We start from the raw sequence: 55,474 nt of genomic DNA on the forward strand, positions 1-55,474 counted from the left end.
ACTGGCTGGGACGTTTGGGCGCGAAGACGCTGTTCATCGCACCCGGCAGCCCGTGGGAGAACGGCTACTGCGAGTCCTTCAATGGCAAGCTGCGCGATGAACTGCTCAACGGCGAACTGTTCTACAGCCTCAAAGAAGCGCAGGTCGTCATTGAACAGTGGCGCCGGCACTACAACACGCGGCGACCGCATTCGTCGCTTGGATACCGTCCGCCGGCACCTGCCGCCCACTGGCCAACACCGATGCCCGCACAGCAACCAGGCACCATCCAATAAACTTCAATCCTCTCATAAGAACTGGACCGGAATACCGGTCACGTCAGCTGTCATCGCCAACAAAAAGGGCGACAGATCACAAGATCTGTCGCCCTTTTTGTTGGTACATACGCTGTTGCGCGAGGGTTCGCCGCTTCTGCCTCAATGCTTGAGATTGCGGAACACAGCCAGCGTATCGTCATCGTGGAAGCTCGGATTCGCCAGCACGTCCTTGCGCACGGTCACGCTCTTGAGATCCGGTGAAGCCGCAGCCACCGCATCGGAGTAGTACCGAGCATCCGGGTTGGCACCGGCTTTGATCAGCGCACGCACGCAGTCGGCGTTGCCATCCAGTGCGGCGGATGCCAGTGGTACCGGCGCGTCGCCCGATGTCTTCATCCATGCCACCGAGTTGAGGTCGGTACCAGGCTTGAGCAGCAGCTTGATGCGCTCGCCGGCCTGCGGGTCGGGCTTGCGGCGCAGGTCTACATGACGCTCGCACACGTGGTTCAGCGCGGTGGCGCCGGATTTGGAGCGCGCACCCACGTCGATACCGGCACCGATCAGCAGCTTCGTCGCTTCCAGGTTGCCCGCAGCCATGCCCATGAGGGCGGTTTCGCCATTCTGGTTGCGCAGGTTCGGGTTGGCGCCAGCGCTTAGCAGCAAACGCATGACTTCCAGGCTCGGGGCGTTGAGCCGCAGCCCCGACGCTTGCAGCAGCGGCGTGTTGTTGCCGTCGTTGTTCAGCGCGTTGACGTTGGCTCCGGCAGCAATCAGGGCCTTGATGATGCGCAGGTTTTGCGGCGAAGCCTTGCCGTTGGTGTCGATTCCCGAGATGGCATAGACCAGCGGCTGGTTGCCCAGATCACGATAGACGGGAATCTCCAGGTCATTCTTCTGTGTGAGCAGGAGATCGACCAATTCGGCGTCGTTGTTGGAGATGGCCACCGCCAGCGCGGACATGCCTTGCGGGCCGTCGTATTCAGCCGGTTGCGGGCGATGGGCACGCGCGCCCTTGGCCAGCAAGTCGCGGATGACGGCCAGTTTCTTCTCGTTGGGCTTTTGCTCGTACTGCTCGACCGTGGCGGCCAGTTTGTCGTCCAGCGAGGCGGGCTTGGCGTGCACGGTCAGCGGGGCGAGCAGGGCATAGCCGGTCAACAGGCAGGCGGCGGCCTTTGCTGCCGCGGTCTTCAAATGGAGTCGCTTCAAGATGAGAGAACTTGGTTGGATTGACTGGGTGCGCCTGCAAACGGCTCGTGGCGCGGGCGTGATTATCCCATCACTGTTCCAATTGGTACATTAAGGATGGGAAACAATGGTGGAAGGCAGAAAAATCTTGCCGATCGGAGTCTTGTTCCGTCTGGTACGTTCTGAGGCGAGACGGGGGGCGCAGCGTGGCAAAAACCTGCTGATACACGGGGGTATTTGGCCTGCCCAGAGGGATTCGAACCCCCGACCGTCGGCTTAGAAGGCCGATGCTCTATCCAACTGAGCTATGGGCAGGTGCGCGTGTTGCCCAGGCAGGTTAGCGACGAACGGCCTCCGGATGCCTGGGAGGCCGCGATTCTAACAGATGGCTGATACGGAAAACCGCGGCGCCCTAGCGCTGGGGCGGGATTTCCGGCGGCACGTCACCGGGCGGCAGTTCGATCGGTGGCGTCAGGGGTTCCGGATCGTGGACCGGGTCGTGAGACGGCTCTTCTGGGGGCGGCATCTCGGGTGGCGGGCGCGACGGGGGCTCGTGCGGTGTCGGCGGCGTGATGTGCGCACGCAAGCGCAATTCGGGCAAGGCGGAAAGCATGGGTGGCTCCGTGACGGTTGGATGAATCCGGTTTTGCCCCAACCCGATCCGCAAGCGTCGTACCCACGCATCATCCAAATGGTGATACCTAAAATAGGTACCCCCCACTCGGGGGATTCTTTGATACATTTCGTGGCGTCGGGTAGTGCCATAACAAGTAACGATTCAACTCGAAATTCCGCGCAACGACGCGGAACGCTGTGCCTACGCACGCCAATGGGCGTGACGGATGCCTTTTTCGATTCCGACCAGACGGGAAATGGGAGTCTTGTTTGGGCAGCCTTGGGAAGCTGCTGTGTTTCGCCGGCAACAGGGTGCTAGGCGAGGCGTCAGCCATGGGGCAGGGAGGAACCGAAAAATGAGTACACGTCACGCACGACGCCCGGCAGGGGCATCACGATCCACGTATGTCCGCAACGCCCAGAGTGGGCGTATTGGCGACCGTTCCAATGCTGCGGGTCACCGTCTGCCACCCACTGGCGTGCCGCGCCTGCTGCTGTGGCTGCTGGCAGCAACGATTCTCTTTGCGGTAGCGAACTACATGTTCAAGCTGCTGGGCTGAAACCGACGCGGCTTACAACACCTTCCCCGGATTCATCAGGCCGCGCGGGTCCAGTGCCTGCTTGATCGCGCGCATGGCTGCCAGCTCGACCGCGCTCTTGTAGCGCGCGTTGTCCTCGCGCTTGAGCTGGCCGATACCGTGCTCGGCAGAGATCGAGCCGCCATGCGCATGCACGCTGTCATGCACGATGCGGTTGATGCCGTCCTGATGTGCCAGGAAGGCCTCATGTTCATGCCCTTCGGGCGGTGACACGTTGTAGTGCAGGTTGCCGTCGCCGAGGTGGCCGAAGGTCACCATGCGGATATCGGGGTAGGCGCAGGCCAGCGCGCGGTCGGTCACGTCGATGAAGTCTGCGATGCGCGAGATCGGCACGCCAATGTCGTGCTTGATGTTCTTGCCTTCGTCGGCCTGCGCCAGCGGGATGTGCTCGCGCAGGTTCCAGAAGTCGCGCGATTGCGCTACCGATTCCGCCACCGCCGCATCGTCGATCACGCCTCGCGCCAGAGCGTCTTCCATCAGCGCCTCGAACAGCGCACGGGCGTGTTCTTCGCTCTCCAAGTCGGACAGTTCCAGCAGGACGTATTGCGGATACGTCTGCGCAAACGGCACACGCAACTGCGGATAGTGCTTGCGCACCAGTTCGAGGCAGAACGCTGACATCAGCTCGAAGCCCGTCAGCAGCGTACCTGCGTGGCCTTGCGCGAGCGACAGGAATGCCAGCGCCTGACGCGGCGATTGCAGTGCCGCCAGCGCCGTCACCTTGGCGCGCGGCTGCGGAAACAGCTTCAGCGTCGCCCCGGTGATGATGCCGAGCGTGCCTTCTGCACCGATCAACAGATCGCGCAGGTCATAGCCAGTGTTGTCCTTGCGCAGGCCGCGCAGGCCGTTCCACAGCTCGCCGTTGGACAGTACGGCTTCCACACCCAGGCACAACTCGCGCGCGTTGCCGTAGCGCAGGACGGCCGTTCCCCCCGCGTTGGTCGCCAGATTGCCGCCGATGGTGCAACTGCCCTCGGCGGCCAGGCTCAGCGGGAACAGCCGATCGGCCGCGGCTGCAGCCTCCTGCACGTTGGCAAGAATGCAGCCGGCATCCACGGTGATGGTGTTGTTGATCGGGTCGACTGCGCGGACCTGCTGCATGCGGCGCACCGAGATGACGACCGCGTTGCCTTCCATATCCGGCGTGGCGCCGCCGCACAGGCCGGTGTTGCCGCCCTGCGGGACCATCGGCACCGCATGCTCACCACACAGCCGCACCAGCGCAGCGACCTGCGAAGCATCGGCTGGGCGCAATACAGCACAGGCGCGGCCAGTGAAACGCTTGCGCCAATCGGTCAGATACGGCGCCTGGTCTTCCGGCGTTGTCAGTACGTGCGTGGCGCCGATGGTGTCAATGCAGGCTCGCAGGAACGCATCGTGGGTCATGGCAGGTCAGGTGCTCTGTTTGGCGTGTGCTTTGGCCGCACGTTTGAACGGACGCAGATAGAAAATCGTCGCGAAGAAGAACGTCACACTGAGCACAACCTCCACCCATGCAAGCGATCGCGATAGGCCGGCATCGGATGTTGCACGCACGATGCCTTCGGTAAAGAACAGGAGGATGAACATCGACGCCCACTGCATCGTGTAGCGGTTCTTGCGCAGCACGCCAGGCAGCGGCCACGCCAGCAGCAGCGCCTTGAGCGCGAGCCACGAGCCGCCCGGGCGCACCGGCGCAAGCCACAGTTCCCACGCGGCGCACAGCACGATCAGTGCGATCAGGCTGCTGACGCTCAGCAGATGCAGCGCGCGGGATTCCACGACGGGTTGATCGGCGAGCGTCATGCTGCGAGCTTCAGGGCGGTCTGGGCAAGCCGGCGGCCCATCGCGATGGCGAGCGTGCGCTCGTGGGCGGTCAGCGGCGCGGTGTCACCACGATGCGCGACATGCGATGGCCCATAAGGCGTGCCGCCGGCGTCGGTGGAAAGCAGTTCACTCTGTTGATAGGGCAGGCCGAGCACGACCATGCCATGGTGCAGTAGCGGCAGCATCATCGAGAGCAGTGTGGTTTCCTGCCCGCCATGCATGCTGCCCGTGGAGGTGAATACGCAGGCAGGCTTGCCAGCCAGCGCACCCGCCAGCCATTGCGGCGTGGTGCCATCCAGAAAGTACTTGAGCGGGGCGGCCATGTTGCCGAAGCGCGTGGGCGAGCCCAGTGCCAACCCGACGCATTCTTCCAGGTCGCGCACTTCCACATAGGGCGGGCCGCCATCGGGCACGTCCGGCTGGGTAGCTTCGCACACAGTGGAGACGGCGGGGACGGTGCGCACGCGCGCCTGGGCGCCATCCACGCTTTCAATGCCTTGCGCGATGGCCTCGGCCAACGCGCGGGTGCTGCCATGACGGCTGTAGTACAGGACCAGGATATCTTTCATAACAAAGCGTTGAGAGCGTCGCGGTATTATAGTTGCGCCCCCCAATCTCCCTCATTGGCCTTGCGCCGCCTCATTCTTCATGCTTTTTGATATCCGTGCGCTTCGTCAATGGAATGCCGCCAAGCTGCGTGCGCTGTCGCGTTATGCGCTGCGCCGCGCGGGCGAAGACCGCCTGCCTCAGGTGGCCGGCAGTCTGACGTTCACGACGGTGCTCTCGGTGGTGCCGATCCTGACGGTGGCGTTTGCGCTGTTCACGGCGTTTCCGATGTTCAAGAGCTTTCGTGCGGACATCGAAGGCTACATGTTCAGCAACCTCGTGCCGGGCAATATCAGCCGGCCGATCCTCACGTATCTGAACCAGTTTTCCACCAACGCCAAGGGGCTGACGGCTGCTGGCCTGATCGGCTTAGTGGTGACGTCGGTCATGACCATGCTGACGGTCGAGAATGCGCTCAACGCCATCTGGCGCGTGCGCCAACGCCGGCCGCTGGCGCAGCGTGTGCTCGTGTTCTGGGCGTTGGTGACGTTTGGTCCGGTGCTGATCGGCGCGAGTCTGTCGGTCAGTTCTTACATGGTGTCGATCTCGGCAGGCTACGTGCACAAGCTGCCGTTTGGCCTGGGCGTGATCGTGGGCGTAGTGCCGATCCTGCTGTCGGCGATTGCGTTTGCGATGCTGTATGTCTTTGTGCCGAACACCTATGTGGCGCGGCGTGACGCGTTTCTGGCGGGGCTCATTGCCGCCGTGGCGTTCGAAGTAGCGAAGCGCATCTTTGGTTCCTACGTGGCGCACATTCCCACGTACACCGCCGTTTATGGCGCGTTTGCCACGTTGCCGATTTTCCTGACGTGGATCTACGTGAGCTGGCTGGTAACCCTGCTGGGCGCGACCATTGCATCGACGTTGCCGATCATCCGTCAGGGCTACTGGCAGCGGCGTACCTTTCCGGGCAGCGAGTTCTTTGATGCGCTGGGTGTTCTGCTGCTGTTGTACCGCGCACGCGAACAGGCGCCGCGCACGGTGGCCGAGCTTGAAATCGGTCGGCGTCTGCAATTGGAGGCGGAGTACCTGGCTGACCTGCTGGCCAAGCTCAAGGCGCTGCACTTGGTCGGCAAGCTGCAGCAGGATCGCAGCGAAGCACATTGGGCGCTGCTGTGCGATGCCCATACGACTACGTTGCGTCCGCTCTATGAAAAGCTGGTGCTGAACTTGCCGCGCCTGCCCCGCACGTCGCTCGCGCGGCATCTGGGCGATACCCAGGCGCTGGCAGCCCAACTGCACAATCCCGCGCTCGACAACACACTGGAGAGCGTATTCGCCACGGGTGAGCGCGGTGTAGCAGCTGCCACGCAGGCTGCCGCTGCACCGGCACCGGTGTCGAAGGTGCCCGCGGCCGCCCGCGCTTGATTGTTCAAAACGGGATCTTTCCGGTCCAGATGTCGCGGTACATCACCCAGTCGCCCATCAGGCTGTAGATCGGGTGACGGAAGGTGGCGGGCCGGTTCTTCTCAAAGCCGAAGTGCCCGACCCACGCAAACGCATAACCGCTAACAGCCGCACCAAGCAGCCACCACAGGTTGCCCGTGAAGATCAGCAGGATCAGGCATACCAGGGCCACGGTTGAGCCCGCAAAATGCAGGCGCCGACAGGTGCGGTCCTGGTGTTCGCCCAGGTAGAACGGATAGAACTCGGCAAAGCTGCCGAATGTGTGGGTTTCGGTGCTGGCCATGGTGCGTCTCCTGATTCCTGCTGGGGCGCAGTTACGCGGTGGCTGCGGTCGGTTCCCGTTCGCGCGCAAAGGCAATCAGCGCATCGAGCGTGCCATCTGGGCATTCTCCCATGACCGCGTGCCCGCAGGGCAGGGCCACCACGCGGCTGCCAGCCAACCCGGCAGCTACCTGACGGCCTGCTTTGGCGGGCGTCATCTGGTCCTTCTCGCCAACGATCACGAGTGACGGGCACTGCACGGCTGCCATGGCCTCAGCGCCGCGTGCATAGCCGTTACAGGCTGAAAAATCCGTGTGGAAGACAGGCGCGTCTGAGCCGCGCGCCACGCGTTCCATCAGGCGTTGGCTGCCGCCATGCATCCAGAAACCCGGCCCCGGCGCCGACGGTTTGTTGGCCAGGCTGGAATGCGACCAGACGTTCACCATGTCGATCGCGCTGGCCGTATTGTTGAGCGCCGCGTCGAGCAACGCGTCAGACACCTTCATCGGCCAGGCGGTGGCGACTAGCGCAATGCGGCGCACGCGACCTGCGTATCGCGAGGCGCACTCCAGTGCAATCAGCGAGCCCATGCTGTGCCCGACCACCATCACCGGCTGGGTGACACCGGCGGCCTGGACGAGCGTCATGACCCAGTCGGCCATGGCTTCCACGGTTTGCAGGGGCGCACCGCTGCTGCGGCCATGTGCGGGCAGATCAACCGCCAGCACGCTGAAGCCGTGGTGCGCGAACCAGCGGGTCTGCAACCCCCAGACCGAATGATCGTTCTGTGCGCCATGCACGAACACCACGCACGGCAGCGCCGGATTGAACGGCTTGCCACCGGTGTAGGCGTAAGCGCGTTCGCCTTGTACGGTCCATTCCATCAGCGGGCTCCGGTTGTGTTCGGTGCGGCTTTGCCAGGCGCGGCTGACATGGCGCGCTCGGCGGCTTTCAGGCCGCGTTTCAGATCGTCGATGAGGTCATCAGCATCCTCCAGGCCAATCGACAGGCGGATCGTGCCTTCGCTGATGCCGGCGGCGGCCAGCGCATCGGCGTCCATGCGGAAGTGTGTGGTCGATGCCGGGTGAATGACCAGCGAACGCGCATCGCCCACATTGGCCAAGTGCGAGAACAAGCCGAGCGATTCAATGAATTGCTGGCCGGCACGCCGATCACCGCGCAGGTCGAAGCTGAACACGGCGCCGGCGCCACGCGGTAGCAAACGCTTGGCCAACACGTGGTCGGGGTGCGATTCCAGTTCGGGGTAGGCCACCGACGCCACCATCGGATGGCTCGCCAGGAAAGTGGTGATGCGGCGGGTGTTCTCTACGTGGCGGGCCATGCGAAGCGGCAGCGTTTCGATGCCTTGCAGCAACTGCCATGCCGCCATTGGGTTCATGCACGCGCCAAAGTCACGCAGGCCCTCGCGGCGTGCGCGCAACAAGAAGGGGGCGACGGTGCTTTCCTCGGCAAACACCATGTCGTGGAAGCCCGCATAGGGCTCGGTCAGCTCTGGGTGTTTGCCTGCTGCCACATAGTCGAAGGTGCCGCCGTCGATCAGTACACCACCAATGGTGGTGCCGTGCCCGCCCAGGAACTTGGTCGCCGAGTGGTAGACCAGGTCTGCCCCGTGCGCGAACGGTTGCAGCAGCCACGGCGTGGTGAAGGTCGAATCGACCAACAGCGGCACGCCCGCGTCATGCGCGATCGACGCCACGGTCGGAATGTCGAGCACATCCAGCCCCGGGTTGCCGAGCGTCTCGCCAAACAGCAGGCGCGTGTTCGGGCGGATGGCCGCGCGCCAGCCGTCGATGTCGCCAGGCTTGACGAAGGTCGTTTCGATGCCGAAGCGGCGCAGCGTGTAGTGCAGCAGGTTGTGCGAGCCGCCGTACAGCGCCGATGAGGCAACGATATGCGAGCCGGCGCCCATCAGCGTGACAATGGCCAAGTGCAGCGCCGCTTGGCCAGAGGCCGTGGCGATGGCACCGACGCCGTTTTCCAGCGCCGCCATGCGTTCTTCGAACACGGCGACGGTCGGGTTGGAGATGCGCGAATAGACGTGACCCGCGCGCTCCATGTTGAACAATGAGGCGGCGTGTTCGCTGTCGCGAAACACGAAGGATGTGGTGAGGTGGATGGGCGTAGCGCGCGCACCTGTGGCCGGGTCGGGCGCGGCACCGGCATGCAGGGCCAGCGTATCGAAGCGGGCTTTGGACATGGATTCAAGCACCGAATGAGGGTCGAGACGCGGCATGCTAGCACTGCTGCCTGTTGCAGTGCATCCCGGGCAAACGCCGAGCGGGCGCGGTTTTTGACCGGGCTTTTCTGCCGCATTTTTTGTGCATGTGCTTGTCGACGCCCTCCGATTTGGGCTAGCATCGAAATACAACCATAACCATAACCCGCGCGCGGTCGCCCCTCGGCAGACTGGCACCCCAATACCCTGGGAGACGCAATATGAAAGTCAGCGACATTCTTCACGTGAAGGGCAACACGCTCTATACCGTGGCCCCGGAAACCAAGCTCCAGGTGGCCGTGCAGACGATGGCGGAATACGACATCGGCTCGCTCGTGGTGATGGAGTACGGCGAACTGGTCGGCATGCTGACCTTCCGCGAGATCATCAAGGTCCTGGCCAAGGGCCACGGCACGGTGGGCGAGGGCACCACCATCCGTAAGGTGATGGACGATCATCCGGTCACGTGCACGCCAGAAACCGAAGTCAATGAAGTGCGCCGCATCATGCTGGAGCACCATGTGCGTTACCTGCCCGTGCTCAACAGCCGTACGTTGATGGGCGTGATCTCGTTCTACGACGTCGCCAAGGCCGTGTTTGAAGAGCAGAACTTCGAGAACAAGATGCTCAAGGCGTACATTCGTGACTGGCCGGAAGAAAAAGCCAACGAAGACTGATCTGTACACTGTCTTTACCGCACACCCAAAACCCGCCCGCCGTTGCGAGCGGGTTTTTTGTTGAATCCGATTCGAACCACGATCGCCCCTGCTGATGAGCCAATCGAGCCAGTTTTCCCTGTTGAAGCAGCGTCGTTTCGCACCGTTCTTCTGGACCCAGTTCCTGGGTGCGATGAACGACAACGTATTCAAGGTGGCGTTCTCCTCTCTGGTCACGTACCACGCGGCGCTGTTTGGCAATACGGATCCAGCCTCTGCGGCGTTTCTGATCTCCGCCATCTTCATCGCGCCTTTCGTATTGCTGTCGGCCACCAGCGGGCAGATTGCCGATCGCATGGACAAGGCCCGGCTGATCCGCTTGGTCAAGACGCTGGAAATCGCCATCATGGCGATCGGCTGCGCAGGCTTTGCGCTGCGTCACGTCGAACTGCTGTATCTGTGCACGTTCCTGATGGGCGTACATTCGACGCTGTTTGGGCCCGTCAAGTACGCCTATCTGCCTCAACACCTGCAGTCGTCCGAGCTGGTGGGCGGCAACGGGCTGGTAGAAATGGGCACCTTTGTCGCCATCCTGATCGGCACCATCGGCGGCGGGGAGTTGGCCAACTACACGCGCAATGGCGATCTCATTGGCCCCACGCTTACGGGCATCGCTTGCCTGATCATTGCCGTATCGGGCTGGCTGACGGCGCGCGGTGTGCCGGTCTCTCCGGCGTCGCAGCCGGATCTGCGCATCAACTGGAATCCGGTTTCCGAGACGTGGCGCAATCTGAAGCTGGCCAGCAATCAGCGCGCTGTGTTCCTGAGCCTGATGGGTATTTCGTGGCTGTGGTTTGTGGGGGCGACCTTCCTGACGTCGTTCTTTGCCTTTGCACGCAACGTGCTCGGTGGTGACCAGAACGTGGTGACGCTGCTGCTGGCGGTGTTCTCGGTGGGCATCGGGTTGGGCTCGATGCTGTGTGAGAAGCTCTCAGGCCGCACGGTGGAGATCGGCCTTGTGCCGTTCGGCTCGATCGGCATGACTGTGTTTGCGGTGGACCTGTACTTCGCCTCGCACGCCGAGGCGCTGGTCGCGCACGATGTGCTGACGGGCATTTCGGGCTTCCTGCAGAACCATCGTCATTGGCGCGTGCTGGCGGATCTGTTCCTGCTGGCGATGTTCGGCGGTTTCTACAGTGTGCCGCTATATGCGCTGATCCAGAGCCGCTGTGAGCCGACGCACCGTGCCCGCATCATCGCGGCCAACAACATCCTTAACGCGCTGTTCATGATCGCCTCGGCCGTGCTGGCGATGGCGCTCACGCGCGCCGGCTTTACGATCCCGCAGTTGTTCCTGGTCACGGGCATCCTCAATGCCGTGGTGGCCATCTACATTTACACGCTGGTGCCGGAATTCCTGATCCGCTTCGTGATGTGGCTGCTGATCCATACCGTCTACCGCGTGAAGGTGGAGGGCGCCGAGCGCATTCCCGACGAGGGCCCGTGCCTGCTGGTCTGCAACCACGTGAGCTTTGTTGATGCTGTGGTGGTGGGCGCCTTCGTGCGCCGGCCGGTCCGCTTTGTGATGGATCACCGCATCTTTAAGGTGCCGTTGCTGTCGTGGTTCTTCCGCACGGTCAAGGCGATTCCGATTGCGCCGATGCATGAGGACCCCGAGATGCTCAAGCGCGCTTACGACACCATTGCAGAAGCGCTGGCCGAGGGCGAGGTGGTCTGCGTCTTCCCTGAGGGCAAGATCACGGCCACGGGCGAGATGAACCCCTTCAAGGAAGGCGTGCGTCGCATTGTTGAACGCACGCCCGTGCCGGTGGTGCCGATGGCGCTGCGTGGCCTGTGGGGCAGCTTCTTCTCACGCCACGGCGGCGCAGCGATGACGCGGCCATTCCGGCGCGGCATTCTCAACAAGCTGGAGCTGTGCATCGGTACGCCGGTGCCGGCGCAGGCGGTGTCGCCGGAAGGGTTGCAGGCGGCTGTGCTGGCATTGCGCGGCGAGCGGCTCTAGTGATTGGCGCCGCATCGGAATTCGATACACTGCCGGTTGGCCCGCGACCGGCCTCATTTCTTTCTACCCCAAACTCTCCCGTTATCTGCCATGAAACTCGCTTCTCTGCTGCTGTGCGCTTCGTCGCTTGTCCTGGCTGCTGTTACCGCGCAGGCTGCATCGCCAGCGTCGAGTGAAACCCTGCCCTCCGGTGTGGTCGTCCAGACCCTGACCAAGGGCACGGGCCCGTCGCCCAAGGCCAGCGATACGGTCAAGGTGCACTATCGCGGCACGCTCACCAACGGTACCGAGTTCGACAGCTCCTACAAGCGCGGCCAGCCGATCTCGTTCCCGTTGAACCGCGTGATTCCGTGCTGGACGGAAGGCGTGCAGAAGATGCAGGTGGGCGGCAAAGCCAAGCTGACGTGCCCGGCCGCCACCGCCTATGGTGATCGCGGCGTGCCCGGCACGATTCCGCCCAATTCCACGCTGAACTTCGAGGTTGAGCTGCTGGGTATTGGCGGCTGATCGATCGGCTTACAATAGCGGTTTCCCGATGTTTCGCGCCGCCTGCGTGGCGGCGCTTTCCCGAGCACGATCATGTCTGGCAATACCCTGGGCCTGCTGTTTTCCGTCACCACCTTCGGCGAGTCGCATGGCCCGGCCATCGGCGCTGTCATCGACGGCTGCCCGCCGGGCATGACGCTCTCGGCTGAAGACATCCAGCCTGATCTGGATCGCCGTAAGCCCGGCACCTCGCGCCACGTCACGCAGCGCAAGGAAGACGACGTCGTCGAGATTCTTTCCGGTGTGTATGAGGGCAAGACCACCGGCATGCCCATCTGTCTGCTGATCCGCAACACTGACCAGCGCAGCAAGGACTACAGCAACATCGCCGAGACCTTCCGTCCTGGCCACGCCGACTACACCTACTGGCACAAGTACGGCGTTCGCGACCCGCGTGGTGGCGGACGCTCGTCGGCACGGTTGACGGCGCCCACGGTCGCTGCCGGGGCGGTCGCCAAAAAGTGGCTGCGCGAGAAGTTCGGCGTTGAGATCCATGGCTTCATGTCGCAACTGGGCGATATCCAGATTCCGTTCATGGACTGGAACGAGGTGCCGAACAACCCGTTCTTCGCGCCGAATGCCGAGATCGTGCCCGAGCTCGAAACCTATATGGATGCACTGCGCAAGGACGGTGACTCCGTCGGTGCGCGCATTGAAGTGGTGGCGACCGGCGTGCCGGTCGGCTGGGGCGAGCCGCTGTTCGATCGCCTGGACGCTGACATCGCTCACGCCATGATGGGCCTGAATGCGGTGAAGGGCGTGGAGATCGGTGCCGGTTTTCATGCCGTGGCGCAGCGCGGCTCCGAGCACGGCGATGAGCTGACGCCGGGAGGTTTTGTCGGCAACAACGCGGGCGGCATCCTGGGCGGCATTTCGACTGGGCAGGACATCTCCGTATCGTTGGCGATCAAGCCGACGTCGAGCATCCGCACGCCGCGCCGCTCGATCGACAAGGGGGGCGATCCGGCGATGGTGGAAACGTTCGGTCGCCATGATCCGTGCGTCGGCATTCGTGCCACGCCGATCGCCGAGGCGCTGCTGGCGCTGGTGCTGATCGACCACGCGCTGCGCCATCGCGCGCAATGCGGCGATGTGTCGGTGGAGACGCCGGCCATTCCGGCGAAAGCGTCGTAAGACGATTCGCCCAGGCAACAAAAAAGCGCGTCATCGAACGCGCTTTTTTGTTGGTCATTCGGCGCTTACATGCCGACGTAGTTCGGACCACCGCCACCCTCTGGCGTGACCCACACGATATTCTGCGTCGGGTCCTTGATGTCGCAGGTCTTGCAGTGCACGCAGTTCTGCGCGTTGATCTGCAGGCGCTCGGTACCTTCGTCGTTCTTCACGAACTCGTACACACCGGCCGGGCAATAGCGTTGCTCGGGGCCAGCAAACTGCGCCAGGTTGATGCGCGTCGGAACGGTTGGGTCCTTCAGCGTCAGGTGAGCGGGCTGGTTCTCTTCGTGGTTGGTGTTCGAGATGAACACCGACGAGAGACGGTCGAACGTCAGCTTGCCGTCCGGCTTCGGATACTCGATCTTCACGCACTCGGCGGCAGGCTTGAGCGATTGGTTGTCCGACTTCGTGCCGTGCAGCGTCCAGGGCGGGTTGCTGACGCCAATCTTGGGCAGCAGCCACTGCTCGATGCCGGTCATGATCTTGCCCAGCGTCGGACTCTTCTTGAACCACAGCTTGAAGTTGCGCGACTGGTCCAGCTCTTCCTTCAACCAGCTCTGCTCGAAGGCGGCCGGGTAGGCGGACAGCTCATCTGCGGAGCGGCCAGCCGTCACGGCGTCGAACACGGCTTCGCCGCACATCATGCCGCTCTTGATGGCAGCGTGGCTGCCCTTGATGCGTGCGGCGTTCAGGTAGCCGGCGTCGCAGCCAACCAGCGCGCCACCCGGGAACACGGTCTTGGGCAGCGCCTGCGGCGTGCCGTTGTTGATGGCGCGGGCGCCGTAGCCGATGCGCTTGCCGCCTTCGATATGCGCGCGGATGGCCGGATGGGCCTTCCAGCGTTGCATTTCTTCGAACGGGCTCATCCACGGGTTCTTGTAGTCCAGGCCGATGACGAAGCCGAGCGTGACCTTGTTGTCTTCCAGGTGATACAGGAAGCCGCCGCCGAAGGTGTCGTCTTCCATCGGCCAGCCTGCGGTGTGCACCACCAGACCGGGCTTGGCCTTGGCAGGGTCGATCTCCCACAGTTCCTTGATGCCGATGGCGAAGGTCTGCGGGTCCTTGCCGGCGTTCAGCTTGTACTTGTCGAGCAATTGGCGGCCCAGGTGACCGCGCGCGCCTTCAGCGAAGATCGTGTACTTGCCGAGCAGCTCCATGCCGAGCTGGAAGTTCTCAGTCGGCTCTCCATCCTTGCCGATGCCCATGTTGCCCGTGGCGACACCGCGCACGGCACCCTTGTCGTCGTACAGCACTTCCGCTGCCGCAAAACCTGGGAAGATCTCCACGCCCAGCGCTTCGGCCTGCGTGGCCATCCACTTGACCACGTTCGACAGCGAGATGACGTAGCAGCCGTGGTTGTGGAAGTTGCGCGGCACGAGCCAGTCAGGCGTGCGCTTGGTGCCAGTTTCGCTTAGGAAGAGGACGTCGTCGCCAGTCACGGGCTGGCTGAGCGGTGCGCCGTCAGCCTTCCAGTTCGGCAGCAGTTCTGTGATTGCCCGCGGGTCCATGACCGCGCCCGAGAGAATGTGCGCGCCGGGCTCCGAGCCCTTTTCCAGCACAACGACCGACACATCCTTGCCGGTTTCGGCGGCACGTTGCTTGATCCGGATCGCGGTCGCCAGGCCGGCAGGGCCACCGCCGACGATCACGACGTCGTACTCCATGGACTCTCGGGGACCGTACTGTTCGAGGAGCTGCTGCTGGTTCATAGATGTCTCTTCGCTTGTAGGGCGTTTGCTTATTGGTATGGCGGATTGCTGCATTAGAATTTCCCGCATTGTCGGGGACGCGCCCGTATGCGGCAAGCGAAATTTCTGAACGATCGTTCGATTTTTTGCTAAGCTGCGCCGACTTCATATGCTGGAGCCGCTTGTAACCGGCTCCGCGCATGCCAAATTCAACGCCAAATCAACACGCGGGGATCACGCATCATGGGTCTGTCGATCAATCTGGAAGGCAAGGTTGCGCTGATTACAGGCGCATCCAGTGGCCTGGGCGCGCGCTTCGCGCACACGCTGGCAGCGGCCGGCGCCAAGGTGGTGCTGGCCTCGCGCCGCGTCGAGCGCCTGAAGGAGTTGCGCGCCGACATCGAATCGAAGGGGGGCAGCGCCCACGTCGTGCGTCTGGACGTGACGGACCCAGACAGTATCCGTGCCGCCATCGCCCACGCTGAGACCGAAGCCGGCACCATCGATATTCTTGTCAACAATTCAGGCGTTTCGACCACGCAGCGCATGGTGGATGTGACGCCGGACGATTTCGATTTCGTCTTCGACACCAACACGCGCGGCGCCTTCTTCGTGGCACAGGAAACCGCCAAGCGCATGATCGCGCGGGCCAAGGGGGCCGAGAAGAACGGCTCGCCGCTGCCGCAGTCGCGCATCATCAACATTGCGTCGGTGGCGGGGCTGAAGGTGCTGTCGCAGATCGGCGTCTACTGCATGAGCAAGGCTGCCGTGGTGCATATGACCAAAGCCATGGCGCTGGAGTGGGGGCGCCTGGGTATCAACACGAACGCCATTTGCCCAGGCTATATCGACACCGAGATCAATCACCACCACTGGGAAACCGAGGCCGGCCAGAAGCTCGTGCAGATGCTGCCGCGCAAGCGCGTGGGCAAGCCGGAAGACCTGGACGGGCTGGTCCTGTTGCTCGCGTCGGATCAATCGGACTTCATCAACGGCGCTGTCATCAACGCTGACGACGGGATGGTGTAACCCGCTGGGGCTCAGTGCCCCATCAGCCTTTGCACCAACTCCAGCGAGGTGTTGGCGGCGTACTTCTTCATCAGCCGTGCACGGTAAATTTCCACTGTGCGCGGGCTGATCTCCAACTGCTTGCCGATCTGCTTGCTGGTCTTGCCTTCAACCAGCTGTGCGGCGATGTCGCGCTCGCGCGGCGTGAGTGCCGCAGTGACAGGCCGGTGCGCCGACAGATCCTCGAACGTCCAGATGCCTTCGCCCAGCGGCTTGGTGCGATCGAGCGCACGGCCTGTGACGTGGCACCAGAACAGCTCGCCGTTGGCGCGTTTCATGATGCGCTCGTCCGAGTAGCTGCCGCGCGCGTTCATGACGGGAATGATGCGCGCGCCGGTGCGCTCGTACTCATCGTGTGTCGGATAGAGCAACTCAAACGATTGCCCGATCATCGTGGCGCGCGCGTGGCCGAAGATGCGCGCGGCTTCGTCGTTGACGTCGAGCATCACGCGCTCGCGTGACATCACCATGCCGACCGGGGCGAGCTGGAACGCGGTCTGATAATCGAGTGCGGGCATGGCGGTGGGGATCAGGTTAGGGCCTTATGTAGTCGTACGTATTGCTGCGTTGCGTGACGCTTGCGTATTCTCGCCAGATTGTACCGTTACAATTTTCCGGCGCTGCATCGCACAAACCCCAACTGTGCGATCGGTCAAAACCCTGCCGGATTCGTTGGACCACCAAGGAAGGAGCACGCATGAACAAAATCTTCGCCAGCGCCAGCGAGGCGCTCGCGGGCGTCGTCAAAGACGGCCAGACCATCGCCGTGGGCGGCTTCGGCCTGTGCGGCATTCCGGAAGCGCTGATTGCTGCGCTGCGCGATTCGGGCGTCAAGAACCTCACCTGCATTTCCAATAACGCTGGGGTCGATGGTTTTGGCCTGGGCCTGCTGCTGGAAACCCGCCAGATCAAGAAGATGATTTCGTCCTACGTGGGCGAGAACAAGGAGTTCGAGCGCCAGTACCTGGCCGGCGAACTTGAGCTGGAATTCACCCCGCAGGGCACGCTTGCGGAGAAGCTGCGCGCTGGCGGTGCCGGCATCCCGGCGTTCTTCACCAAGACCGGCGTCGGCACCATGGTGGCCGATGGCAAGGAGCTGCGTGAGTTCGACGGCGAAACGTACGTCATGGAACGCTCGCTGGTGCCCGATGTGTCGCTGGTCAAGGCACAGGTGGCGGACAAGTCCGGCAACCTGCGTTTCAACCTGACTGCGCGCAACTTCAACCCCGCTGCGGCAACCGCTGGCAAGATCTGCATCGTCGAGGTCGAAGAGATCGTTGAAGTGGGCGAGCTTGCACCGGACGATATCCATCTGCCCGGCATCTACGTGCAGCGCATCGTGCTCAATGCCACGCCCGAGAAGCGCATTGAAAAGCGCACCATCCGAGCAGCCAACTAAGGAGACCGACATGGCCTGGACTCAAGACCAAATGGCGGCGCGTGCTGCCCAGGAATTGCAAGACGGTTTCTACGTCAATCTCGGTATCGGCATTCCGACGCTGGTTGCCAACCACACCGGCGACAAGGAAGTCTGGCTGCAGAGCGAAAACGGCATGCTCGGCATCGGCCCGTTCCCCACGGAAGACGAAGTGGATGCCGACCTCATCAACGCCGGCAAGCAAACCGTGACCACGTTGCCGGGCAGCGCCATCTTCGGCAGCGACCAGAGCTTCGCGATGATCCGCGGCGGCAAGATCAACCTGTCGATTCTCGGCGCGATGCAGGTGAGCGAGACGGGGGACCTGGCCAACTGGATGATCCCCGGCAAGATGGTCAAGGGCATGGGCGGCGCGATGGATCTGGTGGCAGGCGTCAAGCGCGTGATCGTGCTGATGGAACACACCGCCAAGAAGAAGGACGGCACTGAAGATCTGAAACTCTTGCCCAAGTGCACGCTGCCGCTGACGGGCGTGGGCGTGGTTGATCGCATCATTACCGACCTGGGCGTGATGGATGTGACCGAGCAGGGCCTGAAACTGGTTGAAACCGCGCCGGGCGTCTCGCGCGAAGAGATCCAGTCCAAGACTGGCGTCACCCTGATCTAACCCGGAGACCATGATGCTGCAAGGAAAAACCGCCCTCGTTACGGGCTCGACCAGCGGGATCGGTCTGGGCATTGCCTGCGCGCTGGCTGCGCAGGGTGCAAACATCATCATGAATGGCTTTGGTGATGTGGAAGCGCCCAAGGCCCAGATCGCGGCAGCGGGCAAGAACGCCATCCGCATCGGTTACCACGGCGCTGACATGAGCAAGGCGGCCGAGATCGAGGATATGTTCGCCTATGCCGAGGCGGAGTTCGGCGGTGTGGATATCCTCGTCAACAACGCCGGCATCCAGTACGTGGCCAACGTGGAAGATTTCCCGACCGAACGCTGGGACGCCATCATCGCCATCAACCTGACCTCGGCGTTCCATACCACGCGACTGGCCGTGCCTGGCATGAAGCGCAAGAGCTGGGGCCGCATCATCAACATCGCTTCAGCGCATGGTCTGGTGGCGTCGGCGCAGAAGTCGGCGTATGTGGCGGCCAAGCATGGCATCGTCGGCTTTACCAAGTCGGTGGCGCTGGAGACGGCGCAGACGGGCGTGACGTCCAACGCGATCTGCCCGGGCTGGGTGCTGACGCCGCTGGTGCAGAAGCAGATTGACGCGCGCGCCGAGAAGGATGGCTTGTCAGCGCTGGAAGCCAAGAAGGATCTGCTGATGGAAAAGCAGCCTTCCGGTGAATTTGTCACGCCCGATCAGCTCGGCGCGCTGGCGGTGTTCCTGTGCAGCGACGCAGCTTCGCAAGTGCGTGGCGTGGCGTGGAACATGGATGGTGGCTGGGTGGCGCAGTAACTCGCGGACACATCAGAGGAAAAAGCCCCGCAGTTGCGGGGCTTTCTTGTTTCTGGCGACTTGCTGTCGCCTGCTGCATCGCCGCATCCTGCCTGGGCCAGCGTACAATCAGGCTTCGCTTTCTCCCGCTGTTTACGTGTAGGAGTCTTCATGCCTGTTTCGCCGCGTCTCGCTTTCGTGCAGTGCCTGAGTCCATCCGGCCTGCATCGGATGGCCTATCACGAGTGGGGCGATCCGCAGAACGCACGCGTGTTGGTGTGCGTGCACGGCCTCTCGCGCACGGGACGCGACTTCGACGTGCTGGCGCAGGCGCTGTGCAATGATTACCGCGTGATCTGCCCCGATGTGGTCGGGCGTGGCCGCTCAGACTGGCTGCTCGATCCAAAGGGTTACGTGATTCCGCAGTACGTGGCCGACATGGTTACGCTGCTGGCGCGCTTGAACGTGGAGTCGGTCGACTGGTTTGGCACGTCGATGGGCGGGCTGATCGGCATGAGCCTGGCGGGTCTGCCGAAGTCGCCGATCCGCAAGCTGCTGCTCAACGATGTGGGCCCGCGCGTGACCGAGTCATCCTTGACGCGTATCGGCGCGTACCTGGGCCTGAACGTCCGGTTCAAGACTTTCGACGAAGGGCTTGCCTATCTCAAGACGATCAGCGCATCGTTCGGGCCGCATACGCCGGAACAATGGCGCGAGCTGAACACCGCCATTCTCAAGCCACAGGGCGGTGAGTGGATTCTGCACTATGATCCGCGGCTGGCCGAACCGTTCAAGAGCGCCACGCCTGAGTTGATTGCTGCCGGCGAAGCCACGCTGTGGAAGCTCTTCGAGGCAGTTCCCGGCGAGGTGCTCATCGTGCGCGGCGCACAATCCGATCTGCTCACGCGCGAGACCGTTGAGGCCATGATGCAGCGCGGCCAGCACGTGAATACGGTGGAGATTCCCGACGTAGGCCACGCGCCGACCTTCGTCCAGCCGGACCAGGTGGCGATCGCCCACAAGTTCTTCCTCGGTCAATGACCGTTTCTGACCTCATTTGATTTGCAACATGAGCACTGAACTGAAGCGTTACAACGTTGAACATCGCTATTCCGATGCAGCCGTCTATAACGGCGTCGTCTACGTGGCCGGTCAGGTGCCTGAGATGACGCTGGATGCCGGCATCGCCGAGCAGACGGCAGAGGTGCTCGCCATCATCGACCGCGTGCTGGCCGCCAACGGCAGCGACAAGACGCGCATCCTGATGTGTCAGATCTTCCTGAAAGACATCACTGAAATTGGCGAGATGAACAAGGTATGGGATCAGTGGGTCGCCGCTGAATCCAAGAACTCGCCGCCGCGCGCCACGGTAGAGGCCGCGTTGGCCAACCCGAAGTACCGTATCGAAATCGTCGTGACGGCAGCGCTGAAGGGCTGAACCCGTCGCGTCACTGCAGGACGCATCATGGAGAACAAGACCGACCGGCCGGCCGAGGGGGCTGGCAAGGTGGCAACACCCGCGGCAGAGCAGGGCGCCAACGGTACGCTGGTTGCACGGGCGATCGAATACTTGGTGGCCAATGCCGGCGATAGCGTCACGCTGACCGGCGAGCCGCTGGAGTCGCACGCGCGCGGCACGATCGCTATCCTCGAGGGGCTGCGCGTTGATACGCCGTCGCTGCAGGCGGCCGCGCTGTTCCTGCTGCCTACGTTGGCGACTGACAACGAAATGGCGCTCGAACCCGCTTTCGGCCCCGAGGTGGTCAAACTCGTGCACGACGTGCGGCAGTTGCTGCGCATCGGCGCGATTGCCGGCATGGTGAGTCCGACGGATGCTGGCATCACGCGCAAGAACGAGGCCGAGGCGCGCCGCGCCCAGGTCGAAGCGCTGCGCAAGATGCTGCTTGCGTTCGCGCAGGACATTCGTGTGGTGCTGATCCGGCTGGCGTCGCGGTTGCAATCGCTGCGCTGGCTGGCACAAAGCAAGCGCCCCGCGCCCGAGGGTATTGCACGCGAGACGCTCGACATCTACGCGCCGCTCGCTAACCGCCTTGGCATCTGGCAACTCAAATGGGAACTCGAAGATCTCGGTTTCCGCTTCGAAGACCCCGACACCTACAAGCGCATCGCCCGCCTGCTTGACGAAAAGCGCATCGAGCGCGAAAAGTTCATCGGCGAGGCCATCGCGCAGTTGCAGAAGACGCTGCACGACGCCGGCATCCACGCCGAGGTGACCGGTCGCCCCAAGCACATCTACAGCATCTGGAAAAAGATGCGCGGCAAGGAGCTCGACTTTGCTGATCTGTACGACGTGCGCGCGTTCCGTGTCATCGTCGACGACATCAAGGATTGCTATACGGTGCTCGGTTTCGTGCACCACATGTGGCAGCCGATCCCGAAGGAGTTCGACGACTACATCTCGCGCCCGAAGGCCAACGGCTATATGTCGCTGCACACGGTGGTGATCGGTGACGACGGTCGCGCACTGGAGGTGCAGATCCGCACGCGCGAGATGCACCACTTTGCCGAGTACGGCGTGGCTGCACATTGGCGCTACAAGGAAGCCGGCAGCAAGGGCTACGCCGGCCAATTCTCTGCCAGCGAGCGCTACGACGAGAAGATCGCCTGGCTGCGCCAGTTGCTCGCCTGGAAGGACGACGCCGAACACACTGTTACGCACGAAGATTCCCCGTGGGAGCAGCTCAAGCACACCGAACTGGATGACCATATCTATGTGCTGACGCCGCAGGCGCGCGTCATCGCGTTGCCGCAGGGCGCGACGCCGGTCGACTTCGCTTACCACCTGCACAGTGATCTCGGCCACCGCTGCCGCGGCGCGCGTGTCGACGGCACGATGGTGCCGTTGAACACACCGTTGAAGAATGGGCAGACGGTGGAGATTGTGACGGTGAAGCATGGTGGCCCGTCACGCGACTGGCTGAACACCGAGTTGCACTATCTGGTCAGCCCGCGCGCGCGCACCAAGGTGCGGGCGTGGTTCAACGCACTGGAGCTGGAAGAGACGCTCTCACAGGGTCGGGCACTGATCGACAAGACCCTGCAACGCGAGGGCAAGACCGCCGTCAATCTGGAAGAGCTGGCGGCCAAGCTCGGCTACAAGACGCCGGACGATCTCTATGCTGTGGTCGCCAAGGATGAGTTGAGCCTGCGCCGCATCGAGGCTGTGCTGCGCTCGGATGGTGCGCCGCCACCCGTACCGGTTGATGACGAGGCGTTGATCACCAAGAAGAGCAAAGCGACCAGCGTAGCTCGTGGTGCCAAGAGCGGTGTGTTGGTGGTGGGCGTTGATTCGCTGCTCACGCAGATGTCGCGTTGTTGCAAGCCGGCGCCGCCGGACCCGATTGTCGGTTTCGTCACGCGTGGGCGCGGGGTGTCGATCCATCGGCAAAGCTGCGCGACGTTCCAGCAACTGGCTGCCCGCGCACCCGGCCGCGTGATTCAAACGGAGTGGGGCCAACGTAGTGATTCGGTCTATCCGATCGACATCCAGGTCGAGGCGCTGGACCGCCAGGGCCTGTTGCGAGACATCTCGGAAATTCTTTCGCGCGAGAAGATCAACGTGACCGGCGTGCGTACCCTGTCGAGCAAGGGTGTCGCCAAAATGCAGTTCACCGCCGAGGTGGCGGAGGCGACACAACTGCAGCGCGCGCTGACTTTGATCGAAGAAGTGCAAGGGGTGTTGACAGCCAGGCGCAAGTGACGGTATAGTCTTGTTCTTCGGCAGGCTCGTAGCTCAGCTGGTTAGAGCACCACCTTGACATGGTGGGGGTCGTTGGTTCGAGTCCAATCGAGCCTACCAACGCATTTAGCAGGACGCGTCGGGTAGGATGTCCAAGCCGTCATCCCTCGGGTTCGTCCCGTACAACTGAAACTAGGCGAATATGATTCAGGCACCGCGAACTACAACCGCTTCGGAGCGACAGTAGTCAAGGTGCGTTTTTCGCCCTTTGCGGTCTGCCCAAGCGGTAGATAGCGCAAATGAAAACGCGGCCTTGGCCGCGTTTTTTTTCGTCCGCGATTTCGCGTCACGCGGGGCGATCAAGCTGAGAGCACTTTGGGGTGCCCGTTCGGCATCCGATTCGACAACCTGCCACGCCAGTTCGGCGCGGCGCACGACAGAATGACAGCCGCTGTGCGCGTCTGAAGCGCACGACGGCGACTCCACAGGAGCAAGCATGATCGCAATCACGTTGCCGGACGGTTCCCGGCGCGAGTTTCCCGGCCCGGTGACGGTGGCTGAAGTGGCGCAGAGCATCAGTGCGGGGCTGGCCAAGGCTGCGCTGGCTGGTCGCGTGGATGGCCAGATGGTCGACACGAGCTACACGATCGACCGCGATGCCAAGCTCGCCATCATCACGGACAAGGACGCCGACGGCGTCGACGTGATTCGCCACTCGACGGCTCACTTGCTGGCCTACGCCGTCAAGGAGTTGTACCCCGACGCGCAGGTCACGATCGGTCCGGTCATCGACAACGGTTTCTACTACGACTTCGCTTACAAGCGTCCCTTCACGCCGGAAGACCTCATCGCTATCGAGAAGAAGATGGCCGAGCTCGCCAAGAAAGACGAGAAAGTTACGCGTGAGGTCTGGAACCGCGACGAAGCCGTCAAGCTGTTCGAGGGCATGGGCGAGAAGTACAAGGCCGAGATCATCGCGTCCATTCCGCAGGATCAGGAAATCGGTCTGTACCGCGAAGGCAATTTCGTGGATCTGTGCCGTGGCCCGCACGTGCCGTCCACGGGCAAGCTCAAGGTCTTCAAGCTGATGAAGGTGGCCGGCGCCTACTGGCGTGGCGACCACAACAACGAGATGCTCCAGCGCATCTACGGCACAGCCTGGGCCAAGAAGGAAGACCAGGAAGCCTATCTGCGCATGCTGGAAGAGGCCGAGAAGCGCGACCACCGCAAGCTTGGCCGCGAGCTCGATCTGTTCCATATCGACGAGTACTCGCCCGGCACGGTGTTCTGGCACCCCAAGGGCTGGACGCTGTGGCAAGAGATCGAGCAGTACATGCGCCGCGTGTACCGCGAGAATGGCTATCAGGAAGTGAAGGGCCCCCAGATTCTCGACAAGTCGCTGTGGGAGAAGACCGGCCACTGGGACAAGTACCGCGAGAACATGTTCATCACGGAATCGGAAAAGCGCGAATACGCGCTCAAGCCGATGAATTGCCCCGGCCACATCCTCATCTATAAGCAGGGCATCAAGAGCTACCGTGATCTGCCGCTGCGCTTCGGCGAGTTTGGCGCCTGTCACCGCAACGAGCCCTCGGGCGGCCTGCACGGCATCATGCGCGTGCGCGGCTTCACGCAAGACGACGGCCATATCTTCTGCACTGAAGACATGATTCAGGCCGAAGTCACGGCGTTCACGACGCTGCTGCAGAAGGTCTACAAGGATTTTGGCTTTACCGAGATTCTCTACAAGCTGTCCACGCGCCCGGAGAAACGCATCGGCACCGAAGAAAGCTGGGACCGCGCCGAGGCGGCTCTGGCCGAAGGCCTGCGCGCGTCGGGGTGTGAGTTCGAATACCTCCCGGGCGAGGGCGCGTTCTATGGCCCGAAGATCGAATATGTGCTTAAAGATGCACTCGGGCGCCAGTGGCAGTGCGGCACGATCCAGGTCGATCCGAACCTGCCGGAACGCCTTGACGCCGAGTTTGTTGGTGAGGACGGCGCACGCCATCGCCCCATCATGCTGCACCGCGCCATCGTGGGCAGCCTGGAGCGCTTTATCGGTATCTTGATCGAGCAATATGCCGGTGCACTGCCGACGTGGCTTTCGCCGGTGCAGGTTGCCGTGCTCAGCATCACCGATTCGCACGCCGAATACGCACAATCCGTTGTGCAATCCCTGCAAAAACAAGGATTTAGGGCGGTTGTTGATTTGCGGAATGAGAAGATTGGGTATAAAATCCGCGAGCATTCCGTGCAGAAGGTCCCCTATCAGATTGTGGTGGGTGACAAAGAGCGGGATGAAAATCAGGTGGCCGTGCGTGCCCGTGGCAACGTCGATCTAGGCTCCATGCCGCTGTCGGCGTTCGTTGAGCGACTGCAGAACGATCTCGCCAACAAGTCATGAGCTGGGCGCGGCCTGTTTTTTTGAATCTTTGAGGATATTCAACATCGCTACCGATAAGTCATCTCACCGCCTCAACCGCGAAATCACCGCGCCGGAAGTCCGGCTGACCGGGGTTGAAGGGGAACAGCTCGGCATCGTCAAACTGTTTGACGCATTGCGTCTGGCAGAAGAAAAAGACGTCGACCTGGTCGAGATCGCGCCGACCGCGCAGCCGCCCGTCTGCCGTCTGATGGACTATGGCAAGTTCCGGTATTCAGAACAGAAAAAGGCTCACGAGGCCAAGCTGAAGCAGAAGGTTATCCAGGTGAAGGAAGTCAAATTCCGTCCTGGCACCGACGACAACGACTACGACGTCAAGATGCGCAATGCGACGCGCTTCCTTGAGGATGGTGACAGGGTAAAAGTTACCTTGCGTTTCCGCGGCCGCGAAATGGCTCACCAGGAATTGGGCATGCGCGTGCTGGAGCGTATCAAGACTGACCTGGAAGAACTCGGTCAGGTTGAGCAGATGCCGAAGATGGAAGGCCGCCAGGCAGTGATGATGTTGGCACCCAAGAAGAAAAAGTAATGCAGTGGCGGCCGGACGATTCCGGCTGCGCTGAGCAGGTTTCAGACGGAAACGTCGGAAAACGCAGCGGGTTAGGGGTGAAAGCCCCGAGCCTGCCGCGATACAACAAGTGAGTCCGGGTCTTGCAAGTGTCGGCGCCAGCCGTCCACCTGGCTTCATGTCAAAAGCGGAGTTGTTCCATGCCGAAGATGAAGACGAAGAAAAGCGCCTCCAAGCGCTTTACTGCCCGTCCTGGTGGCACGATCAAACGTGGCCAAGCCTTCAAGCGTCACATCCTGACCAAGAAGACCACCAAGAACAAGCGTCACCTGCGCGGTACCGAGGGCGTCCATGAGACGAACCTGAAGTCCGTTCGCGCAATGATGCCGTACGCCTAACCCTAACTAACTACGAAAGGAGCATTTCATGCCTCGAGTAAAACGTGGGGTCACAGCGCGGGCCCGTCATAAGAAGGTTATCAGCGCAGCCAAGGGTTACCGCGGCCGCCGCAATAACGTCTATCGCATCGCCAAGCAGGCGGTCATGCGTGCTGGTCAGTACGCTTACCGCGATCGTCGCAACAAGAAGCGCGTGTTCCGCGCACTCTGGATTGCACGTATCAACGCTGGCGCACGCGAGCATGGCCTGACCTACAGCAAGTTCATGAACGGCCTGAAGAAGGCGTCCATCGAGCTGGACCGCAAGGTGCTGTCGGACATGGCCATTCACGACAAGGTGGCTTTTGCCGCCATCGTGAACCAGGTGAAAGCCAACGTCGCCTGATTGGATTAGCCGGGCAAGCCGCTGGAATTGCCCAACAGTTTGCCGGCTAGTCACCCTGACGGGGCTCTTACCGAGCCCCGTTTTTTATTCCGCGTATTCCGCGATCCCGAATCACCCGAATTTTTTCGCCCGCCTTCCCATGTCACTGGATCTGGATCAAGTCGTCGCTGATGCCCAAACCGCGTTTGCCTCTGTAGAGGACAACGCCTCGCTGGAAAACGAGAAAGCACGCTTTCTCGGCAAGTCCGGCGTGCTGACCGACTTGCTCAAGGGCCTCGGTAAGCTCGATCCGGAGACGCGCAAGTCCGAAGGCGCGCGCATCAACCAGGCCAAGAGCCGCGTTGAAGAAGCCCTGACCGCCCGCCGCCAGGCGCTCGCCGATGCGCTCATGAATGCGCGTCTGGCCGCCGAAGCAATCGACGTGACGCTGCCTGGCCGCGATGTGGCCGAAGGTAGCCTGCACCCGGTGATGAACACCTGGGAGCGCGTCGCCAAGATCTTCGGTTCGATTGGTTTCGATGTGGCCGACGGCCCCGAAATCGAATCCGACTGGATGAATTTCACGGCGCTGAACAACCCGGACAACCATCCGGCGCGCTCGATGCAGGACACCTTCTACATCGATGGCCGCGACAGCGAAGACAAGCTTCTGCTGCTGCGCACGCACACCAGCCCGATGCAGGTGCGCTACGCCCGCATGCACGTCGAGAAGTACAAGCACCTCGACCGCATCCCCCCGATCAAGGTCATCGCGCCGGGCCGCACGTATCGCGTTGACAGCGACGCCACGCACTCGCCGATGTTCCACCAGGTCGAAGGCCTCTGGATTGCCGACAACATCAGCTTTGCCGACCTGAAGGGCGTCTACACCGACTTCCTGCGCAAATTTTTCGAGCGCGACGACATCAACGTGCGCTTCCGCCCGTCGTACTTCCCGTTCACCGAGCCGTCGGCCGAGATCGACATGGCGTTCGGCAACGGCAAATGGCTGGAGATTTCCGGTTCCGGCCAGGTGCACCCGACCGTGGTGCGCAACATGGGCCTGGACCCGGAGCGTTACATCGGCTTTGCGTTCGGCTCCGGCCTAGAGCGCCTGACGATGCTGCGCTATGGCATTAATGATCTGCGCCTGTTCTTCGAGGGTGATGTGCGTTTCCTGCGGCAGTTCGCGTAAGAACTGATCGTTCGCAGTTTCGTCACCTTGCCCCGTTAATCGAATTCTTCTTTCTGTCGCGCCATGCAATTTCCGGAATCCTGGCTTCGCAGTTTCGTCAATCCGCCGATCACCACTGACGAGCTTTCCCATCGCCTGACGATGGCGGGCCTCGAAGTGGAAGAGGTCGACCCCGTCGCGCCGCCGTTCTCGCAGATCGTCGTCGGCCATGTGGTCGAGGTGAACAAGCACCCGGACGCCGATCGCCTGAACGTCTGCAAGGTCGATGCGGGCACGGGCGAGCTGCTGCAAATTGTTTGCGGCGCACCGAATGTTTCGGTGGGCATCAAAGTGCCGTGCGCAATGGTGGGTGCCGAACTGCCGCCGGGTGAAGACGGCAAGCCTTTCAAGATCAAGGTCGGCAAGCTGCGCGGCGTGGAGAGCTACGGCATGCTGTGCTCAGCGCGCGAGCTGAAGCTGTCGGAAGACCACGGTGGCCTGCTGATCCTGCCGGAAGATACGCCGGTCGGAGCGGACATCCGCAAGGTGCTGGATCTGGATGACCAGATCTTCGTCATCAAGCTCACGCCCAACAAGGCGGACTGCCTGTCGATTCATGGTGTGGCGCGTGAAGTGTCTGCGCTGACGGGCGCACCGATTGCGATGCCGTCGATGGCGCCGGTGGCCGTGACGCTCGCTGACAAGCTGCCGGTCAAGGTGGAAGCGCCGGACCTGTGCGGCCGCTTTTCGGGCCGCATCATCCGCGGCGTGAACGCACACGCGAAGACACCGGCATGGATGGTCTCGCGCATCGAACGTGCGGGCATGCGCAGCGTGTCTGCACTGGTCGATATCTCCAACTACGTGATGCTGGAGCTGGGCCGCCCGTCGCATGTGTTTGATCTGGACAAGATCCACGGCGGCCTGACGGTGCGCTGGGGCAAGGCGGGCGAAGAGCTCAAGCTGCTCAACGGCGACACCATCAAGGTCGACGAGAAAGTTGGCGTGATTGCCGACGAGCAGGCTATCGAAAGCCTGGCTGGCATCATGGGCGGCGACAAGACCGCCGTCACGCTCGACACGCAAAACATCTACGTTGAAGCTGCGTTCTGGTGGCCTGAGGCGATTCAGGGGCGCGGCCGTCGCTACAACTTCTCGACCGACGCCGGCCACCGCTTCGAGCGCGGCGTCGATTACGCGACCACCGTTGAGCATATCGAGCGCATCAGCGCGCTGATCCTCGAAATCTGCGGCGGCCAGGCCGGCCCGATCGATGATCAGATCGTCAATCTGCCAAGGCGCGAGCCGGTACGTATGCGCGTGGCGCGTGCCGCGCGTGTGCTCGGCATTCCGCTGTCGCATGAAGTTGTGGCGGATGTGTTCAAGCGTCTCGCCCTCACGTTCAGCGTGGATGGCGATGTGTTCATCGTCGAGCCACCGTCGTATCGTTTTGACCTCGAGATCGAGGAAGACCTGATTGAAGAGGTCGCCCGCATTTACGGCTTCGAGCAGATTCCGGCCAAGCCGCCCGTTGCTGAAAATGAGATGCGCTCGACCGACGAGGCACGCCGCACGATGCACGATGTCCGTCACGCGGTGGCCGCGCGCGACTACCACGAGGTCGTCAACTTTGCTTTCGTCGAGACGGAGTGGGAAGCCGATTTTGCTGGCAATACCAACCCGATTCCGCTGCTGAACCCGATCGCCAGCCAGTACTCGGTGATGCGCAGCACGCTCATCGGCGGCCTGCTCGACAAGGTGCGTTACAACCTGAATCGCAAGGCTTCGCGCGTGCGCATGTTCGAGGTGGGCCGTGTTTTCCATCGCGATGCGGGCGTGGCTGACGGTGGTCTGTCGATCGCTGGCTACGCGCAACCGATGATGGCGGGTGGTATCGCTTACGGCCCGGCCAAGGGAGAGCAGTGGGGCGTGCAAACGCGTGCTGTTGATTTCTTCGATGTGAAGGGCGATGTGGAATCGTTGTTGTGGCCGCTGCAGGCACGCTTCGAGCGCGCTGAGCATCCGGCGCTGCATCCGGGGCGCTCCGCACGTGTGGTGCTGAATGATCGCGCCATCGGCTGGATCGGTGAGCTGCATCCGCGCTGGCTGCAAAAGTACGATCTGCCGACCGCACCGGTGGTGTGGGAGTTGGAGCTCGACGCTATCACCGCGATCGGTTTGCCGAAGTATCGTGAAGTGCCGCGCGTGCCGGCCGTGACGCGCGACATCGCACTGGTCGTGCGACAGGACGTAGCAGTTCAAGATCTCGTGGATACCTTCGAGAAGACTGCCGTCGGCGCGCCATGGCAACGTTATCTGCAGGGGGTTGTGCTGTTCGACGAGTTCCGTCCGAAGGCCGCTACGGCGGCCATTGGAGCGCAGGAGAAAAGCCTTGCCTTCAGAATTACGTTGCAAGATACTGACAGCACCCTTCAGGACGACATTGTCGAGGCCGCCACACAGCAACTGATTCGAGCGGCCGGCGATGCATTCGGCGCGCGCCTGCGTGCCTGACGTCTCAGACGTCCGCATTGCGCTAGAGACAGCTCGAACGAAACTCCGCATTCGGATCGATCAACGCCCAAGCGAATCCTATGAACGATCAACACGCGCCCGCGCTGGCGGCATCTTTGGACGACTCGCTCGGTTCTTCTTCGGCAGCTCTGGCTGACGCGCGTGATGCGCGCGGCCAAGACGTGCCGACGCTCACCAAGGCCGAGCTTGCCGAGATGCTGTTCGAGCAGGTCGGTCTGAACAAGCGTGAATCGAAGGACATGGTCGAGGCGTTTTTCGACGTGATTCGCGAGGCGCTCGAACAGGGGGACAGTGTCAAACTGTCCGGCTTCGGCAACTTCCAGTTGCGCGATAAGCCGCAGCGCCCGGGCCGCAATCCGAAGACCGGGGAGATCATCCCGATCACGGCGCGCCGTGTCGTCACGTTCCACGCAAGCCAGAAGCTCAAGGCGCTCGTTGAAGAGCGTGTCGAGCCGATGCCTGCGGGCGTTGCGTAATTCTGTCGCTCTGTAATTCCGTTGTTTCTGCTGTTCCGTCCACCCCGGATCTTTTCGCCTGCCCTTCATGGCCGCCGATAAACACACGGAGCGGGTCAACCTGCCGCCGATTCCTGCCAAGCGCTACTTCACCATTGGTGAGGTGAGTGATCTGTGTGCTGTCAAACCGCACGTGTTGCGCTATTGGGAGCAGGAGTTCACGCAGCTCAAGCCCGTCAAGCGGCGCGGCAATCGTCGGTATTACCAGCACCATGAAGTGCTGTTGATCCGGCGTATTCGCGAGCTGCTGTACGAACAGGGCTTCACGATCAATGGCGCGCGCAACCGACTCGATGAGTTGCGTCATGGTGTGGGTGCTGCGCCCGTGCATGCTGCTGAGTCAGAAATCGATGCCCCTGCGACGACACCTCTGGTGACGGGCGGCGCGGTGGACGTGCCGAGCTTGCGCCTTGCGTTGCAATCGGTGCTGGAAATTTTGCACAGCGATAAACCCTAAGCGCACGCGGCGCCCCACTAGTCATCTGTGCGGCAGCTCTGTTATACTTTCATGCTTGTTCGGGGCGTAGCGCAGCCTGGTAGCGTACCTGCATGGGGTGCAGGTGGTCGGAGGTTCAAATCCTCTCGCCCCGACCAGAAAAATCGAAGGACTTACGGTGATGAGCCGTAAGTCCTTTTTGTTTTTTTCGGGGACATCACACGCGTATGCGCGCGGCTTCAGGTCATGAGCCAGTTTCGGTATAGCGACGGCGAAGTCGATGCCGTCTATCGGGTGATCCGCGAGCGGCGAGACATGCGCCATTTCCGGCCCGACCCACTTGATGCGGCACTGCTGACACGTCTGTTAGAAGCCGCTCACCTTGGCCCCAGCGTCGGCTTCATGCAGCCCTGGCGCTTCATCCACATCACAGATCGAGGCCTGCGGGCTCGTGTGCACGCGCTGGTCGAAACCGAGCGCCAGCAGACTGCCGTTGCGCTGGGTGAGCGGCAGGATGATTTCATGCGGCTCAAGGTGGAGGGCATTCTGGAGTGCGGAGAGGTCCTGGTGGCGGCGCTGATGGACGGCCGCGAGCGGCATGTTTTTGGCCGTCGCACGCTGCCAGAGATGGATCTTGCCTCGGTCGCTTGCGCGATCCAGAACATGTGGCTCGCCGCCCGGGCTGAAGGGGTCGGGATGGGGTGGGTCTCCCTCTTTGATCCCGAGCAGTTGTCCGAACTGCTTCATCTGCCGTTGGGCGCCAAACCGATCGCAGTGCTGTGCCTGGGGTATGTAGATGAGTTCTACGACCAGCCGATGCTGGAGCAGCAACGGTGGGCAGCGCGGCAGCCACTCCATGAACTGCTGTTCGAGAACGGTTGGGGTAATCCAAGCCCGCTTGCTGATAGCGCCCAGAGCCGCTCCGACCAAGAGATCTAGCTCAAGACGAGGTCGTCGCGCGCGCGGGCCCAGCGGTTGCCCGTCGGTATCGCGCCGGCGTCATCCCCAGTTGCTGCTTGAACGCCTTGCCGAACGCCGCTTCGGATTGATAGCCAACGCGGGCGCTGATTTCACCCACACTCAGCCGCGTATGAATCAACGCATCGCAAGCCATGGTCATGCGCACGCGCGTGAGGAAATCCCACACGGTCATGTCAGCGCGTGCCTTGAAGTGGCGCGCATAGGTGGCGCGGGACATGGCAGCCAGGTCGGCCAGGACATCAATGGTCCACGCATACTCAGGCGTGGTGAGCATGGCTTGCACGGACGTGCTGAGACGTGTGTCCGATAGCAACGTGAGCGTACCCGGGCCGGCATTCTCGCGCTGGCCGTAGACGCGCAGCGCAAGCGTCAGCAGCGCTTGGCTCAACGATGTGACGATTGCCAGCGCACCGGGGGCGCGCGTCTCAGCCTCGCTGCGCATCATGCCAATGACGGCTTGCAGCGCTGGAAACGAAGCACTATCACTCAAGGACACATGCAGCGGGTCGGGCAGCGTGCGCACCAGCAATGTGGTCGAGCCAGGCTCGTGCACGAAGCGACCGCAGAGCAGGTCGACCTCGGCAGCGCCACGGCCGGTCAGTTGCAGCGGGAGCATGCCGTCATGCGATGCGCGCGGTTTGCGCACGGGCGCGTTGGCCGCGCTTGCCGTGTCATGGATGGTATGTGCGTGGCCGCGCGGGAAGAGGATGAAATCACCTTCGCGCAGAGTGAGTGTGCGGCCACCCGTTTCTACCAGACATGTGCCAGCCAGCACCAGATGGAAGATCGCCTGACCGTTCGGCTCGGGATCATGCGGAATCGAGAATGGCCCTTGAAATAGGCAGCGCAAATCAAGACTGGCCTGTGGGCGGGTCAATTGGATGAATTGGCTGAGCGCATCCATTGAGACGATCTCGATAGAAATTGGTTGAATCGAGTATTCAACGGATTGGCCACAAAGACAATACTCTTTCCAACGGCACAGGCATCCGGCCAGTGCCACACCACCGGGAGCACATCATGCTGAACTGGGTTGAGTATCGGAAGGAACTGTTGGGGCGCATTGGCGAGATCGGCAAGATCACGCCAGATACGGTCAAAGGCTATCAAACGCTGTCGGGAGCAAAGACCGGTAGCCTGGATGCCAAGACGCGTGAACTGATTGCCCTGGCCGTGGCGGTGACGACACGTTGCGATGGCTGTATCACTGTGCATACCGCCGAAGCGCTCAAGCATGGCGCCACGCATGAAGAGATTGCGGATGCGTTGAGCGTAGCGATCTCGCTCAACGCGGGGGCGGCGCTGGTGTACTCGGCGCGCGTGATGGACGCGGTGCAGGCGTATGAGAAGGCCTAGGAGCCTCGCCGCGGCCGCTTTTGCTATCGGGTGATCCGCAGGCGGCAGGTGGCCTGACGCGTTTCACCCGGGGCGAGCAGGTGCAGGCCCTCGCCGTGGTGGATGGCGTTGGGCAGGCCCATCCAAGGCTCAACGCAGTAGAAGTCGGACGTGGCGTTTTCCGTCCAGGTGGTGATGGCGTGCCAGGGCACTGGCGCGCCGTCCACTTCGATGCGGATGCGGCGGCCAAGCGGCGCGTCTGCGTTCGGCGGAATGGCGAGCGTGGCCGCGCCGGCGTTGTCGAGCAGGTGATAGCGGTCCTGCAGCGTTGGGTCGTCCAGGTGGTACGTTGCTTGTCCAGGCTCTGGCGTATCAAGGCTGCCGTCAGCCAGCTGGCGTGAAAGCCGCGATGTCGGCATCGACAGCACAGCCGCGCTGCGCAACGTATGCGGCAGCGCGATGTAGAAATGGTGCCCGGCGTAAAACGGCATCGGCGCCTGGGCATCGCCGTTATCGAGATGCTTGACCGAGAACGTTGCCTCCAGCCCGTCGATCAGCAGTCGATATGTGATGCGAAATTCGAACGCAAACGGATAGCCTTCGCGCGTTTGCGGCCGATCGCGCAGCAGCATGACGATGTGCGTGTCGCTCGCGTCTTCCACCTCAAACGGCAGGTCGCGTGCAAAGCCGTGTTGCGGCAAGGTATGTACTTGCCCGCGTGCGTCGCGCCACTGGCCGATCTTGCCGTCGACAAAATGCCGGCCGATGAAGGGAAACAGCAACGGATTGCCGCCACGTACCTTGGCCAGGTTGGACCAGTCCGCATGCTCCGGCCAGAACAGGATCTCTTCACCGAGATGGCGCCAGCGCACGAGTCGGCCACCGGCCTCCGGCGCGAGCAGCAGCATTGAGCCTTCTGCGCTCGGGTCGTCAACACCTCCGATGCGGACGAGTGAGCGGTCTTGGAAGTGTGCGGTGGGCAGGTCGTGCATGCGTGGTCGGGCAGAGTGACTTGTTGGTGTGGGGTTCGCGTACTAGATTGTCAATGCGTTTTGCCCGGAGGGAAACCATGTCGGCCAGCCGTTACGCCAACCCGTTCGCCAGTTGCACTGGCAGCGCGCGCAGCCTGATGCATCTCGCACACACTGTTCCACCCCCTGACGAGCCATCGCCGCCGGGTATTCCTCCTGATCTGCCGTCACCCGACGAACCCCCGCCGCCGGTAGAGCAGCCCGAGATGTTGCGGCTGTGACGCGCTGTTACCAATCGTCACAGCTTTACGCAAAGCGGTTCGTAAGATAGCGTCAGTCCCTGCGCGACTTGCGCATTTCTACAACGACAATACGAGCCCAATCATGTCGATTCTTCCGCGTCTGACTCTGTGTGCTGTGCTAGCGGCTTCTATGGCCGGCTGTGTGGTGGCTCCGCCGCAGCAAACTCGCACGGTGGTGGTGCATGAACCCGCCCCGGCGCCGGCTCCAGCACCGGTTGATCCGCGTGCCCGTTTTGAGCAGGTGCAGGGCCGCCTCGCTGAGGAATTCCATCGCGTTGACGTGCGCCAGTCGCAGGGCTATATCGATCCGTACCGCGGCGACGGCCTGCGTGACCGCCTGCGTCGCATCCGTCAGGAGGCCAACGACATGGCCAGCCAGCACAACGGTGGCCTGTCCGGCGACGAACAACATGCGTTGAACGACGAACTCGGCGCCGTGGCACGCGACATCAACCGTTAAGCCGCTTCTCCCTTCCTACCATTCGCCGATGCTGCGCTGCGGTATCGGCGAAATGCATTGTTGCGCAGCCGAGCGTGCACATTCGCTGCGCACCGGGCGGAAGCTGATACGCTTGCGTTCCTCCTGAACGTGCAAGCCTGCATCTGACGCGGCTTGCTGTGGCCCGTCCTGACGGCCTTCTGCCGTGCGAAAGATCATCCACTGCGACTGCGACTGCTTCTACGCCGCCATCGAGATGCGCGATGACCCGCGCCTGGTCGGCAAGCCGCTGGCTGTCGGCGGGCGGCCCGAGCGGCGCGGTGTGGTGGCCACCTGCAACTACGAAGCACGCAAGTTCGGCATCCACTCCGCAATGCCCATGTCGCAGGCGGTCAAGCGTTGTCCGGACTTGCTGATCGTGCCGCCGTCCATGGACAAGTACCGCCAGGTTGCGCGCCAGATCTTCGCGATTTATCACAGCTATACCGCGCTGGTGGAGCCGCTCTCGCTGGACGAGGCTTACCTCGACGTGAGCGACAGCCCGATGCTCGCTGGCAGCGGCACCCGCATCGCAGAGGACATCCGCCGCCGCGTGCGGGAAGAGATCGGTATCACCGTGTCGGCAGGGGTGGCGCCCAACAAGTTCATCGCCAAGATCGCGAGCGATTGGAAAAAGCCCGACGGCCTGTTTGTGGTGCGACCGGAGCAGGTGGATGCCTTTGTGGCCGAGCTGCCTGTGGAGCGCCTGTTTGGTGTGGGCAAGGTGACGGCCGCCAAGCTGCGCCGGCTGGGCGCTGAAACGTGCGCAGACCTGCGTAGTTGGGGCACAGACCGGTTGCAGCAGCATTTTGGCGTCTTCGGTTTTCGGTTGCATGACCTCTGCCGCGGTGTTGACCACCGGCAGGTGCAACCTTCGCAGATCCGCAAGTCCGTCAGCGTGGAAGAGACGTACGCGACTGACCTGCGCACGCTCGACGATTGCCAGCGCGAGCTGACCATTCTCGTCGAGCAGCTTGCCGCACGCGTTGAACGTGCCCGCGCCGCCGACATGATCCACAAGACGTACGTCAAGCTGCGCTTCGCGGATTTTCGTGGCACGACGGTCGAATGTATTCACCCGAAGGTGTCGTTGCCGGTGTTCTCGAAATTGCTGACGCAGGGTTTCGAGCGGCGGCAGATTCCCGTGCGGTTGCTGGGCGTCGGGGTGCGTCTGTACGAGTCCGACGCGCACGCGCGTCAACAGACGCTATTCGCAGAAGATGCCGACTCGATTGAGTGAGCCTCAATTGTTGTGAGTTGTTGTGACTCACGCCAGTCGGATACGAATTGTCCTATTTTCTTGTCTGCATCACGGCGATGTGGAAGGGCGGACGTCGCCAACGGGTAAAATGCCCGCTTTTTGCAAAAATCCGCCGCCGCGCGCCACACGTGCGCGACAGTGCATCCGTACCCACGGAGGCACGCAGACAGGAGACGCAGTCAATGAGTTTGTTTCGTACCAAAAACGTGGATCACATGATCCGCACGGGCCACAGCGACACCGGCCTGAAGAAAGTCCTTGGGCCCCTGGACCTGACGTTCCTGGGCGTCGGCGCCATCATCGGCACCGGCATCTTCGTGCTCACAGGCACGGGCGCGCTGACCGCCGGTCCCGCGCTGACGTTGTCGTTTGTGGTTGCTGCGCTGGCCTGCGGGTTTGCCGCGCTGTGCTACGCCGAGTTCGCCTCGACTATCCCCGTGTCGGGCTCGATCTATACCTACGCCTACGCAACGATGGGCGAGCTGGTTGCCTGGATCATCGGCTGGGACCTGATGCTCGAATATGGCCTGGCGACTTCCGCCGTGTCGGTCGGCTGGTCCGGCTACTTCCAATCGTTGTTGTCGGGTTTCGGCCTTCACCTGCCGGTGGCGCTGACGGCGGCGCCGGGTGCCATCCCGGGCGTGCAGACGCTGTTCAACCTGCCTGCGCTGGTGATCATGCTGCTCATTACCACTGTGCTGTCGTTCGGCGTGCGTGAATCGGCGCGTGCCAACAACGTCATGGTGGTGATCAAGGTGACGGTGGTGCTGCTGTTCATCTTCGTGGGCGTGCGCCACGTGCAGCCGGCTAACTGGCAACCGTTCATGCCGTTCGGCATGGAGGGCGTGTTCGGTGCCGCGGCCATCGTGTTCTTTGCCTTTATCGGCTTCGACGCAGTCACCTCTGCGGCGGAAGAGGTGCGCAACCCCAAGCGCGACCTGCCGATCGGCATCATCGGTTCGCTGGCAGTCTGCACGATCCTCTATGTGGTGGTGGCTGCCATCATGACCGGTATCGTGCCGTTCACGAAGTTCGCAGGCGTTGACCACCCGGTGTCGCTGGCGCTGCAGATGGCGGGCGAAGGCTGGGTCGCGGGTTTTGTTGACCTGGGTGCCATCATCGGCATGACCACGGTGATCCTGGTGATGGCTTACGGTCAGACCCGCATCATCTTCGCCATGTCACGTGACGGGCTGCTGCCCAAGCGCCTGTCGCACATCCACCCGCGCTACGCGACGCCGTTCCTGAACACGTGGGTGGTCGGTATCGTGTTTGCGGTGATCGCCGCGTTCGTGCCGCTGAACGTGCTGGCCGAACTGATCAACATTGGTACGTTGGCAGCGTTCTCGCTCATCGCGGTGGCGGTGCTGGTGCTGCGCCGTACGCGTCCGGACCTGCATCGCGGTTTCCGCTGCCCGGGCGTTCCGGTGGTGCCGCTGCTGGCCATCGGCATGTGTCTGTTCCTGATGAGCCATCTGCAGGCCGTGACCTGGATCGCCTTTGCGGTTTGGGTAGTGATCGGCCTGCTGGTGTACTTCGGCTATGCGCGCCGCCGCTCGCTGCTGCATACGTCGCAGCAAGGTGCCTCTCCGGCCTCGGAGACGGCGCGCTGATCGTCTGGCCGCCTAACGGCATAGCGGCGCGGAAACCGCTTGCAGGATTTCCGCGTCGCGCGGCCGCTCGATGAAGGCGGTCAGATTCACATCGGCCGAACGCGCATTGGCGGGCAGGGGAATGTCGCCTTGCCATTGCGTGCTCGCGCCCGTCAACCGGATTGGCCCGATCCATTCCCTGACGACATGGTCGTGGCGTAGCTCCACACCGCCGTTCTCGCCGCCACTTGGGTGGCTCACCAGGTTGTTTTGTGTCAGTGCGATCCACGCGACGGTTGAGCTGGCATCGTTGACTGCGCTCGGCCGCAACGTGAAGCGCGCGCGGGTTTGCAGAGCTGCACGTGGCGTGTTCGCGGCGGTGGCATCGAGTGTGATATCCGCCATGGCAGGTTGTGCGTTGCGTGCTGCAATAGCGCGAGAGAAGTCGGCGCGATCCGCCCAGCGCCGCAACTCGCGGCCGGAGACGAAGACTTCCGGCGTGTAGATCGTTGGCGCATTCGTGGCGTCGCCCAGTGCACGCTGCCGCGCAGAGAAGGCCGCACGGCCGAATGTGTCTTTCCAGCCGAGGCCGTCCCAGTAGTCGACATGCAGCGCAAGGGGAATCCAATGTTGCAGGTCAGCCGGCGTGCGACTCAGCCAGCGGTCCGCCGGCGGGCAACTATTACAACCCTCGGATGTATAGAGTTCAACAACCGCAACCGTGTGCGGTGGGCTTTGAACGTGCAGCGCTGCACAATCAGCGGCCTGCACGGCGCGCGTGACGCTTGTCAGCGCCAGCAATGTCAGTGTTGCGCTGACACGAAAGTGTCGCAAACGGTGTGGTTGGATGCGCATGATGGTCTCCTGGCCTGCATGTCGGCACGGGCTTTGCATGTGGCTCCCGCTTTGCTTAGTCGGGTGGCGCTCGCAGTCCTGACAAAAAAGCATAACTATGGTGAAGGGCGTGCGAGCCCTGATGCCGCCTGGGATAGCGAGCTAGAGCCCTTGTTCGGGTTCTCTGGCTTTGCCGATGCGGTTCGCACGCGCGGCGCAAGCTATGGTTAAAATGAATCTCGCGGTCAGACACAATGTTTGACGGAATCGTGCCGGCCCCCCCGCACGGTTTCCACGCAACAGCGTGTGCGTTGTTGTCCATTGCAATCGGAGGGCTTTAACGATGGAAATCAAGTTCGAAAAGAAAGAGGCGTACGACATCAACAACGAAGGCCTGCTGTTCGACGCGTTGGTCGATGGCGAAAAGGTGACTTGCGTGGCAACGCGCGAGGCCCTGTGGGAAGGCCTGGAAGGTGATCAGGTGTTGTCGCTCCAAGCGGCCTTTGAGGCCGGCCAGGATCGGATCCAGGATGCTGCCCGCGTGCTGATTGCCGACGGTGTGCAGCGATCCAATGGGTTGACCGATTTGCCGCAGCCGGTCGTGGTCAAGCGCGTGCATATCGCCGTGGCTTGAGCGCGGTCGATTGCCTCCGCAGGCATCGGCGCGTCCGATAGGTCTGCATGGTGGACGCACGTCCACCGTTCTGAAAAAGCCGGTCCACGTGACCGGTTTTTTCATTGCCGATGTTCCAGTGTTTCCCGACTTGACAGAGCCGTCATCTGGCTAGATGATTAACATGTTAATTAAATGGGTGGCTTGATGCTGGCCCGAAGCCAAGGAGGCAAGGATGCGGCGAGGCAGAGTGGCATTGCCGGATGGTCGGGCGAACGATATCGCATGGGCAACAACGGCGTCTGAAGATGCCGAGGCGGGTGCCACGCAGCATTGGCTGCCACCCGTCGAGGGCGTCGTCGTCGGTGCGTTGCTGAACTACCGTGGCGAGTTGGCGATGTTGGACGATGCACTCTCCGCGCCGCCTTACCAAGCACCACCCAAAGCGCCCATCCTGTACATCAAGCCGGCCAACACGCTTGTTGGGCACGGCCGCGATGTGGTTCTGCCGGTCGACGTTGACGCGGTTTGGGCCGGCGCCTGCCTGGGCGTGGCGATTGGCCGCACCGCCACACGCGTGAGCGCCGCGCAGGCTCACGCATTCATTGCCGGCTACACCATCGTGAATGATCTGACCGTGCCGCATGCCAGCTACTACCGCCCGGCGATCCGTCACAAGTGTCGTGATGGTTTCTGCCCCATCGGCCCCTGGGTAGTGGATCGAAGCGATGTGCCCAATGAGGACGCACTGGACATCACCGTGCGTATCAACGGCGAAATCAGGCAACGCGCTTCTACCGCAACGCTGGTGCGTCCGATCGCGCAACTGTTGGCCGACGTGACAGCCTTCATGACGCTCAATGCGGGAGACGTGCTGCTTGTCGGCATGCCAGAGAACCCGCCGCTGGCGCGCGCTGGTGACCACATCGATATCGACATTGCCAACATCGGCACCCTGACAACGCGGCTGGTCCGCCACGCGCAGGAGGACTCGCAATGAAGCGCGCACGCATCGCCTATGACGGGGCGATCCATGCAGCGACCGCCGTACCTGGTGACGACACTCGTTTGCAGCTTGCCGATGGCCGCGTGCTGCATGAAAACGAAGTGATCTGGTTGCCACCGGTCGAGCCGCGCACGATCTTCGCGTTGGGTTTGAACTATGCCGATCACGCCAAGGAACTCGCTTTCAAGGCGCCTGAAGAGCCGCTCGCATTCCTGAAGGGGCCGAACACGCTGATCGGTCACCGCGCGCACACCGTGCGCCCCGCGGGTGTGGCCTTCATGCATTACGAGTGCGAACTGGTTGTGGTGATCGGCAAGACTGCACGCGACGTGCCGCGTGAACGTGCCTATGAGGTTGTGGCTGGCTACACCGTGGCCAATGACTATGCCATTCGCGATTACCTCGAAAACTACTACCGCCCAAATCTACGCGTGAAGAGCCGTGACACGTGCACGCCCATCGGTCCATGGCTGGTCGACCGCGACGACGTGCCCGACCCGATGAACCTCACCCTGCGCACCACCGTCAACGGCCGTGTTACGCAGGGAGGCAGTACGCGCGACATGATCTTCGACATCCCGGCGCTGATCGCATGGTTCTCCAGCTTCATGACGCTCGAAGCCGGCGACATGATCCTGACCGGTACGCCCGAGGGCTTGGCCGACACGCAACCCGGCGACGAGGTCGTCACCGAAATCGAAGGCATCGGGCGATTGGTCAGCACCATCGCCGCAGAACAACCGAGCAAGGAGCCCGCATGAACACGCGCATGCATGCCGTCAGCATGGACCCCGTCAAACACTGGATCGACGGCCGTCAAATCGACAGCGCCGAGCGTTTCATTACCACCAACCCGGCCACGGGTGAGGCGATTGCCGAGGTGGCTTCGGGCGGCGAGGCGGAGATCAACGCAGCAGTGGCGGCGGCCAAGGCGGCATTCCCCGCGTGGGCCAATACCCCGGCCAAGCAACGCGCCAAGCTGATGCGCCGCCTGGGCGAGCTGATCGAGCAGAACGTGCCGCACCTTGCCGCGCTGGAGACGATGGACACCGGTTTGCCGATCGCTCAGACGAGCAAGCAGCTGATTCCGCGCGCATCGGAGAACTTCCACTTCTTTGCCGAGGTATGCACGCAGATCAACGGCCGCACATACCCGGTCGACGACCAGATGCTGAACTACACGCTGTATCAGCCGGTGGGCGTGTGCGCGCTGATCTCGCCGTGGAACGTGCCATTCATGACGGCCACCTGGAAGGTTGCGCCGTGCCTGGCGCTGGGCAACACGGCGGTGCTGAAGATGTCGGAGCTGTCACCGTTGACGGCGGATCAGCTGGGCCGTCTGGCGCTGGAAGCCGGCATTCCACCCGGTGTACTGAATGTGGTGCAAGGCTACGGCGCAACCGCTGGCGATGCGCTTGTGCGGCATCCGGACGTCCGCGTGGTGTCCTTCACGGGCGGCACCGCCACCGGCAAGCGGATCATGGAGCGCGCTGGCCTGAAGAAGTTTTCGATGGAACTGGGCGGCAAATCGCCCGTGCTGATCTTTGATGACGCCGATCTGGAGCGCGCGTTGGACGCATCGCTCTTCACCATCTTCTCGATCAACGGTGAGCGCTGCACCGCCGGCTCGCGCATCTTCGTGCAGGAGAGCGTGTATGACGACTTTGTGCGCAAGTTTGCCGAGCGGGCCAAGCGCCTTGTGGTGGGTGACCCAGGGGATGAGAAAACCAACGTCGGCTCGATGATCACGCGCGCGCACTGGGAAAAGGTGACGGGATACATCCGCCTGGGCGAGCAGGAAGGCGCCAAGATTCTAGCGGGGGGGGCGGATAAGCCGGCAGGTCTGCCGGAGCACCTGAAGAACGGCAACTTTGTCGCGCCGACGGTGCTGGCCAACGTCGATAACCGCATGCGCGTGGCCCAGGAAGAGATCTTTGGCCCCGTGGCGTGCCTGATCCCGTTCAAGGACGAGGCGGATGGCCTGAAGCTCGCCAACGACGTGGAATACGGCCTGGCCTCATATATCTGGACACAGGATGTGGGCAAGGTGCATCGACTGGCGCGCGGCATTGAGGCGGGCATGGTGTTCGTCAACAGCCAGAACGTGCGCGACCTGCGTCAGCCGTTTGGCGGCGTGAAGGCATCCGGCACCGGGCGCGAGGGCGGCGAGTACAGTCTGGAGGTATTTGCCGAGATCAAGAACGTCTGCATTTCAATGGGCAGCCACCATATCCCGCGCTGGGGCGTGTGACACGCCGCAAGACAACGCAAGACAATCAAAGACAAGGGCGGAAGGAGACACCATGGGAAAGCTGGCCTTGGCCGCGAAGATCACCCACGTACCGTCGATGTACCTGTCAGAACTTTCCGGCAAGCACTACGGCTGCCGGGCGGCTGCCATCGATGGGCACCGCATCATTGGGCAGCGTTGCCGGGATCTGGGCGTGGACACCATCGTCGTGTCCGACGTGCACTGGCTGGTCAACGCCGGTTACCACGTCAATTGCAATGCGCGCTTCGAAGGCATCTACACGAGCAACGAGCTGCCACATTTCATCAAGGACATGCGGTATGCGTATCCGGGAAACCCGGTGCTCGGCCGACTGATTGCCGAGACGGCAACGGCGCGCGGCGTGTTCACGCGTGCGCACGAGATCGACAGCCTGGAACTCGAGTACGGCACGCTGGTGCCGATGCGCTACATGAACAGCGACCAGCATTTCAAGGTGGTGTCGATTGCCGGCTGGTGCGCGTGGCACAAGCTGGACGAGAGCCGCCGCTTTGGCGCCGCGCTGCTGGAGGCCATCGAGGCGAGTGACAGCACCGTCGCGTTCCTCGCCAGCGGATCGCTCTCGCACCGCTTCAACGACAACGGCAGCCCGGAAGCGTCCATCCACCAGATCAGCCGCGAGTTCTTCAGGCAGGTCGACCTGCGCGTGGTGGACCTGTGGAAGCAGGGCGACTGGAGGACCTTTTGCGCGATGTTGCCGGAGTATGCGGCGTTGTGCGAGGGCGAGGGCGGCATGCACGACACGGCCATGCTGCTTGGCCTGCTCGGCTGGGATGCCTACGACAAGGGTGTCGAAGTCATCACCGACTATTTCCCCAGTTCCGGTACGGGCCAGATCAACGCGATCTTTCCGCTGCCCGAACGGGGTCAAACCGGGGCTTGAGCAGGAGACCGTCATGCCGCACGTCATCGTCGAATACACCGACAACCTGGGCGACGACGCCCGTATTCCGCAACTGCTACAGGTCCTCAACGAGACCTTGATCGCGCAGAACGGCGTGTTCCCGACCGGGGGCGTCCGTTCGCGCGCCATCCGGTTGACGGACTACCGTGTTGCCGATGGCAAGGAAGACGACGCCTTCGTCCACGTCACGCTGAAGATCGGCGCTGGTCGCGCGGCCGCGGTCAAGAAAGCCGCCTGCGATGCGCTATTCGACGCCATCAAGACGCATTTTGCCGAGGCGTTTGCCAGGCGCTATCTGGCGCTCTCGATGGAGCTGACCGAATTCGATGAAGGCGGCAGCTACAAGCACAACAATATCCACGCGCGTTTTCGCAAAGCCTGACCCATGCTCGAACCCACGACCATCCAGACCATTGCGCGTCGCCTGCACCAGGCCGAGATCGACCGCAAGCAGATCCGCCAGGTTTCACTCGACCACCCCGAGATCACCATTGAAGACGCCTACGCCATCCAGCGTGAATGGGTGGCGATGAAGCTGGAGGAGGGCCGACGCCTGAAGGGCCACAAGATCGGCCTGACCTCGCGCGCGATGCAGCAGTCCTCGCAGATCGACGAGCCAGACTACGGCGCGCTGCTCGACGACATGTTTTTTGCCGAAGGCAGCGAGATTCCTACCAACCGCTTCATCGTGCCGCGCGTGGAAGTGGAGCTGGCCTTCGTGCTCGGCAAGCGGCTGGAAGGGCCGGAGGTGACGCTGTTCGATGTGTACGACGCGGTGGATCACGTGATCCCGGCCTTGGAGATCATCGACGCACGTTCACAGTCGATTGACCCGGACAGCGGTCGCCCGCGCAAGGTGTTCGACACGATCGCGGATAACGCCGCCAATGCCGGCGTGGTGATGGGCGGCCGCCCAATCCGCATGCGTGATGTGGATCTGCGCTGGGTCGGTGCCATCCTGTCGCGCAATGCGGTGATTGAAGAGACCGGCGTGGCGGCGGGCGTGCTGAACCATCCTGCCAACGGTGTGGTCTGGTTGGCCAACAAGCTGGCCCCGCACGGTGTGGCGCTGGAGCCAGGGCAAGTCATTCTGGGTGGCTCGTTCACGCGCCCGGTGCCCGCCCGCCCCGGTGATACATTCCACTGCGACTATGGTCCGCTCGGCAGCATCGCCTGCCATTTCGTCTAACCGTCTAACGCTCAAAGGATGCCTCCGTCATGCAGCTCCCGGTGAACCACTTCAAGCGCGCGCTGGCCGAGGGTCGCCCGCAGATCGGCCTCTGGCTGGCGATGACGCATCCGTATCCAGCCGAGATCGTCGCGGGGGCTGGCTTTGACTGGCTGCTGATCGACAACGAGCACGCGCCGAACCAGTTGCAATCCACGCTGGCCCAGCTGCAGGCCGTCGCGCCGTATCCCTCTCACCCGATCGTGCGGCCAGCCTGGAATGACGCGGTGGAGATCAAGCGCCTGATGGACATCGGCGCACAGACGCTGCTGGTGCCGATGGTGCAAAGCGCAGACGAGGCCCGTGCGGCCGTTGAGGCGATGCGCTATCCGCCCGAGGGCATTCGCGGCGTGGGCAGCGCATTGGCACGCGCGTCACGCTGGAACCGCGTTGACGACTACCTCCGCCGTGCCAATTCAGAAATGTGCACGCTGGTGCAGGTGGAAACCACCGAAAGCCTGGCGCATCTCGATGCAATTCTTGCGGTGGATGGGGTGGACGGCGTCTTCATCGGCCCGGGGGACCTGGCGGCGTCCATGGGCCACCTGGGTGAGCCCGGCCATCCGGAAGTCCGCAAGACGATCGACGATACGATTCGCCGCATCGTGGCCTCTGGCCGGGCGGCGGGCATTCTCTCGGCTGACCAGGCGCAGGCTAGGCACTACTTGTCGCTCGGGGCGACCTTCGTGGCGGTCGGAACGGATGTGACCTTGCTGGCTCGCAGCGCCGAGCAACTGGCTCAGGCGTTCAAGGGCGAGGGCGCCAAGCCGCAGAGGGGCGGCAGCGTCTACTGACGGGCGTTATTCGTCACCGGTAAAACGCGACATCGGCGTGTGCGTTTCCATGACTCGGATGGATTCGTCGATGGCAACGTAGAGCGCATCCAGGCGCGCGCGCCCGAGTTGGGCTTCGATGCGCGCATACTCCGCGTCCACCTGAGGCTCCACATCGGCCAGGAACCTGCGGCTCTTGGGCGTGAGCGAAATCACCTGCCGGCGCTGATCCACCGACGAGCGCGTGCGCACAATCATCTCCGACTGTTCCATTGCCGCCAGCATGCGCGTCAGGCTCGGACTCAGGATCAGGCATGCGTCGGCGAGCTGGTTGGGCTCCATGTCGCCGGTGTCGTTGAGCGTGCGCAGCACGCGCCATTGCTGCTCGGTGATGCCGTGCTCGCGCAGGATCGGCCGGAAGCGCGCCATGAAGGTCTCACGCGCACGCAGTAGCAGATGCGGCAGGTTGCGATGCTTGAAGGTGGATGCCATGCGGAGTCTGCCTTATGCGTCGCGCAAGGCTGCGACTACGGGCGTGTGGTCAGACGGCTGCTCCCAACCGCGCGGCACCTTGTCGATATGGCACGACTCGCACAGCTTGGCGAGTTCGGGCGACAGCATGATGTGGTCGATACGCAGGCCGGCGTTGCGTCTGAAGCCGAACATACGGTAGTCCCACCACGAGAAGAGCTTGTCTTCCTGCTCGAACATGCGGAATGCATCAACCAGCCCAGCACGCTCCATCGCCCGAAACGCCGCACGCTCCTCCGGCGATACCAGGTTCTGGCCCTCCCACTTCTTCGGGTCGTGCACGTCGCGATCTTCCGGAGCGATGTTGAAGTCGCCCAGTAGCATCAGGCGCGGATGCACGGCCATCTCGTCTTTCAGCCATGCTTGCAGCGCTTCAAGCCAGCGCAGCTTATAGACAAATTTGTCGGAGTCCAGCGCTTGGCCGTTTGGGATGTAGGCGGAGATCACTCGCACCGGGCCACCGGCCATGTCATAGGTGGCGGCCACGATGCGTTGCTGCTCGTCGGCAAAGCCAGGAATGTTCTTTACGACGTCGCGGCCTTCGGGCACGGCCGCCTTGCGCGCGAGGATGGCCACGCCGTTATAGGTCTTCTGTCCCGTGAAGAGCGACGCGTAGCCCGCGGCATCCAGTTCTGCCAGCGGGTAGCGGTCGTCAGGCAGCTTGAGTTCCTGCAGGCAAAGCAGGTCGATGGGGGTGCCGTCAGCCTCGCGTTCGGCCAGCCATTGCAGCACCTGCGGCAAGCGGACTTTGAGGGAGTTGACGTTCCAGGTGGCGACGCGCATGAGGGAGCGATCCTTGCAAATGGCGACGGCGCGTAGAAGCGGCGCCGTCCAAATCGAACGTTATTGTGCCATCAAGCGCCATCGCCGCCGCCATCGCCGGCTTGGGTTAGATTGGCGCAAGCGTAGCCACAGGAGCCCATATGGATTTCGTGATCCGCAATGCCAATCTGCCCGATGGACGCACCGGTATTGACATCGGCATCGAATCTGGCCGCATTGCCGCCGTGCAGCCGAACTTGCCCGTACGCGGTGTTGACGAGTTCGATGCAGCCGGGGCGCTCGTGTCGCCGCCGTTTGTCGACGCGCATTTCCACATGGATGCGACCTTGTCGTACGGCTTGCCGCGTGTGAACCAGTCCGGCACGCTGCTCGAGGGCATCGCGCTGTGGGGCGAACTCAAGCCAGCGCTTACGCAAGATGCGCTGGTCGAACGCGCCTTGCATTACTGCGACTGGGCCGTCGCGCGTGGCCTGCTGGCAATCCGCTCCCATGTGGACGTGTGCGACTCGCGTCTGTTGGCCGTCGAGGCGCTGCTGCACGTCAAGCGTCAAGTGGCGCCGTATCTGGATCTGCAGCTTGTCGCCTTCCCGCAGGACGGTCTGCTGCGCAGCCCGGGCGCCTTCGACAACCTCAAGCGCGCCATCAGCATGGGCGTGGACGTTGTTGGAGGCATCCCGCATTTCGAGCGGACGATGGCCGACGGCGCCGAGTCTGTGCGTCTGCTATGCGAATTCGCAGCCGAGTGCGGCCTGCGCATCGACATGCACTGTGATGAGTCTGATGACCCGTCCTCGCGCCATATCGAAACACTTGCCGCGCAAACGCATCGCCTCGGTTTGCACGGTCGCGTGGCCGGCTCGCACCTGACGTCGATGCACTCGATGGACAACTACTACGTCAGCAAGCTGTTGCCGCTGATGCGCGAGGCGGGTGTGGCGGCGATTGCCAATCCGCTGATCAACATCACGCTGCAGGGGCGGTCCGATACGTATCCGAAGCGACGTGGCATGACGCGCGTGCCTGAGCTGCTGGCGGCCGGTATCGATGTCGCCTTCGGCCATGATTGCGTGATGGACCCTTGGTACAGCCTTGGCTCTGGCGACATGCTGGAGGTCGCCCACATGGGTCTGCATGTTGCGCAGATGACCGGACAAGACGCTATGCGCCAGTGTTTTGCAGCGGTGACCGAGGCGCCCGCGCGCATCCTGGGGTTGGAGGGCTACGGCATCGCGCTGGGGTGCCATGCGGATCTGGTGGTGCTGGATGCGCGTGACCCCATTGAGGCGATCCGCTTGCGCGCAACGCGCACGCTGGTGATGCGACGGGGTCAGGTGGTGGCGCGTACGCCGGCGCCACATGCAGCGCTATCACTGCCAGGCCGGTCTGTGCGCGTCGATTTTCGGTTGCCCCAATGAAAAACGCCGCTTCGGCTTGCGCGCGAAGCGGCGTTGTTCTTGCACCGTAGACCGTCAGGCGGCCTCGGCCACCATGCCGCCGTGGCGCAGCAGCGCGTCGATGCTCGGTGCACGCCCTCGGAAGGCTGTGAACGATTCGATCGCCGGGCGGCTGCCGCCAACTTCCAGCACTTCGCGGCGGTAGCGCGCACCGGTTTCAGTGTCGAGTACCGAGCCGCTCAGCTTGCTGGCTTCTTCAAACGCCGCGTAGGCATCTGCCGACAGCACCTCGGCCCACTTGTAGCTGTAGTAGCCCGCTGCATAGCCGCCCGCGAAGATGTGGCTGAACGTATTCGGCCAGCGCGACAGTTCGGCCTGGGGTACCACGTGGAAGCGGTTGTTGACCTGGCGCGAAAGCTCCAGCACCGACGTTGAACCCTTCGGGTCGAAATCCGTATGCAGATGCATGTCGAACGTCGAGAACACGATCTGGCGCAGCGTCATCATGCCGTTCTGGAAGTTCTTCGCCGCCAGCATGCTGTCGTACAGCTTGCGCGGCAGGGGCTCGCCGGAATTGACATGGCGGGTCATGCGCGACAGGACTTCCCACTCCCAACAGAAGTTCTCCATGAACTGCGAGGGCAGCTCCACCGCATCCCATTCCACGCCGTTGATGCCGGACACGCCCAGCTCGTCCACACGCGTGAGCATGTGGTGCAGGCCATGGCCGAATTCGTGGAAGAGGGTGATGACCTCGTCGTGCGTGAACAGCGCGGGTTTGTCGCCGACCGGGCCGGAGAAATTGCAGGTCAGGTAGGCCACCGGGGTTTGCACGCGCGAATCTGCCAGCGCCTTGCGGCCGCGCGCGTCATCCATCCAGGCGCCGCCACGCTTGCCGTCTCGGGCGTACAGGTCGATGTAGAACTGTGCGAGCAGCTCGCCCTGGGCCGATTCGACGCGGAAGAAGCGCACGTCCGGGTGCCACACCGCAGCTTGTTCCGGGCGAATCTTCACCGAGAACAGCGTCTGCACAACGTTGAACAGGCCGTCCAGTACAGCCGGCTCGGGGAAGTACTGCTTCACCTCTTGCTCGGAGAACGCATAGCGTGCCTCGCGCAGCTTTTCCGAGGTGTAGGCCATGTCCCACGGTTCGAGCTTGTCGATGCCGAGTGTGGTCTTGGCGAAAGCCTGCAGCTCTTCCCAATCCTTCTCGGCAAAGGGGCGGGCACGGTCGGCCAGCTCACTCAGGAAGCGCAGGACGTCTTCCGGCGAATCCGCCATTTTCGGCACGAGCGAGACCTCGCCAAAGTTGCGGTAGCCGAGCATGTGGGCTTCTTCCGCACGCAGCGCGAGCTGTTCTGCCATGTTGGCGGTGTTGTCCCACTCCGCCTTGCCGCCGCCGTACTGCGTGCCCAGTTCGGACGCGCGCGTGACGTTGGCTTCGTACAGCGTGCGGCGCAGCGCGCGGTCATCTGCGTATTGCAGCACCGGGAAGTACGACGGGAAGTGCAGGGTGAACTTCCAGCCGGTCGCGTTCGGGTTGTCGCGACGGGCGGCTTCCTGCGCGGCCTGCTTGGCGTCGTCGGGCAGGCCGGCCAGGCGGGCTTCGTCGTCGATCAGCAGCGCGTAGGCGTTGGTGGCGTCCAGCACGTGGTCGCTGAAGGCCTTGGTCAGTTGCGCCTGCTGCTCCTGGACGGCGGCAAAACGCGGTTTCTGATCCTCCGGCAACTCGGCGCCACCCAGGCGGAAGCCGCGTAGTTCGTTGTCGAGCAACTTCTTGCGGGCGGCATTCAAGGTGGCGTATTCGGCACTTTGCGCGATGGCTTTGTACTTCTCGAACAGTGCGAGATCCTGCCCCAGGCCCGACCAGAATTCGGTGACGCGCGGCAGGTTGGCGGCGTGCGCTTCGCGCAGGGCCGGCGTGTCGGCTACCGCGCTCAGATGTCCGACGATGCCCCAGGCGCGGCCCAGCGGCTCAGTGGCGTCTTCCAGCGCGGTGACAACGGTATTCCAGGAGACTGGTGTGGCTGGGTCCTTGACCTTGGAGACCGCCGCTGCGGCGCGTTCAAGCAGCACGTCGATGGCCGGCGTGATGTGCTCAGGGCGGATATCTGCAAAGCGCGGCAGACCGGAGAAATCAAGCAGCGGATTATTGGCTTGGAGCGAGGTATCGGTCATGGCGGGCTCAGTAGGAAAAAATCGGAGACAAAAAAAGCGTCCGATCCATCAGGTTGGGACGCTTTTTCCGTTTCCAATGGTGGAAAGTGAAGCTTACGCTGCCAGCGAACCTCCTGCGGCAACGCGTTCAGCAGCTTCCAGGGTGTTGATCAGCAGCATGGTGATCGTCATCGGGCCGACGCCGCCCGGCACCGGGGTGATGTAGCCGGCGACTTCCTTGACGCCGGCAAAGTCGACATCGCCGCAGAGCTTGCCGGCATCGTCACGGTTCATGCCCACGTCGATCACGACGGCGCCGGGTTTGACCATGTCGGCGGTGATGATGTTGCGGCGGCCCACGGCGGCCACGATGATGTCGGCCTCACGCGTGTGGGCGGACAGGTCGCGCGTCTTGCTGTTGCAGATCGTGATGGTGGCGCCGGCTTGCAGCAGCAGCATCGCCATCGGCTTGCCGACGATGTTCGAGGCGCCCACCACCACGGCATTGGCACCGCGCACTGGGTAGTTGATCGATTCCAGCATCTTCATGCAGCCGTACGGCGTGCATGGGCGGAACAGCGGGGCGCCGGTCATCAGCGCGCCGGCGTTGGCCACGTGGAAACCGTCGACGTCCTTCTCGGGCGCGATGGCTTCGAGCACCTTGTGGCTGTCGATGTGCTTGGGCAGCGGAAGCTGGACCAGGATGCCGTGGATGCGTGGGTCGCGGTTCAGGGCGTCGATGCGGCCGAGCAGGTCGGCTTCGGTCAGGTCAGCCGGGTAGCGGTCGAAGACGGAGAGGAAACCATTGTCTTCGCAGGCCTTGATCTTGTTGCGCACGTAGACCTGGCTGGCCGGGTCTTCGCCGACGAGGATGACGGCCAAGCCGGGCTGGTGGCCGCGCGCGGTGAGGGCGGCAGCGCGTTGTGCGGCTTCGGCGCGGAGTTGCTTGGCAAGCGCGTTGCCGTCAATGAGTTGGGCGGTCATGGCTGGGCGGAGGAGGGTGAGGGCAAACCGCGATTATAAATCGGCGCCTCCCTTCCAGCCGCCCTGGTTGCTCACAACCGGCCCACAAAACGGATCAGCTATTGCGCGAGAGGGCCAGGCGCAGCAGGTCAGCCACGGTGTTCACGTTGAGCTTTTCCATGATGTTGGCGCGATGGGCTTCCACCGTCTTGATGGAAATGCCCAGGTCATCGGCGATCTGCTTGTTCAGGCGGCCGGCAACGATGCGCTCGAGCACTTGTTGCTCGCGCGTGGTCAGGCGGCCGAGCAGGTCCTTGGCGGCCTTCTGCTCGCGTGCGACGGAGTCTTCCGAGCGGGCCTTGCTGAGCATGCGTTCGACCAGTTCACGCAGTTCCGATTCGTCGAACGGCTTCTCGATGAAGTCGACCGCGCCTTTCTTCATGGTCGACACCGCCATCGGCACGTCGCCGTGGCCGGTCACGAACACGATCGGCAGGCGGCTGTTTTCGGCCATGAGGCGGTCTTGCAGCTCGGGGCCGCTCATGCCTTGCATGCGTACGTCGAGGATCAGGCAACCGACGCCGTCGGTGCGCTTGTCGTCCACGAGAAATTCTTCAGCGCTGCGGTAGGTGCGCACGGTGTAGCCGTTGCCTTCGAGCAGCCACGTCAATGAGTCACGCATGGCCTCATCGTCGTCGACGACGAACACGGTTTCGTTGCGCGGAGCAACTGCTGCGGGCGTTGTGCTCATGGAGAGTCCTCGGTCTACGTTCTGTTTTAAAAACGATTTACAGCGGGTTCAGCGGCAGGATGATTTTAAACGTACAGCCGATGCCATCGGCATTGTTTTCTACCCAGAGCCTGCCGAGGTGGGATTCTATGATGGAGCGGCAGATGTTCAGGCCCATGCCCATGCCGTCGGATTTGGTGCTGAAGAAGGGCTCGAACAGGCGCTCCTTGGTGCTGTCGTCCACGCCCGGGCCCTGGTCGATGACCTCGATGAGCACGGAGTTGTCCGGATCATCGATCAGGTTGGCGTGCAGGCGCAGGACGCTCGCGGCGCGCAAGCGCGGGTGGGCGGCCATGGCTTCGGCGGCATTCTTGAGCAGGTTGACCAGCACCTGTTCGATCAGCACCGGGTCGACGTACAGAGGCGGCAGCTCGGCCGGCAGGCGCGTGAGGATGGTGATGCCGCGACGCGTGGCCTCCAGCTCCGCCAGGCCTACGGCATCGGCCACGATGTCGCGCAGATCGGATTCGCGCCGCTGCGGCTGGCTGCGTTTCACGAAACCGCGGATGCGCTGGATGATCGTACCGGCACGCACGGCCTGGGCGGAGGTCTTTTCCAGCACGGGGATCAATTCTTCCGCCGTGCTGCGCCCACTCTTGAGGCGGCCGACTGCACCCATGCAGTAGTTATTGATGGCGGCCAGCGGTTGGTTCAATTCATGCGCCAGGGACGATGCCATCTCGCCCATGGTCGTCAGGCGGCTGGTGAACTGCAGGCGCTCTTCGTGCTGGCGCGTCATTTCTTCAGCGGCCTTACGCACGGTGATGTCGGTGGCGATTTGCATCTGCGCGAGGTGGCCGTCCACCCATTGGATGTAGCGGCGGCGCACTTCAAACCATTTCTGCATCGCTGGGACGTAGATTTCGCGAGCATCGGCGGCGTGCGGCGTCAGCTCGGAGGCGGGCAGGCCGGCGTAGCCGTCCACCATGTCCAGGGCATCGCTGGATACATCTTCCGTGTTGACGTCCTGGCCCGAGAGCTGCAGGTGGCCAAAGGCCTCCCAGCCGAAGAGCTGGCGGTAGTAGCGGTTGGCAAACAGCAACTCGGCCTTGTCGGTGGAGAGCACGGACACGGCGGCGTCCAAGCTTTCCAGCACAGTGGTGAAGCGGTCGTGTGCGGCGGCCAGATCTTCGCGTGCGCGCTTGGGTTCGGTGATGTCGGTGATCGAACTCATCCAGCCAGTGTGCCGACCGCGTGCATCGATCAGTGGCGAGACGTACATCCGTGCGTAGAAGCTCGTGCCGTCACGGCGCATCATTCGCAGCTCCATGCCATTGGCTGGGGCCTTGCCGCGCAGGGTCAGCTCGATGTGCTTCTGCATCTCGCCGATTTCGTTGGGTGGCCAGTACGGGAAGGGCGGCATGCGGCCGACCAGTTCGGCCTCCGTCCAGCCGATCATGCGGCAGAAGGCAGGATTCACATAGGTGATGCGGCCGTTGAGGTCGAGCGCGCGCATGCCGATCACCATGGAGTTTTCCATGGCGCGGCGGAACGAGGTTTCGGCCAGCAGCGCGCGCTGCGCTTCGGAGCGGCGGCTTGTGTGCCGCCAAACGCTCCACAGGCTCCAGATCACGAAGCACGACAGGCCCGCCACCAGCCACATCAGCATGTTGTTGGGCAGGTTGGACGGCGCCGGATACGCCTCCGCCCGCAGCGACAACGAATGCCCCGGCGGGTCCAGCAGCACTTCGTACGACGCAGCCGCCTTCGGCACCGGCCGTAGCGATGTGCTGGCGCGGATCACGTTGTTCTTGTCGACAAGGGAGAAGCGGTAGCGGTCCGTCAACTCCCCCGGTAGCAGCTGCGTAAGAATGCCGGTGACCGAGTACATGGCGCCCACCGTGCCGAGGAACTCGTTGTCGCGCACGATCGGTACTTCCATGAGCATGAAGCTCTCGCCGCGCTCGTTCTGGATGGGGCGGGAATAGACGGCGCGCTGCGTCTCACGCGCGGCGTCGTAGGCGGATTGGATCTCGGGTTCAAGCGGGTGCTCACGCGTCTCGCGTATGCGGGTGACGAATTCAGAGCTGGCGGGGAAGGCCCAGCGCGGGCGGCGGGTGGCGTCCAGCCAATTGATAAAGACCAGTTCGGGGTTCTCGCGCAGCAGTTGGCGCGCGGCGTCGCGGTAGGCGCTTGGGTCAAGCTGCGCGGCGCCAATGTCGCGGGCCAGCGCCGCCACCTGATCCTGGTTGCTCTGCAGTGACAGGCGCACCTTCTGCTCGGCCCAGGCGGCATCGCGGTAGAGGGCGTCGCGCTGCTGCTGCACCTCGGTGGCGTGCAACTGATACAGGATGAAGATCATCGCGCCGGCAAACAGGACGATTGCCACCAGCGGAATGAACATGAACCAGTTGGTCGTCCATAGTCGGCCCAGGCGCGTCATCCAGAGCCGACGTGGCATGCTGGGGCGCACGCCCTCATCAGGTGGCAGCTCTGGCGCGGGCACCGCTGTATTTGCAGACGCAGGCGCGGCAGGCGTCGGCGGCTCGGACAACTCGGACACTTCAGATGACCGGGCCGGGTCCTGCTGGGCGTGGCGGGGGGAAAGCATGATGGGCGGACGAACGCCGGAATTCTGCGGAGGTAAGGGTGTGGACATCTGTGCAACTGCGCAAAACCAAGTGTAACGGCAATTAACGTGCTGGTCGCTTGGGGAAACCGCTTGGTGACGCACATTTCGCCAGCAGGGAAATGCTGCGCTGCAGCGTTAAAACTGATTTGTTTTGCATCGCCGCAATATTCCACATTATAAAAAACCATATCGCAATTTGAAAATTCCGCTTGTGCTGTATTTGCGTGTCCCCATAGAATCAGCGCAAAAGTTGGGGTACCCCCAATCTAACGAGACGCACCTACCGTTACTGCTACCAAGGAGACCGCCATGTCGGCCGTACCAGAACAAGTCCTGGGCGCCACGAGCGCCAGCGACGTCGATCCCCAGGAAACCAAGGAATGGCTGGAGGCGCTGCAAGGCGTCATCGGCGCGGAAGGCCCGCAACGCGCGGCGTTCCTCCTCGATAAGCAGATCGAGTACGCGCGCATCAACGGCGTGACCTCGCCGCTGCACGCAGAAACCCCCTATATCAATACGATTCCGGTCGAAAATCAGGACCGCATTCCTGGCGACCAGGAAATCGAGCACCGCATCCGTTCGTACACGCGCTGGAACGCCATGGCGATGGTCCTGCGCGCGAACAAGGACACCAACGTCGGTGGCCACATCTCGTCGTTCGCGTCTGCAGCCACGCTGTATGACGTCGGCTACAACC

56 protein-coding genes and 3 tRNA genes (1 of these 59 cut by a window edge) are annotated in these 55,474 nt (G+C 62.6%); 40 read left to right on the forward strand and 19 right to left on the reverse strand.

The genetic code is table 11. From position 1 onward, the window contains the following. Positions 1-275 (forward strand): integrase core domain-containing protein (locus tag R2N11_RS13575; RefSeq protein WP_316681410.1); only part of this gene is annotated, 275 nt, incomplete at its 5' end. A 141-nt stretch (positions 276-416) separates the two neighbouring features. Here the strand turns inward: R2N11_RS13575 and R2N11_RS13580 are convergent. Beyond that, on the reverse strand, positions 417-1,463 hold the full coding sequence (locus R2N11_RS13580) for an ankyrin repeat domain-containing protein (RefSeq protein ID WP_316681411.1): 1,047 nt from the start codon (positions 1,461-1,463) through the stop codon (positions 417-419). A gap of 217 nt (positions 1,464-1,680) precedes the next feature. Further along, positions 1,681-1,757 (reverse strand) — tRNA-Arg (locus R2N11_RS13585). A gap of 656 nt (positions 1,758-2,413) precedes the next feature. Here R2N11_RS13585 and R2N11_RS13590 point away from each other — a divergent pair. After that, positions 2,414-2,617: a hypothetical protein gene (locus R2N11_RS13590; RefSeq protein WP_199030451.1), complete on the forward strand. Its 204-nt coding sequence runs from the start codon at positions 2,414-2,416 to the stop codon at positions 2,615-2,617. A 12-nt stretch (positions 2,618-2,629) separates the two neighbouring features. Here the strand turns inward: R2N11_RS13590 and R2N11_RS13595 are convergent, their stop codons facing one another. From R2N11_RS13595 to wrbA, 3 genes are read right to left on the reverse strand one after another with little or no spacing between them, the layout of a single operon-like run. Further along, positions 2,630-4,042, reverse strand: a complete 1,413-nt coding sequence (locus R2N11_RS13595) for an FAD-binding oxidoreductase (protein ID WP_316681412.1) — start codon at positions 4,040-4,042, stop codon at positions 2,630-2,632. Between the two features lie 6 nt (positions 4,043-4,048). Further along, positions 4,049-4,441 (reverse strand): DUF2069 domain-containing protein, encoded by a 393-nt coding sequence (locus R2N11_RS13600; protein ID WP_199030453.1) that lies wholly within the window; start codon positions 4,439-4,441, stop codon positions 4,049-4,051. Then, entirely contained in the window at positions 4,438-5,031 is a 594-nt protein-coding gene (gene wrbA / locus R2N11_RS13605) for an NAD(P)H:quinone oxidoreductase (protein ID WP_316681413.1), read from the reverse strand. Before wrbA ends, R2N11_RS13600 begins: the two co-directional genes overlap by 4 nt. A gap of 79 nt (positions 5,032-5,110) precedes the next feature. Here wrbA and R2N11_RS13610 point away from each other — a divergent pair, with 79 nt between their 5' ends. Then, entirely contained in the window at positions 5,111-6,436 is a 1,326-nt protein-coding gene (locus R2N11_RS13610; protein WP_316681414.1) for a YihY family inner membrane protein, read from the forward strand. Positions 6,437-6,440: 4 nt separating this feature from the next. On the opposite strand, the gene R2N11_RS13615 is transcribed toward R2N11_RS13610, so the two are convergent. From R2N11_RS13615 to R2N11_RS13625, 3 genes are read right to left on the reverse strand one after another with little or no spacing between them, the layout of a single operon-like run. After that, positions 6,441-6,758, reverse strand: coding sequence for an Mpo1-like protein (locus R2N11_RS13615; protein WP_199030455.1), 318 nt, complete (start codon positions 6,756-6,758; stop codon positions 6,441-6,443). Between the two features lie 31 nt (positions 6,759-6,789). Beyond that, on the reverse strand, positions 6,790-7,620 hold the full coding sequence (locus tag R2N11_RS13620) for an alpha/beta fold hydrolase (protein ID WP_316681415.1): 831 nt from the start codon (positions 7,618-7,620) through the stop codon (positions 6,790-6,792). Continuing rightward, complete coding sequence (locus R2N11_RS13625) at positions 7,620-8,954, reverse strand: O-acetylhomoserine aminocarboxypropyltransferase (RefSeq protein ID WP_316681416.1); 1,335 nt, start codon at positions 8,952-8,954, stop codon at positions 7,620-7,622. Before R2N11_RS13625 ends, R2N11_RS13620 begins: the two co-directional genes overlap by 1 nt. A gap of 239 nt (positions 8,955-9,193) precedes the next feature. On the opposite strand from R2N11_RS13625, the gene R2N11_RS13630 reads away from it, so the two are divergent. The 4 genes from R2N11_RS13630 to aroC all read left to right on the forward strand — a co-directional run bounded on the left by R2N11_RS13630 (position 9,194) and on the right by aroC (position 13,331). Next, entirely contained in the window at positions 9,194-9,649 is a 456-nt protein-coding gene (locus tag R2N11_RS13630) for a CBS domain-containing protein (RefSeq protein WP_021194694.1), read from the forward strand. A gap of 94 nt (positions 9,650-9,743) precedes the next feature. Then, positions 9,744-11,651 (forward strand): MFS transporter, encoded by a 1,908-nt coding sequence (locus R2N11_RS13635; protein WP_316681417.1) that lies wholly within the window; start codon positions 9,744-9,746, stop codon positions 11,649-11,651. 90 nt (positions 11,652-11,741) lie between these two features. Then, on the forward strand, positions 11,742-12,158 hold the full coding sequence (locus R2N11_RS13640; RefSeq protein ID WP_199030459.1) for an FKBP-type peptidyl-prolyl cis-trans isomerase: 417 nt from the start codon (positions 11,742-11,744) through the stop codon (positions 12,156-12,158). 72 nt (positions 12,159-12,230) lie between these two features. Further along, positions 12,231-13,331: a chorismate synthase gene (aroC, locus tag R2N11_RS13645; protein WP_316681418.1), complete on the forward strand. Its 1,101-nt coding sequence runs from the start codon at positions 12,231-12,233 to the stop codon at positions 13,329-13,331. A 65-nt stretch (positions 13,332-13,396) separates the two neighbouring features. Here the strand turns inward: aroC and R2N11_RS13650 are convergent, their stop codons facing one another. Then, positions 13,397-15,082 (reverse strand): electron transfer flavoprotein-ubiquinone oxidoreductase, encoded by a 1,686-nt coding sequence (locus R2N11_RS13650; RefSeq protein WP_199030461.1) that lies wholly within the window; start codon positions 15,080-15,082, stop codon positions 13,397-13,399. A gap of 222 nt (positions 15,083-15,304) precedes the next feature. Between R2N11_RS13650 and R2N11_RS13655 the strand changes: the two genes are divergently transcribed. After that, entirely contained in the window at positions 15,305-16,090 is a 786-nt protein-coding gene (locus tag R2N11_RS13655; protein ID WP_199030462.1) for an SDR family oxidoreductase, read from the forward strand. An 11-nt stretch (positions 16,091-16,101) separates the two neighbouring features. On the opposite strand, the gene R2N11_RS13660 is transcribed toward R2N11_RS13655, so the two are convergent. Next, positions 16,102-16,647, reverse strand: coding sequence for a LuxR C-terminal-related transcriptional regulator (locus tag R2N11_RS13660; protein ID WP_199030463.1), 546 nt, complete (start codon positions 16,645-16,647; stop codon positions 16,102-16,104). A 179-nt stretch (positions 16,648-16,826) separates the two neighbouring features. Between R2N11_RS13660 and R2N11_RS13665 the strand changes: the two genes are divergently transcribed. The 17 genes from R2N11_RS13665 (at position 16,827) to bluB (ending at position 31,958) form a co-directional block, all read left to right on the forward strand. Further along, complete coding sequence (locus R2N11_RS13665) at positions 16,827-17,528, forward strand: CoA transferase subunit A (protein WP_316681419.1); 702 nt, start codon at positions 16,827-16,829, stop codon at positions 17,526-17,528. 10 nt (positions 17,529-17,538) lie between these two features. Continuing rightward, entirely contained in the window at positions 17,539-18,174 is a 636-nt protein-coding gene (locus R2N11_RS13670) for a 3-oxoacid CoA-transferase subunit B (protein WP_199030465.1), read from the forward strand. A gap of 13 nt (positions 18,175-18,187) precedes the next feature. Next, positions 18,188-18,967 (forward strand): 3-hydroxybutyrate dehydrogenase, encoded by a 780-nt coding sequence (locus tag R2N11_RS13675; RefSeq protein ID WP_316681547.1) that lies wholly within the window; start codon positions 18,188-18,190, stop codon positions 18,965-18,967. Between the two features lie 150 nt (positions 18,968-19,117). Next, a complete protein-coding gene (locus R2N11_RS13680; RefSeq protein WP_316681420.1) occupies positions 19,118-19,987 on the forward strand; it encodes an alpha/beta fold hydrolase in 870 nt (289 codons plus the stop codon). A 28-nt stretch (positions 19,988-20,015) separates the two neighbouring features. Continuing rightward, on the forward strand, positions 20,016-20,384 hold the full coding sequence (locus R2N11_RS13685; RefSeq protein ID WP_199030468.1) for a RidA family protein: 369 nt from the start codon (positions 20,016-20,018) through the stop codon (positions 20,382-20,384). A gap of 27 nt (positions 20,385-20,411) precedes the next feature. Next, entirely contained in the window at positions 20,412-22,667 is a 2,256-nt protein-coding gene (locus tag R2N11_RS13690) for a RelA/SpoT family protein (protein WP_316681421.1), read from the forward strand. 22 nt (positions 22,668-22,689) lie between these two features. Further along, a tRNA-Val gene (locus R2N11_RS13695) sits at positions 22,690-22,766 on the forward strand. A 376-nt stretch (positions 22,767-23,142) separates the two neighbouring features. Then, complete coding sequence (gene thrS / locus R2N11_RS13700) at positions 23,143-25,050, forward strand: threonine--tRNA ligase (protein WP_316681422.1); 1,908 nt, start codon at positions 23,143-23,145, stop codon at positions 25,048-25,050. Between the two features lie 28 nt (positions 25,051-25,078). Next, positions 25,079-25,618, forward strand: coding sequence for a translation initiation factor IF-3 (gene infC, locus R2N11_RS13705; protein ID WP_199030477.1), 540 nt, complete (start codon positions 25,079-25,081; stop codon positions 25,616-25,618). 179 nt (positions 25,619-25,797) lie between these two features. Next, on the forward strand, positions 25,798-25,995 hold the full coding sequence (gene rpmI / locus R2N11_RS13710; protein ID WP_004636003.1) for a 50S ribosomal protein L35: 198 nt from the start codon (positions 25,798-25,800) through the stop codon (positions 25,993-25,995). Positions 25,996-26,023: 28 nt separating this feature from the next. After that, positions 26,024-26,380, forward strand: a complete 357-nt coding sequence (gene rplT / locus R2N11_RS13715; protein WP_012762124.1) for a 50S ribosomal protein L20 — start codon at positions 26,024-26,026, stop codon at positions 26,378-26,380. Between the two features lie 145 nt (positions 26,381-26,525). Next, positions 26,526-27,554: a phenylalanine--tRNA ligase subunit alpha gene (gene pheS, locus R2N11_RS13720; protein WP_316681548.1), complete on the forward strand. Its 1,029-nt coding sequence runs from the start codon at positions 26,526-26,528 to the stop codon at positions 27,552-27,554. Positions 27,555-27,617: 63 nt separating this feature from the next. After that, positions 27,618-30,047 (forward strand): phenylalanine--tRNA ligase subunit beta, encoded by a 2,430-nt coding sequence (gene pheT, locus R2N11_RS13725; protein ID WP_316681423.1) that lies wholly within the window; start codon positions 27,618-27,620, stop codon positions 30,045-30,047. A gap of 80 nt (positions 30,048-30,127) precedes the next feature. Further along, entirely contained in the window at positions 30,128-30,544 is a 417-nt protein-coding gene (locus R2N11_RS13730; protein ID WP_199030472.1) for an integration host factor subunit alpha, read from the forward strand. A gap of 67 nt (positions 30,545-30,611) precedes the next feature. Then, entirely contained in the window at positions 30,612-31,040 is a 429-nt protein-coding gene (locus R2N11_RS13735) for a MerR family transcriptional regulator (protein WP_316681424.1), read from the forward strand. A gap of 60 nt (positions 31,041-31,100) precedes the next feature. Beyond that, a tRNA-Pro gene (locus R2N11_RS13740) sits at positions 31,101-31,177 on the forward strand. Positions 31,178-31,265: 88 nt separating this feature from the next. Next, complete coding sequence (gene bluB, locus R2N11_RS13745) at positions 31,266-31,958, forward strand: 5,6-dimethylbenzimidazole synthase (protein ID WP_316681425.1); 693 nt, start codon at positions 31,266-31,268, stop codon at positions 31,956-31,958. 1 nt (position 31,959) lies between these two features. On the opposite strand, the gene R2N11_RS13750 is transcribed toward bluB, so the two are convergent. Continuing rightward, on the reverse strand, positions 31,960-32,904 hold the full coding sequence (locus tag R2N11_RS13750; protein ID WP_199030475.1) for a cupin domain-containing protein: 945 nt from the start codon (positions 32,902-32,904) through the stop codon (positions 31,960-31,962). Between the two features lie 116 nt (positions 32,905-33,020). Here R2N11_RS13750 and R2N11_RS13755 point away from each other — a divergent pair, with 116 nt between their 5' ends. After that, positions 33,021-33,356 carry a carboxymuconolactone decarboxylase family protein gene (locus R2N11_RS13755; RefSeq protein WP_021194672.1) on the forward strand — a complete coding sequence of 112 codons (336 nt, stop codon included), beginning with the start codon at positions 33,021-33,023 and terminating at the stop codon, positions 33,354-33,356. Between the two features lie 23 nt (positions 33,357-33,379). On the opposite strand, the gene R2N11_RS13760 is transcribed toward R2N11_RS13755, so the two are convergent. Continuing rightward, positions 33,380-34,327 (reverse strand): aldose epimerase family protein, encoded by a 948-nt coding sequence (locus R2N11_RS13760; RefSeq protein ID WP_316681426.1) that lies wholly within the window; start codon positions 34,325-34,327, stop codon positions 33,380-33,382. A gap of 77 nt (positions 34,328-34,404) precedes the next feature. Between R2N11_RS13760 and R2N11_RS13765 the strand changes: the two genes are divergently transcribed. From R2N11_RS13765 to bcaP, 4 genes are all read left to right on the forward strand, one after another. Continuing rightward, positions 34,405-34,587 carry a hypothetical protein gene (locus R2N11_RS13765; protein WP_199032915.1) on the forward strand — a complete coding sequence of 61 codons (183 nt, stop codon included), beginning with the start codon at positions 34,405-34,407 and terminating at the stop codon, positions 34,585-34,587. 103 nt (positions 34,588-34,690) lie between these two features. Next, positions 34,691-35,068 (forward strand): hypothetical protein, encoded by a 378-nt coding sequence (locus tag R2N11_RS13770; protein WP_199032912.1) that lies wholly within the window; start codon positions 34,691-34,693, stop codon positions 35,066-35,068. A 184-nt stretch (positions 35,069-35,252) separates the two neighbouring features. After that, positions 35,253-36,326 (forward strand): DNA polymerase IV, encoded by a 1,074-nt coding sequence (gene dinB, locus R2N11_RS13775; RefSeq protein WP_199032911.1) that lies wholly within the window; start codon positions 35,253-35,255, stop codon positions 36,324-36,326. Between the two features lie 203 nt (positions 36,327-36,529). Then, a complete protein-coding gene (gene bcaP / locus R2N11_RS13780; RefSeq protein ID WP_199032910.1) occupies positions 36,530-37,960 on the forward strand; it encodes a branched-chain amino acid transporter BcaP in 1,431 nt (476 codons plus the stop codon). Positions 37,961-37,972: 12 nt separating this feature from the next. Here bcaP and R2N11_RS13785 read toward each other — a convergent pair whose 3' ends face one another. Beyond that, positions 37,973-38,794 (reverse strand): DUF1223 domain-containing protein, encoded by an 822-nt coding sequence (locus R2N11_RS13785; protein WP_316681427.1) that lies wholly within the window; start codon positions 38,792-38,794, stop codon positions 37,973-37,975. 322 nt (positions 38,795-39,116) lie between these two features. Between R2N11_RS13785 and R2N11_RS13790 the strand changes: the two genes are divergently transcribed. The 8 genes from R2N11_RS13790 (at position 39,117) to hpaI (ending at position 45,608) form a co-directional block, all read left to right on the forward strand. After that, positions 39,117-39,407 carry a DUF1488 family protein gene (locus R2N11_RS13790; RefSeq protein WP_199032908.1) on the forward strand — a complete coding sequence of 97 codons (291 nt, stop codon included), beginning with the start codon at positions 39,117-39,119 and terminating at the stop codon, positions 39,405-39,407. 214 nt (positions 39,408-39,621) lie between these two features. Beyond that, complete coding sequence (locus R2N11_RS13795; protein ID WP_316681428.1) at positions 39,622-40,386, forward strand: fumarylacetoacetate hydrolase family protein; 765 nt, start codon at positions 39,622-39,624, stop codon at positions 40,384-40,386. After that, positions 40,383-41,153, forward strand: coding sequence for a fumarylacetoacetate hydrolase family protein (locus R2N11_RS13800; protein ID WP_316681429.1), 771 nt, complete (start codon positions 40,383-40,385; stop codon positions 41,151-41,153). The genes R2N11_RS13795 and R2N11_RS13800 overlap by 4 nt, the downstream gene beginning before the upstream one ends. An 8-nt stretch (positions 41,154-41,161) precedes the next feature. Then, a complete protein-coding gene (gene hpaE, locus R2N11_RS13805; protein WP_316681549.1) occupies positions 41,162-42,643 on the forward strand; it encodes a 5-carboxymethyl-2-hydroxymuconate semialdehyde dehydrogenase in 1,482 nt (493 codons plus the stop codon). A 52-nt stretch (positions 42,644-42,695) separates the two neighbouring features. Then, positions 42,696-43,565: a 3,4-dihydroxyphenylacetate 2,3-dioxygenase gene (gene hpaD, locus R2N11_RS13810; protein ID WP_316681430.1), complete on the forward strand. Its 870-nt coding sequence runs from the start codon at positions 42,696-42,698 to the stop codon at positions 43,563-43,565. A gap of 13 nt (positions 43,566-43,578) precedes the next feature. Next, on the forward strand, positions 43,579-43,968 hold the full coding sequence (locus R2N11_RS13815; protein ID WP_199029916.1) for a 5-carboxymethyl-2-hydroxymuconate Delta-isomerase: 390 nt from the start codon (positions 43,579-43,581) through the stop codon (positions 43,966-43,968). Between the two features lie 3 nt (positions 43,969-43,971). After that, the gene (gene hpaH, locus R2N11_RS13820; RefSeq protein WP_316681431.1) at positions 43,972-44,775 is read left to right on the forward strand and encodes a 2-oxo-hept-4-ene-1,7-dioate hydratase; all 804 of its coding nucleotides are present in this window, start codon (positions 43,972-43,974) and stop codon (positions 44,773-44,775) included. 29 nt (positions 44,776-44,804) lie between these two features. Further along, on the forward strand, positions 44,805-45,608 hold the full coding sequence (hpaI, locus tag R2N11_RS13825; RefSeq protein ID WP_316681432.1) for a 4-hydroxy-2-oxoheptanedioate aldolase: 804 nt from the start codon (positions 44,805-44,807) through the stop codon (positions 45,606-45,608). A 6-nt stretch (positions 45,609-45,614) separates the two neighbouring features. Here hpaI and hpaR read toward each other — a convergent pair whose 3' ends face one another. Both hpaR and xth read right to left on the reverse strand, forming a co-directional pair. Further along, a complete protein-coding gene (gene hpaR / locus R2N11_RS13830) occupies positions 45,615-46,079 on the reverse strand; it encodes a homoprotocatechuate degradation operon regulator HpaR (protein ID WP_021194657.1) in 465 nt (154 codons plus the stop codon). 12 nt (positions 46,080-46,091) lie between these two features. Continuing rightward, complete coding sequence (gene xth / locus R2N11_RS13835) at positions 46,092-46,901, reverse strand: exodeoxyribonuclease III (RefSeq protein WP_199029911.1); 810 nt, start codon at positions 46,899-46,901, stop codon at positions 46,092-46,094. A 140-nt stretch (positions 46,902-47,041) separates the two neighbouring features. Here xth and R2N11_RS13840 point away from each other — a divergent pair, with 140 nt between their 5' ends. Beyond that, positions 47,042-48,316, forward strand: coding sequence for an amidohydrolase family protein (locus R2N11_RS13840; RefSeq protein WP_316681433.1), 1,275 nt, complete (start codon positions 47,042-47,044; stop codon positions 48,314-48,316). A gap of 54 nt (positions 48,317-48,370) precedes the next feature. Here the strand turns inward: R2N11_RS13840 and R2N11_RS13845 are convergent, their stop codons facing one another. From R2N11_RS13845 to R2N11_RS13860, 4 genes are all read right to left on the reverse strand, one after another. Beyond that, positions 48,371-50,473: a M3 family metallopeptidase gene (locus R2N11_RS13845; protein WP_316681434.1), complete on the reverse strand. Its 2,103-nt coding sequence runs from the start codon at positions 50,471-50,473 to the stop codon at positions 48,371-48,373. A 93-nt stretch (positions 50,474-50,566) separates the two neighbouring features. Further along, positions 50,567-51,436, reverse strand: a complete 870-nt coding sequence (gene folD / locus R2N11_RS13850) for a bifunctional methylenetetrahydrofolate dehydrogenase/methenyltetrahydrofolate cyclohydrolase FolD (RefSeq protein WP_199029905.1) — start codon at positions 51,434-51,436, stop codon at positions 50,567-50,569. A 94-nt stretch (positions 51,437-51,530) separates the two neighbouring features. Further along, a complete protein-coding gene (locus R2N11_RS13855; protein ID WP_199029903.1) occupies positions 51,531-52,166 on the reverse strand; it encodes a response regulator transcription factor in 636 nt (211 codons plus the stop codon). Positions 52,167-52,203: 37 nt separating this feature from the next. Next, positions 52,204-54,804 (reverse strand): PAS domain S-box protein, encoded by a 2,601-nt coding sequence (locus R2N11_RS13860; protein WP_199029901.1) that lies wholly within the window; start codon positions 54,802-54,804, stop codon positions 52,204-52,206. A gap of 282 nt (positions 54,805-55,086) precedes the next feature. Here R2N11_RS13860 and aceE point away from each other — a divergent pair, with 282 nt between their 5' ends. Continuing rightward, positions 55,087-55,474, forward strand: the beginning of a protein-coding gene (gene aceE / locus R2N11_RS13865; RefSeq protein ID WP_199029899.1) for a pyruvate dehydrogenase (acetyl-transferring), homodimeric type. Its footprint extends 2,303 nt past the window's final position; 388 of the gene's 2,691 nt are visible here — the first part of the coding sequence; its start codon is at positions 55,087-55,089; its stop codon lies beyond the right edge, outside the window.

This window comes from Ralstonia flaminis (assembly GCF_958415495.1).
Taxonomy (GTDB): Bacteria; Pseudomonadota; Gammaproteobacteria; order Burkholderiales; family Burkholderiaceae; genus Ralstonia; species Ralstonia flaminis.

Bases quoted from the DNA above. Each gene is read 5' to 3' on its own strand.
- R2N11_RS13600 (WP_199030453.1), bottom strand. From the start codon at position 4,441: ATGACGCTCGCCGATCAACCCGTCGTGGAATCCCGCGCGCTGCATCTG.
- R2N11_RS13660 (WP_199030463.1), bottom strand. From the start codon at position 16,647: ATGCCCGCACTCGATTATCAGACCGCGTTCCAGCTCGCCCCGGTCGGC.
- R2N11_RS13795 (WP_316681428.1), top strand. From the start codon at position 39,622: ATGCGGCGAGGCAGAGTGGCATTGCCGGATGGTCGGGCGAACGATATC.
- R2N11_RS13635 (WP_316681417.1), top strand. From the start codon at position 9,744: ATGAGCCAATCGAGCCAGTTTTCCCTGTTGAAGCAGCGTCGTTTCGCA.
- R2N11_RS13800 (WP_316681429.1), top strand. From the start codon at position 40,383: ATGAAGCGCGCACGCATCGCCTATGACGGGGCGATCCATGCAGCGACC.
- bcaP (WP_199032910.1), top strand. From the start codon at position 36,530: ATGAGTTTGTTTCGTACCAAAAACGTGGATCACATGATCCGCACGGGC.
- wrbA (WP_316681413.1), bottom strand. From the start codon at position 5,031: ATGAAAGATATCCTGGTCCTGTACTACAGCCGTCATGGCAGCACCCGC.
- R2N11_RS13640 (WP_199030459.1), top strand. From the start codon at position 11,742: ATGAAACTCGCTTCTCTGCTGCTGTGCGCTTCGTCGCTTGTCCTGGCT.
- R2N11_RS13760 (WP_316681426.1), bottom strand. From the start codon at position 34,327: ATGCACGACCTGCCCACCGCACACTTCCAAGACCGCTCACTCGTCCGC.
- R2N11_RS13735 (WP_316681424.1), top strand. From the start codon at position 30,612: ATGGCCGCCGATAAACACACGGAGCGGGTCAACCTGCCGCCGATTCCT.
- R2N11_RS13815 (WP_199029916.1), top strand. From the start codon at position 43,579: ATGCCGCACGTCATCGTCGAATACACCGACAACCTGGGCGACGACGCC.
- R2N11_RS13690 (WP_316681421.1), top strand. From the start codon at position 20,412: ATGGAGAACAAGACCGACCGGCCGGCCGAGGGGGCTGGCAAGGTGGCA.
- hpaE (WP_316681549.1), top strand. From the start codon at position 41,162: ATGCATGCCGTCAGCATGGACCCCGTCAAACACTGGATCGACGGCCGT.
- R2N11_RS13650 (WP_199030461.1), bottom strand. From the start codon at position 15,082: ATGAACCAGCAGCAGCTCCTCGAACAGTACGGTCCCCGAGAGTCCATG.
- R2N11_RS13730 (WP_199030472.1), top strand. From the start codon at position 30,128: ATGAACGATCAACACGCGCCCGCGCTGGCGGCATCTTTGGACGACTCG.
- R2N11_RS13765 (WP_199032915.1), top strand. From the start codon at position 34,405: ATGTCGGCCAGCCGTTACGCCAACCCGTTCGCCAGTTGCACTGGCAGC.
- rpmI (WP_004636003.1), top strand. From the start codon at position 25,798: ATGCCGAAGATGAAGACGAAGAAAAGCGCCTCCAAGCGCTTTACTGCC.
- R2N11_RS13845 (WP_316681434.1), bottom strand. From the start codon at position 50,473: ATGACCGATACCTCGCTCCAAGCCAATAATCCGCTGCTTGATTTCTCC.
- R2N11_RS13670 (WP_199030465.1), top strand. From the start codon at position 17,539: ATGGCCTGGACTCAAGACCAAATGGCGGCGCGTGCTGCCCAGGAATTG.
- R2N11_RS13680 (WP_316681420.1), top strand. From the start codon at position 19,118: ATGCCTGTTTCGCCGCGTCTCGCTTTCGTGCAGTGCCTGAGTCCATCC.
- R2N11_RS13590 (WP_199030451.1), top strand. From the start codon at position 2,414: ATGAGTACACGTCACGCACGACGCCCGGCAGGGGCATCACGATCCACG.
- R2N11_RS13665 (WP_316681419.1), top strand. From the start codon at position 16,827: ATGAACAAAATCTTCGCCAGCGCCAGCGAGGCGCTCGCGGGCGTCGTC.
- R2N11_RS13655 (WP_199030462.1), top strand. From the start codon at position 15,305: ATGGGTCTGTCGATCAATCTGGAAGGCAAGGTTGCGCTGATTACAGGC.
- R2N11_RS13750 (WP_199030475.1), bottom strand. From the start codon at position 32,904: ATGGATGCGCTCAGCCAATTCATCCAATTGACCCGCCCACAGGCCAGT.
- hpaH (WP_316681431.1), top strand. From the start codon at position 43,972: ATGCTCGAACCCACGACCATCCAGACCATTGCGCGTCGCCTGCACCAG.
- R2N11_RS13610 (WP_316681414.1), top strand. From the start codon at position 5,111: ATGCTTTTTGATATCCGTGCGCTTCGTCAATGGAATGCCGCCAAGCTG.
- rplT (WP_012762124.1), top strand. From the start codon at position 26,024: ATGCCTCGAGTAAAACGTGGGGTCACAGCGCGGGCCCGTCATAAGAAG.
- hpaD (WP_316681430.1), top strand. From the start codon at position 42,696: ATGGGAAAGCTGGCCTTGGCCGCGAAGATCACCCACGTACCGTCGATG.
- xth (WP_199029911.1), bottom strand. From the start codon at position 46,901: ATGCGCGTCGCCACCTGGAACGTCAACTCCCTCAAAGTCCGCTTGCCG.
- R2N11_RS13625 (WP_316681416.1), bottom strand. From the start codon at position 8,954: ATGTCCAAAGCCCGCTTCGATACGCTGGCCCTGCATGCCGGTGCCGCG.
- folD (WP_199029905.1), bottom strand. From the start codon at position 51,436: ATGACCGCCCAACTCATTGACGGCAACGCGCTTGCCAAGCAACTCCGC.
- R2N11_RS13685 (WP_199030468.1), top strand. From the start codon at position 20,016: ATGAGCACTGAACTGAAGCGTTACAACGTTGAACATCGCTATTCCGAT.
- R2N11_RS13855 (WP_199029903.1), bottom strand. From the start codon at position 52,166: ATGAGCACAACGCCCGCAGCAGTTGCTCCGCGCAACGAAACCGTGTTC.
- pheT (WP_316681423.1), top strand. From the start codon at position 27,618: ATGCAATTTCCGGAATCCTGGCTTCGCAGTTTCGTCAATCCGCCGATC.
- R2N11_RS13840 (WP_316681433.1), top strand. From the start codon at position 47,042: ATGGATTTCGTGATCCGCAATGCCAATCTGCCCGATGGACGCACCGGT.
- R2N11_RS13770 (WP_199032912.1), top strand. From the start codon at position 34,691: ATGTCGATTCTTCCGCGTCTGACTCTGTGTGCTGTGCTAGCGGCTTCT.
- aroC (WP_316681418.1), top strand. From the start codon at position 12,231: ATGTCTGGCAATACCCTGGGCCTGCTGTTTTCCGTCACCACCTTCGGC.
- bluB (WP_316681425.1), top strand. From the start codon at position 31,266: ATGAGCCAGTTTCGGTATAGCGACGGCGAAGTCGATGCCGTCTATCGG.
- R2N11_RS13785 (WP_316681427.1), bottom strand. From the start codon at position 38,794: ATGCGCATCCAACCACACCGTTTGCGACACTTTCGTGTCAGCGCAACA.
- thrS (WP_316681422.1), top strand. From the start codon at position 23,143: ATGATCGCAATCACGTTGCCGGACGGTTCCCGGCGCGAGTTTCCCGGC.
- hpaR (WP_021194657.1), bottom strand. From the start codon at position 46,079: ATGGCATCCACCTTCAAGCATCGCAACCTGCCGCATCTGCTACTGCGT.
- R2N11_RS13620 (WP_316681415.1), bottom strand. From the start codon at position 7,620: ATGGAATGGACCGTACAAGGCGAACGCGCTTACGCCTACACCGGTGGC.
- R2N11_RS13860 (WP_199029901.1), bottom strand. From the start codon at position 54,804: ATGTCCACACCCTTACCTCCGCAGAATTCCGGCGTTCGTCCGCCCATC.
- R2N11_RS13755 (WP_021194672.1), top strand. From the start codon at position 33,021: ATGCTGAACTGGGTTGAGTATCGGAAGGAACTGTTGGGGCGCATTGGC.
- R2N11_RS13630 (WP_021194694.1), top strand. From the start codon at position 9,194: ATGAAAGTCAGCGACATTCTTCACGTGAAGGGCAACACGCTCTATACC.
- R2N11_RS13790 (WP_199032908.1), top strand. From the start codon at position 39,117: ATGGAAATCAAGTTCGAAAAGAAAGAGGCGTACGACATCAACAACGAA.
- R2N11_RS13615 (WP_199030455.1), bottom strand. From the start codon at position 6,758: ATGGCCAGCACCGAAACCCACACATTCGGCAGCTTTGCCGAGTTCTAT.
- R2N11_RS13675 (WP_316681547.1), top strand. From the start codon at position 18,188: ATGCTGCAAGGAAAAACCGCCCTCGTTACGGGCTCGACCAGCGGGATC.
- R2N11_RS13595 (WP_316681412.1), bottom strand. From the start codon at position 4,042: ATGACCCACGATGCGTTCCTGCGAGCCTGCATTGACACCATCGGCGCC.
- hpaI (WP_316681432.1), top strand. From the start codon at position 44,805: ATGCAGCTCCCGGTGAACCACTTCAAGCGCGCGCTGGCCGAGGGTCGC.